Source organism: Gordonia namibiensis NBRC 108229, from assembly GCF_000298235.1.
GTDB lineage: Bacteria > Actinomycetota > Actinomycetes > Mycobacteriales > Mycobacteriaceae > Gordonia > Gordonia namibiensis.
Genome location: NZ_BAHE01000055.1, coordinates 1 through 55,791, shown reverse-complemented (window position 1 = coordinate 55,791; position 55,791 = coordinate 1). Strand labels below are relative to the sequence as shown.

General features: G+C 67.4%; 53 protein-coding genes. 27 read left to right on the top strand and 26 right to left on the bottom strand.

Translation table 11 applies throughout. From position 1 onward, the window contains the following. On the top strand, nucleotides 1-447 hold a 447-nt coding region (locus GONAM_RS20480), incomplete at its 5' end, for a YdeI/OmpD-associated family protein (protein WP_006868662.1). A 47-nt stretch (nucleotides 448-494) separates the two neighbouring features. Here GONAM_RS20480 and GONAM_RS20475 read toward each other — a convergent pair. The 3 genes from GONAM_RS20475 to rnhA are packed head-to-tail and all read right to left on the bottom strand — an operon-like array spanning nucleotide 495 to nucleotide 2,743. Next, entirely contained in the window at nucleotides 495-1,286 is a 792-nt protein-coding gene (locus tag GONAM_RS20475) for an SDR family oxidoreductase (RefSeq protein ID WP_006868661.1), read from the bottom strand. A 60-nt stretch (nucleotides 1,287-1,346) separates the two neighbouring features. Continuing rightward, complete coding sequence (locus GONAM_RS20470) at nucleotides 1,347-2,258, bottom strand: D-isomer specific 2-hydroxyacid dehydrogenase family protein (protein ID WP_006868660.1); 912 nt, start codon at nucleotides 2,256-2,258, stop codon at nucleotides 1,347-1,349. Beyond that, the gene (gene rnhA, locus GONAM_RS20465; protein WP_006868659.1) at nucleotides 2,255-2,743 is read right to left on the bottom strand and encodes a ribonuclease HI; all 489 of its coding nucleotides are present in this window, start codon (nucleotides 2,741-2,743) and stop codon (nucleotides 2,255-2,257) included. The genes GONAM_RS20470 and rnhA overlap by 4 nt, the downstream gene beginning before the upstream one ends. Before the next feature lie 117 nt (nucleotides 2,744-2,860). Between rnhA and GONAM_RS20460 the strand changes: the two genes are divergently transcribed. The 3 genes from GONAM_RS20460 to GONAM_RS20450 all read left to right on the top strand — a co-directional run bounded on the left by GONAM_RS20460 (nucleotide 2,861) and on the right by GONAM_RS20450 (nucleotide 5,691). Further along, nucleotides 2,861-3,628 (top strand): methyltransferase domain-containing protein, encoded by a 768-nt coding sequence (locus GONAM_RS20460; protein WP_006868658.1) that lies wholly within the window; start codon nucleotides 2,861-2,863, stop codon nucleotides 3,626-3,628. 215 nt (nucleotides 3,629-3,843) lie between these two features. Beyond that, on the top strand, nucleotides 3,844-5,130 hold the full coding sequence (locus tag GONAM_RS20455) for a glycoside hydrolase family 183 protein (protein WP_006868657.1): 1,287 nt from the start codon (nucleotides 3,844-3,846) through the stop codon (nucleotides 5,128-5,130). Between the two features lie 21 nt (nucleotides 5,131-5,151). Continuing rightward, on the top strand, nucleotides 5,152-5,691 hold the full coding sequence (locus GONAM_RS20450; protein ID WP_006868656.1) for a DUF1697 domain-containing protein: 540 nt from the start codon (nucleotides 5,152-5,154) through the stop codon (nucleotides 5,689-5,691). A gap of 272 nt (nucleotides 5,692-5,963) precedes the next feature. Here the strand turns inward: GONAM_RS20450 and GONAM_RS20445 are convergent, their stop codons facing one another. From GONAM_RS20445 to GONAM_RS20430, 4 genes are all read right to left on the bottom strand, one after another. Continuing rightward, nucleotides 5,964-6,440 (bottom strand): hypothetical protein, encoded by a 477-nt coding sequence (locus tag GONAM_RS20445; protein ID WP_006868655.1) that lies wholly within the window; start codon nucleotides 6,438-6,440, stop codon nucleotides 5,964-5,966. Between the two features lie 58 nt (nucleotides 6,441-6,498). Further along, entirely contained in the window at nucleotides 6,499-7,770 is a 1,272-nt protein-coding gene (locus GONAM_RS20440; protein ID WP_006868654.1) for an acyl-CoA dehydrogenase family protein, read from the bottom strand. A 31-nt stretch (nucleotides 7,771-7,801) separates the two neighbouring features. After that, nucleotides 7,802-9,196, bottom strand: a complete 1,395-nt coding sequence (locus GONAM_RS20435) for a phosphotransferase family protein (RefSeq protein WP_006868653.1) — start codon at nucleotides 9,194-9,196, stop codon at nucleotides 7,802-7,804. A gap of 114 nt (nucleotides 9,197-9,310) precedes the next feature. Beyond that, the gene (locus GONAM_RS20430; RefSeq protein WP_006868652.1) at nucleotides 9,311-9,682 is read right to left on the bottom strand and encodes a YybH family protein; all 372 of its coding nucleotides are present in this window, start codon (nucleotides 9,680-9,682) and stop codon (nucleotides 9,311-9,313) included. A 98-nt stretch (nucleotides 9,683-9,780) separates the two neighbouring features. Here GONAM_RS20430 and GONAM_RS20425 point away from each other — a divergent pair, with 98 nt between their 5' ends. Next, nucleotides 9,781-10,659 (top strand): LysR family transcriptional regulator, encoded by an 879-nt coding sequence (locus tag GONAM_RS20425; RefSeq protein ID WP_040537082.1) that lies wholly within the window; start codon nucleotides 9,781-9,783, stop codon nucleotides 10,657-10,659. A gap of 10 nt (nucleotides 10,660-10,669) precedes the next feature. Here the strand turns inward: GONAM_RS20425 and GONAM_RS20420 are convergent, their stop codons facing one another. From GONAM_RS20420 to GONAM_RS20410, 3 genes are read right to left on the bottom strand one after another with little or no spacing between them, the layout of a single operon-like run. Beyond that, nucleotides 10,670-11,443, bottom strand: coding sequence for a hypothetical protein (locus tag GONAM_RS20420; protein WP_006868650.1), 774 nt, complete (start codon nucleotides 11,441-11,443; stop codon nucleotides 10,670-10,672). 18 nt (nucleotides 11,444-11,461) lie between these two features. Then, nucleotides 11,462-11,902: a CoA-binding protein gene (locus tag GONAM_RS20415; RefSeq protein WP_040537094.1), complete on the bottom strand. Its 441-nt coding sequence runs from the start codon at nucleotides 11,900-11,902 to the stop codon at nucleotides 11,462-11,464. Nucleotides 11,903-11,957: 55 nt separating this feature from the next. After that, entirely contained in the window at nucleotides 11,958-12,587 is a 630-nt protein-coding gene (locus GONAM_RS20410) for a TetR/AcrR family transcriptional regulator (RefSeq protein WP_006868648.1), read from the bottom strand. Between the two features lie 104 nt (nucleotides 12,588-12,691). On the opposite strand from GONAM_RS20410, the gene GONAM_RS20405 reads away from it, so the two are divergent. Next, complete coding sequence (locus tag GONAM_RS20405) at nucleotides 12,692-13,825, top strand: phosphotransferase family protein (RefSeq protein ID WP_006868647.1); 1,134 nt, start codon at nucleotides 12,692-12,694, stop codon at nucleotides 13,823-13,825. Nucleotides 13,826-13,829: 4 nt separating this feature from the next. Further along, the gene (locus GONAM_RS20400; protein WP_006868646.1) at nucleotides 13,830-14,966 is read left to right on the top strand and encodes an Rv3169 family protein; all 1,137 of its coding nucleotides are present in this window, start codon (nucleotides 13,830-13,832) and stop codon (nucleotides 14,964-14,966) included. Here GONAM_RS20400 and GONAM_RS20395 read toward each other — a convergent pair. Continuing rightward, the gene (locus tag GONAM_RS20395) at nucleotides 14,963-16,027 is read right to left on the bottom strand and encodes an alpha/beta hydrolase (RefSeq protein ID WP_006868645.1); all 1,065 of its coding nucleotides are present in this window, start codon (nucleotides 16,025-16,027) and stop codon (nucleotides 14,963-14,965) included. The genes GONAM_RS20400 and GONAM_RS20395 overlap by 4 nt on opposite strands. A gap of 224 nt (nucleotides 16,028-16,251) precedes the next feature. Between GONAM_RS20395 and GONAM_RS20390 the strand changes: the two genes are divergently transcribed. Next, nucleotides 16,252-16,821, top strand: coding sequence for a type 1 glutamine amidotransferase domain-containing protein (locus GONAM_RS20390; protein WP_006868644.1), 570 nt, complete (start codon nucleotides 16,252-16,254; stop codon nucleotides 16,819-16,821). Between the two features lie 3 nt (nucleotides 16,822-16,824). Here GONAM_RS20390 and GONAM_RS20385 read toward each other — a convergent pair whose 3' ends face one another. Continuing rightward, nucleotides 16,825-17,442: a maleylpyruvate isomerase family mycothiol-dependent enzyme gene (locus GONAM_RS20385; RefSeq protein ID WP_006868643.1), complete on the bottom strand. Its 618-nt coding sequence runs from the start codon at nucleotides 17,440-17,442 to the stop codon at nucleotides 16,825-16,827. A gap of 134 nt (nucleotides 17,443-17,576) precedes the next feature. On the opposite strand from GONAM_RS20385, the gene GONAM_RS20380 reads away from it, so the two are divergent. After that, nucleotides 17,577-18,899, top strand: a complete 1,323-nt coding sequence (locus GONAM_RS20380; RefSeq protein WP_006868642.1) for an aspartate aminotransferase family protein — start codon at nucleotides 17,577-17,579, stop codon at nucleotides 18,897-18,899. Between the two features lie 25 nt (nucleotides 18,900-18,924). Here the strand turns inward: GONAM_RS20380 and GONAM_RS20375 are convergent, their stop codons facing one another. Then, complete coding sequence (locus tag GONAM_RS20375) at nucleotides 18,925-20,949, bottom strand: OPT family oligopeptide transporter (protein ID WP_006868641.1); 2,025 nt, start codon at nucleotides 20,947-20,949, stop codon at nucleotides 18,925-18,927. A gap of 207 nt (nucleotides 20,950-21,156) precedes the next feature. Between GONAM_RS20375 and GONAM_RS20370 the strand changes: the two genes are divergently transcribed. Next, nucleotides 21,157-21,798, top strand: a complete 642-nt coding sequence (locus GONAM_RS20370) for a TetR/AcrR family transcriptional regulator (RefSeq protein ID WP_006868640.1) — start codon at nucleotides 21,157-21,159, stop codon at nucleotides 21,796-21,798. Between the two features lie 236 nt (nucleotides 21,799-22,034). Here GONAM_RS20370 and GONAM_RS20365 read toward each other — a convergent pair whose 3' ends face one another. Continuing rightward, complete coding sequence (locus GONAM_RS20365; RefSeq protein ID WP_040537081.1) at nucleotides 22,035-23,642, bottom strand: GMC oxidoreductase; 1,608 nt, start codon at nucleotides 23,640-23,642, stop codon at nucleotides 22,035-22,037. A 537-nt stretch (nucleotides 23,643-24,179) separates the two neighbouring features. Here GONAM_RS20365 and GONAM_RS22715 point away from each other — a divergent pair. Then, nucleotides 24,180-24,440 carry a hypothetical protein gene (locus GONAM_RS22715; protein WP_157159187.1) on the top strand — a complete coding sequence of 87 codons (261 nt, stop codon included), beginning with the start codon at nucleotides 24,180-24,182 and terminating at the stop codon, nucleotides 24,438-24,440. 38 nt (nucleotides 24,441-24,478) lie between these two features. On the opposite strand, the gene GONAM_RS20360 is transcribed toward GONAM_RS22715, so the two are convergent. Next, complete coding sequence (locus GONAM_RS20360) at nucleotides 24,479-24,895, bottom strand: DUF5313 domain-containing protein (protein WP_006868637.1); 417 nt, start codon at nucleotides 24,893-24,895, stop codon at nucleotides 24,479-24,481. A gap of 166 nt (nucleotides 24,896-25,061) precedes the next feature. On the opposite strand from GONAM_RS20360, the gene GONAM_RS20355 reads away from it, so the two are divergent. Beyond that, nucleotides 25,062-25,574, top strand: coding sequence for a MarR family winged helix-turn-helix transcriptional regulator (locus GONAM_RS20355; RefSeq protein WP_006868636.1), 513 nt, complete (start codon nucleotides 25,062-25,064; stop codon nucleotides 25,572-25,574). Between the two features lie 260 nt (nucleotides 25,575-25,834). Beyond that, nucleotides 25,835-27,526, top strand: coding sequence for an MDR family MFS transporter (locus GONAM_RS20350; protein ID WP_006868635.1), 1,692 nt, complete (start codon nucleotides 25,835-25,837; stop codon nucleotides 27,524-27,526). On the opposite strand, the gene GONAM_RS20345 is transcribed toward GONAM_RS20350, so the two are convergent. Beyond that, the gene (locus GONAM_RS20345; protein ID WP_157159186.1) at nucleotides 27,521-28,738 is read right to left on the bottom strand and encodes a DJ-1/PfpI family protein; all 1,218 of its coding nucleotides are present in this window, start codon (nucleotides 28,736-28,738) and stop codon (nucleotides 27,521-27,523) included. The genes GONAM_RS20350 and GONAM_RS20345 overlap by 6 nt on opposite strands. Before the next feature lie 172 nt (nucleotides 28,739-28,910). After that, nucleotides 28,911-29,540 carry a TetR/AcrR family transcriptional regulator gene (locus tag GONAM_RS20340; protein WP_006868633.1) on the bottom strand — a complete coding sequence of 210 codons (630 nt, stop codon included), beginning with the start codon at nucleotides 29,538-29,540 and terminating at the stop codon, nucleotides 28,911-28,913. A 121-nt stretch (nucleotides 29,541-29,661) separates the two neighbouring features. Between GONAM_RS20340 and GONAM_RS20335 the strand changes: the two genes are divergently transcribed. The 3 genes from GONAM_RS20335 (at nucleotide 29,662) to GONAM_RS20325 (ending at nucleotide 33,930) form a co-directional block, all read left to right on the top strand. After that, a complete protein-coding gene (locus tag GONAM_RS20335; RefSeq protein WP_006868632.1) occupies nucleotides 29,662-30,846 on the top strand; it encodes a CaiB/BaiF CoA transferase family protein in 1,185 nt (394 codons plus the stop codon). Between the two features lie 101 nt (nucleotides 30,847-30,947). Next, complete coding sequence (locus tag GONAM_RS20330) at nucleotides 30,948-32,480, top strand: catalase (RefSeq protein ID WP_006868631.1); 1,533 nt, start codon at nucleotides 30,948-30,950, stop codon at nucleotides 32,478-32,480. 154 nt (nucleotides 32,481-32,634) lie between these two features. Continuing rightward, the gene (locus tag GONAM_RS20325) at nucleotides 32,635-33,930 is read left to right on the top strand and encodes a competence/damage-inducible protein A (protein WP_006868630.1); all 1,296 of its coding nucleotides are present in this window, start codon (nucleotides 32,635-32,637) and stop codon (nucleotides 33,928-33,930) included. Nucleotides 33,931-34,072: 142 nt separating this feature from the next. Here the strand turns inward: GONAM_RS20325 and GONAM_RS20320 are convergent, their stop codons facing one another. Continuing rightward, nucleotides 34,073-35,719, bottom strand: coding sequence for an acyl-CoA synthetase (locus GONAM_RS20320; protein ID WP_006868629.1), 1,647 nt, complete (start codon nucleotides 35,717-35,719; stop codon nucleotides 34,073-34,075). A 291-nt stretch (nucleotides 35,720-36,010) separates the two neighbouring features. Here GONAM_RS20320 and GONAM_RS20315 point away from each other — a divergent pair, with 291 nt between their 5' ends. Beyond that, on the top strand, nucleotides 36,011-36,997 hold the full coding sequence (locus GONAM_RS20315) for an esterase/lipase family protein (RefSeq protein WP_006868628.1): 987 nt from the start codon (nucleotides 36,011-36,013) through the stop codon (nucleotides 36,995-36,997). Beyond that, nucleotides 36,994-37,851, top strand: coding sequence for an oxygenase MpaB family protein (locus GONAM_RS20310; protein WP_006868627.1), 858 nt, complete (start codon nucleotides 36,994-36,996; stop codon nucleotides 37,849-37,851). The genes GONAM_RS20315 and GONAM_RS20310 overlap by 4 nt, the downstream gene beginning before the upstream one ends. Nucleotides 37,852-38,010: 159 nt before the next feature. On the opposite strand, the gene GONAM_RS20305 is transcribed toward GONAM_RS20310, so the two are convergent. From GONAM_RS20305 to GONAM_RS20280, 6 genes are all read right to left on the bottom strand, one after another. Then, nucleotides 38,011-39,345 carry an NtaA/DmoA family FMN-dependent monooxygenase gene (locus GONAM_RS20305; protein ID WP_006868626.1) on the bottom strand — a complete coding sequence of 445 codons (1,335 nt, stop codon included), beginning with the start codon at nucleotides 39,343-39,345 and terminating at the stop codon, nucleotides 38,011-38,013. Between the two features lie 72 nt (nucleotides 39,346-39,417). After that, a complete protein-coding gene (locus GONAM_RS20300) occupies nucleotides 39,418-40,191 on the bottom strand; it encodes an ABC transporter ATP-binding protein (RefSeq protein ID WP_006868625.1) in 774 nt (257 codons plus the stop codon). Further along, the gene (locus tag GONAM_RS20295) at nucleotides 40,188-41,075 is read right to left on the bottom strand and encodes an ABC transporter ATP-binding protein (RefSeq protein ID WP_006868624.1); all 888 of its coding nucleotides are present in this window, start codon (nucleotides 41,073-41,075) and stop codon (nucleotides 40,188-40,190) included. Before GONAM_RS20295 ends, GONAM_RS20300 begins: the two co-directional genes overlap by 4 nt. Further along, nucleotides 41,072-42,691 carry an ABC transporter substrate-binding protein gene (locus tag GONAM_RS20290; RefSeq protein ID WP_006868623.1) on the bottom strand — a complete coding sequence of 540 codons (1,620 nt, stop codon included), beginning with the start codon at nucleotides 42,689-42,691 and terminating at the stop codon, nucleotides 41,072-41,074. Before GONAM_RS20290 ends, GONAM_RS20295 begins: the two co-directional genes overlap by 4 nt. 60 nt (nucleotides 42,692-42,751) lie before the next feature. Further along, nucleotides 42,752-43,624, bottom strand: a complete 873-nt coding sequence (locus GONAM_RS20285; RefSeq protein ID WP_006868622.1) for an ABC transporter permease — start codon at nucleotides 43,622-43,624, stop codon at nucleotides 42,752-42,754. Nucleotides 43,625-43,627: 3 nt separating this feature from the next. Then, complete coding sequence (locus GONAM_RS20280) at nucleotides 43,628-44,788, bottom strand: ABC transporter permease (RefSeq protein WP_006868621.1); 1,161 nt, start codon at nucleotides 44,786-44,788, stop codon at nucleotides 43,628-43,630. A gap of 316 nt (nucleotides 44,789-45,104) precedes the next feature. Between GONAM_RS20280 and GONAM_RS20275 the strand changes: the two genes are divergently transcribed. The 4 genes from GONAM_RS20275 to GONAM_RS20260 all read left to right on the top strand — a co-directional run bounded on the left by GONAM_RS20275 (nucleotide 45,105) and on the right by GONAM_RS20260 (nucleotide 47,973). Beyond that, on the top strand, nucleotides 45,105-45,959 hold the full coding sequence (locus GONAM_RS20275) for a GntR family transcriptional regulator (RefSeq protein ID WP_006868620.1): 855 nt from the start codon (nucleotides 45,105-45,107) through the stop codon (nucleotides 45,957-45,959). Nucleotides 45,960-46,043: 84 nt separating this feature from the next. After that, a complete protein-coding gene (locus GONAM_RS20270) occupies nucleotides 46,044-46,559 on the top strand; it encodes an NADPH-dependent FMN reductase (RefSeq protein ID WP_006868619.1) in 516 nt (171 codons plus the stop codon). Then, entirely contained in the window at nucleotides 46,556-47,062 is a 507-nt protein-coding gene (locus GONAM_RS20265; RefSeq protein ID WP_006868618.1) for a flavin reductase family protein, read from the top strand. Before GONAM_RS20270 ends, GONAM_RS20265 begins: the two co-directional genes overlap by 4 nt. 125 nt (nucleotides 47,063-47,187) lie before the next feature. Next, complete coding sequence (locus tag GONAM_RS20260) at nucleotides 47,188-47,973, top strand: SHOCT domain-containing protein (RefSeq protein WP_006868617.1); 786 nt, start codon at nucleotides 47,188-47,190, stop codon at nucleotides 47,971-47,973. A gap of 27 nt (nucleotides 47,974-48,000) precedes the next feature. Here GONAM_RS20260 and GONAM_RS20255 read toward each other — a convergent pair whose 3' ends face one another. Next, nucleotides 48,001-49,323: an aspartate aminotransferase family protein gene (locus GONAM_RS20255; RefSeq protein WP_006868616.1), complete on the bottom strand. Its 1,323-nt coding sequence runs from the start codon at nucleotides 49,321-49,323 to the stop codon at nucleotides 48,001-48,003. Between the two features lie 281 nt (nucleotides 49,324-49,604). Here GONAM_RS20255 and GONAM_RS20250 point away from each other — a divergent pair, with 281 nt between their 5' ends. From GONAM_RS20250 to GONAM_RS20240, 3 genes are read left to right on the top strand one after another with little or no spacing between them, the layout of a single operon-like run. Beyond that, the gene (locus GONAM_RS20250) at nucleotides 49,605-50,624 is read left to right on the top strand and encodes a phosphotransferase enzyme family protein (protein WP_006868615.1); all 1,020 of its coding nucleotides are present in this window, start codon (nucleotides 49,605-49,607) and stop codon (nucleotides 50,622-50,624) included. Nucleotides 50,625-50,674: 50 nt separating this feature from the next. Beyond that, complete coding sequence (fabG, locus tag GONAM_RS20245; protein ID WP_040537087.1) at nucleotides 50,675-51,451, top strand: 3-oxoacyl-ACP reductase FabG; 777 nt, start codon at nucleotides 50,675-50,677, stop codon at nucleotides 51,449-51,451. A gap of 20 nt (nucleotides 51,452-51,471) precedes the next feature. After that, nucleotides 51,472-52,257, top strand: coding sequence for a GntR family transcriptional regulator (locus tag GONAM_RS20240; RefSeq protein ID WP_006868613.1), 786 nt, complete (start codon nucleotides 51,472-51,474; stop codon nucleotides 52,255-52,257). On the opposite strand, the gene GONAM_RS20235 is transcribed toward GONAM_RS20240, so the two are convergent. After that, nucleotides 52,214-53,503: a bifunctional 3,4-dihydroxy-2-butanone-4-phosphate synthase/GTP cyclohydrolase II gene (locus tag GONAM_RS20235; RefSeq protein ID WP_006868612.1), complete on the bottom strand. Its 1,290-nt coding sequence runs from the start codon at nucleotides 53,501-53,503 to the stop codon at nucleotides 52,214-52,216. The two genes, GONAM_RS20240 and GONAM_RS20235, sit on opposite strands and share 44 nt — an antisense overlap. Nucleotides 53,504-53,805: 302 nt before the next feature. On the opposite strand from GONAM_RS20235, the gene GONAM_RS20230 reads away from it, so the two are divergent. Together GONAM_RS20230 and GONAM_RS20225 are read left to right on the top strand one after the other, a co-directional pair. Beyond that, a complete protein-coding gene (locus tag GONAM_RS20230; RefSeq protein ID WP_006868611.1) occupies nucleotides 53,806-54,768 on the top strand; it encodes a DUF808 domain-containing protein in 963 nt (320 codons plus the stop codon). Nucleotides 54,769-54,998: 230 nt separating this feature from the next. After that, nucleotides 54,999-55,781, top strand: coding sequence for a sulfite exporter TauE/SafE family protein (locus GONAM_RS20225; RefSeq protein ID WP_006868610.1), 783 nt, complete (start codon nucleotides 54,999-55,001; stop codon nucleotides 55,779-55,781). Nucleotides 55,782-55,791: the final 10 nt, after the last annotated feature.

The window sequence follows — 55,791 nt, the reverse complement described above, 5'->3', positions numbered from 1 at the left end:
GAGCCGCTCGATTACGACGAAGCGGTCCGGGAGGCCCTCTGCTGGGGTTGGATCGACGGCCACACCCGGGTCTTCGACGACGCTCGGCGCGGCTTGTGGTTCACCCGGCGTGGCCGCAACAGTCCGTGGGCGGCGTCGAACAAGGCGCGGGTCTCCGACCTCATCGAGTCAGGGCGCATGCAGCCCGCCGGCCAGGCGGTCATCGACGACGCCAAGGCACGTGGCCTGTGGACCATCTTCGACGACGCCGAGGCCGGCATCGAGTCCCCCGAACTCACCGCCGCCCTCGACGCGAACCCGATCGCCCGCTGCAACTGGGACGCCTTTCCACCCAGCGCCCGCAAGATGGGTCTCGGTCAGATCGCGCTGGCGAAGAGACCCGAGACCAAGACCAAGCGGATCGCGACCATCGTCGAGCAGGCCGCGCACAACATCCGCCCGTCCTGACCCGCTGCTCGAGCTCGTTCCCCGCTGGTTGAGCTTGTCGAAACCCCTTACAGATCCGGGATCGGGAGGTCCAGGTTCGGTGCGATGATCCCGCCGTCGACCTCGAGGATCTTGCCGGTGACGTAGGCGCCCGCCGGTGAGGCCAGGTACAGCGCCGCGGCGGCGATGTCCTCGGGTTCGCCGAGCCGGTGCATCGGGGTCGCGTCCTCGAGAGCGGTACGCATCTCGTCGTTGCCGGCCACGATCTCGAGTGACGACGTGAGGATCGCCCCGGGTGCGATGCCGTTGACCCGGATCTTCGGATTGAGGTCCATCGCGGCGATCCGGGTGTAGTGCGCCAGAGCAGCTTTCGCGGTTCCGTAGGCGGCATACGCGCGACCCGGCACACGGCCGACGGCCGAGGTGATGTTGATGATCGCGCCGTGGCCGGTCGTCGCGAGCATCTGCTTGGCGCCGGCCACGACGAGCGCGTGGGCGTTGGCGACGTTGAAGTCGAAGGCCTCGACGAGGTGCTTGGGGGTTGTGTCGAGGAGTGGCCGGGGCATCGCACCGCCCACGTTGTTGACGATCGTGTCCAGCCTTCCGAACTCCTCGACCGCGGTCTGGGCGAGGGTGGCAGCGGCGTCGGCGTTGCTGAGATCGACCGGGACGACATGGGCACGCCGGCCGGCGTCGGCGATCTGTCCGGCCACCTGGTCGAGGTCGAATTCGCTGCGCGCCGCGATCACCACGTCGGCGCCCGCCTGGGCGAAGGCCACCGCGATGGCCGCACCCAGGCCGCGACCGGCACCGGTGACGACAGCGACATGGTCATCGATACGGAATCTGTCGAGAATCACTCCCCGACTCTGCCACGAACCGGCCCAAAACGAGAACGTGTTCTAGAAAAATGCCCCGGATCAGTAGTCGCGGCCGGGCTTGACCACCGAGATCAGTTCCTCGCCCGCGACGAATCGACGCACGTTCTCCGCCAGCCACGGCGCCATCTCACGTGTCAGCCCCGACGCGGGATTCGCGACGTGCGGGGTGATGATGACGTTCGGCAGCGACCACAGCGGGTGGTCCTCGGCCGGCGGTTCGGGATCGGTCACGTCGAGTGCCGCCCCGGCGATCTCGCCGTCGACCAGCGCCCGGTACAAGGCCTCCTCGTCGACCAGTGGGCCGCGCGCGACGTTCACGATCCACGCGTGATCCGGCAGCGCGGCAAGGCTTTCGGCGTTGATCATGTGCCGGGTCTCCGGGGTCGCCGGCGCGGCCAGCACCACGTGGTCGGTGGAGGCCCACACCGAGCCGAGATCGGCGGAGCGTCGCACCTCGTCGGCGCCGGGCACGTCGCGGCCCGACCGGTTCACCGCGACGACGCGCGCACCGCAGGCCTTCAGCCGCGGGCCCAGCGACGCGCCGATACCGCCCGCGCCCACGATGGCGACGGTGGAGCCGTGCAGCGACCGCACGGAGGTGTCGATTCGCTCCTTGTCCCAGTGCCGCGTGACGGCGGTGTTGATCTGCCGGAGCCCGGCGAGTAGCAGCGCAAGCGCGTGCTCGGCCACGTTCTCGGCGTAGAAACCGGAGGCGTTGGTCCAGACCCGGCGGTCGTCGAGGAGTCCGGCATTCAGGAAGTCCTCGATACCTGCCGTCTTGAGGGCCACCCACTCGACGGCATCCGACAGTTCGGGGAACTCGGTGGGCGGGCCGATCCAGACCAGTACCCGCGCCTCGTCGAGTCCGACGATCTTGCCGCCGGCGCTCTCGACCGCCGCGACGAGATGCTCGTCGTGGTCGGGCTCGACGGCGACCGGGAGGCCGCTCATCGGGACACCGCCCGGGCTGCGGTGGTGGCGAGTTCGTCGGCGATCTCGTTGAAGTGGTCACCGGCGTGCCCCTTGACCCAGCGCCACTCGACCTCGTGACGCTTCTCCTCCTCGATGAGGCGTCGCCACAGGTCTGCGTTCTTCACCGGCTTCTTGTCCTTGGTCTTCCAGCCGTTCGCCTGCCAGCCGGCGACCCACTTCATGATCCCGTTCCGCACATACGTGGAGTCGGTGTAGATGATCACCTTCGACGGCCTGGTCAGCGCGGCAAGACCCTCGATGGCCGCCGTGAGCTCCATCTTGTTGTTCGTGGTGTCGGGGTCCGACCCGGAGATCCGCTTCTCGTTGCCCTTGTACCGGAGCACCGCACCCCACCCGCCGGGGCCGGGGTTGCCGAGGCAGGCGCCGTCGGTGGAGATCTCCACGACTGCCGCGGCGTCGCCGCCGGTCAAGTTCTCGGAAGCGGAATTCACGGGATCTGTCACGCAGGGAAGCCTACGTCAGCGCCGTGACCGCTCCGCGTCGGAGATCACGTCACGAAACCATGCTGCGTCGAAGCCTTCGCCCGTGACACCACCACCGCGCACCCCTAATGTGGACGCATGGCTGTCTGGGATCCAGCACGCTATCTGCAATTCGCCGACGACCGGTCGAGACCCTTCCTCGACCTGATCGCGCAGATCCCCACCAATCCCACGACGATCGTCGATCTCGGATGCGGACCGGGGCATCTCACCAAGCATCTGCGAGCGCAATGGCCGAGCGCCGAGATCCTCGGCATCGACGAGTCCGCAGCCATGATCGACCGCGCCATCAGCGACAACACCGACGCCCACGCGAACTTCGACGTCGCCGACGTGATCGAGTGGACACCGCACCGCACGTTCGACCTGATGATCTCGAACGCGATGTTCCAGTGGGTTCCCGACCAGTTCGGGGTCATCGACCGCCTACTGGGCCACCTCTCCGACTCCGGCGCCTTCGCCATCCAGGTCCCCAACGGTCACGACGCCCCGTTCCGCACCGCGCTGGCCGATCTCGCCGCCACCGAACCGTTCGCCGAATCGCTGAGCGACGTGCGTCCGCTGCCGCGCATGGACGCCGAGGACTACCTCCGGTTCTTCTTCGACCGCGGCTTCCGGGTCAACGCCTGGGAGACCACCTACCTGCATGTCCTCGACGGCAACGACCCGGTCTTCGACTGGATTTCCGGTACCGGCGCCCGGCCGTACCTGCAGGCGCTGCCCACCCACCTGCGCGACGAGTTCGTCACCGAGCTCAAGCGCCGGCTCGCCGAGGCCTACCCCCGCCACGACTGGGGCACCCTGATGCCGTTCCGACGCGCCTTCGCGGTCGCCACGCGCCACTGACTCGGCCTCTCCTCCCAGACGTGCGAGAAGCGCACGCCCGACCCCCTGCGCCCTCAGGTCCGAGAAGCGCACCCACGGCTTTCCGCTCCCTGAGGTGCGAGGAGCGAAGCGACGAGCCACGAAGGGTCACGCCCCGGTCAAGCTTTGGCCACCTCCACCGCTCCGACCTGCCACTTCTGCAACACTGGCACCAGCCGTAGCCACAGGGGGTCCCCATGTCCCGACGCAGCCGTGTTCGCCTGCGCCCGCTCTCGCGCGTCCTGGTGGTCGGTGGCGTGACCGCCGGCCTGACCGCGAGTCTCCTCTCTGCGGCGGCCTCCCCCGCCGCCGCAGCGGTCTGCAACGCCACCGGCATCACCGGGGGCGACGTCGGCAGCACGGGCAGCTCCGGGTCCAGCGACCTCGGCTGGGGCAGCATCGATTTCGGTAGTTACCGCGCCGACGGCAAGAAACCACAGGGGCCGCTGCCCAAGCTCAAGGGCGCGACCACAGCCGTCTCGTGGGTCACCGGGCCACGGAGTCCCGAACGCACCGACGCCCGCTTCGGGATCACGGCCACCGACGTCGGCGTGCCGTGGGACAACGGTTCTGGGCAGGTTCTCATGGCCTTCGGCGACACCTGGGGCAAATGCGCCGGCCAGATGGTGTGGCGGCACAACACGATGCTCCGCAGCGACGCGAACTCGAATCTCGACAAGGCCATCCGCTTCCCGACCGCCATACCGGGGTCGGTACGCTCCGGCGCTTCGGTCACGCCCGCGCACCCCACCTATTCGCAGCCGATGTTCAACGCGATAGGCGTCCGCAACACCGAGGTAGGACGAATCCCCACCGGTGGCATCTCGATCAACGGCATCCAGTTCCTGAGTTTCATGTCGATCCACAAGTGGCTGGGCCCGGGACGATGGGCCACCAACTATTCGGCGATCGCGGTGTCGCGCAACAACGGTCAGACCTGGACCGTCGACAACAACACGATCCGGGCGAACCTCGAACTGACCGTGCCCGGCGTGCCGCAGATCACGCAGGGCCACAGCCGATTCCAGATGGGCGCCTTCTTGCGCAGCGGCGACTACATCTACCAGTACGGCACACCCAACGGCCGGCACGGGTCGGCGTTCGTCGCCCGCTTCCGGCCCGCCGACATCTTGAATCTGAACCGCTACCAATACTTCCGGGGTGGCAATGCGTGGTCGCCGAACCCCGCCGACGCCGCACCGATCGTCGGGCGGCCGGTCAGCGAGATGTCGGTGGCCTACAACAATCACCTCAAGAAATTCGTCATGCTCACCGAGCGCGCCGGCACCGTCATGATGCGCACTTCCCCCACCCCCGTCGGTCCGTGGAGCGGCGAACGCGTCCTCATCTCCAACAAGCAGTCGAGCGGCCTGTACACCCCGTACATCCATCCGCGGTCGAGCGGGAAGAACCTGTACTTCGTGGTGTCCCGGTGGGACGACTACAACGTGATGCTGGCGCGCACCGACCTGTCCAAGTTGTGAGACCGCTGCCATCATGGAGCGGTGAGCAGCAAAGCCGCGGTGCGCATCGTCCTCATCCGAGCGATCAACGTCGGTGGCGCCAAGCTGCCGATGGCCGAACTGCGCGAGATCGCAACCGAACTCGGGGCCACGGATGTCTCCACGTACATCGCGTCGGGCAATCTGCTCTGTTCACCGCCCGGTGACCCTGCCGAGTTCGACCGCGCACTCGAGCGTGAGATCGAGAAGCGCTACGGTTTCTTCCGCGAGATCATCAGCCGCACCCCGGGCGAGGTACAGGCCGCACTCGACGCGCACCCGTTCGAGGTCGCCGACGACAGGTATTCCTACGTCTACTTTCTCACCGACGAACCCGACGCCGACAAGGCCGCCGCGTTCGAGGAGAAGGACTTCGGCGACGACGTCCGGCGCGTGATCGGCTCCGACCTCCACATCCGCTACGCCGACGGTGCGGGCCGGTCGAAGCTGACCGCGCCGGCAATCGCCCGGGGACTCGGCGTGCAGGGAACCGGGCGCAATCTGCGCACGGTGCGAAAACTGCTGGACCTCACCAAGGATTGAGCGAGACCGGGGGCTGACAAGCCGGTGGCCGGACGATCGGTGTGAGCGTAGCGTCGAATCAGGACACCAGACGCGCACGTCGAGAGGAGTCCCTCGTGAACCAACCGGTACCTCAGCCTCCGCCGCCTCCGGACCCGATGCCGGCGCCGGAACCGATTCCCGAACCACCGCCGGAACCACCGATCCCGACGCCCACGCCCCCGCCGGTGCCTGATCCACAGCCGGCTCCGCCCGAGCCCGATCCGCCGCCGCGCCCGACCGTCATCTGAGCATCAGCCGCGCGACAGGACCCGGGTCACGCGGTCGAGGTCGGCGAGCTGATCCGGCTTGGGCGCCTCCCACAACTTCTTGGGTAGCGCTTCGAGGGCCTTGACCGCCGATTCGGCGCGGTCGAGGATTTCGGTGGCCTCGTCGCCCCCGGTGCCGGCGGCCGCGATGAGCCGGTCATCGAGTTCGAACACCGCGTCGTCCAGGCGATCGCGCGCCGCGACGAGTTCGTCGTCGTGCGGGATCGCGGGGTTCTGGTGCACATCCGCGATGGCGTAACGGATCCGGCGATGCAGCAACGCCTCTCGCGTGTTGTCGGTTGTCCAGCTCTCCGGGGCGCGCCCGGGCCGGCCCGGGATGAGGTCGGTGGACCGCGCGAAGCTGCGCACCCGCTTGTCGGAGTCCCAGGCGAACCACGCAGCCCCGCCCAGGACGAACAGCGCGACCACCACGGTCGCGACGATGATGATGACGGCGATCATGGCCGGATCACCCGATTCGGCACGGTTCGCACACGATCTCGCATGATGCCCAGCCTACTCAGGCCGAGCCCACTCCCTTGGGCGCCTTGCCCGACATGAAACCGAACAGGTACCCGGCGACGCGTCGCATCTGGATCTCGTCGGCGCCCTCGGTGATGCGGTACCGGCGGTGGTGACGGTAGATGTGTTCGAACGGTTCGTGCCGCGAGTACCCCTTGCCGCCGAACACCTGCATCGCCTGGTCGGCGGCATCACAGCACAACCGGTTGGCCTGGTAGTTGCACATCGACACCTCGGCCGACGCGGCGAAGTTGCCGTAGGTGTCCATCTTCCAGGCCGTCTCCCGGATGAGCGCGCGGACCATCGCGCAGCGGGTGTGCAGGTCGACGAGCGGGAACTGGATCGCCTGGTTGGTCGAGAGCTTCTTGCCGAACGGCGCCCGCTCGTTGGAGTACTCGACGGCCCGGTTCACGCAGTACTGCGCCGCACCGAGACTCGAGGCGGCCTGCCGAATCCGGTTCTCGTTGAAGAAGTGCTGCACCACCTGCAGGCCGGCACCCTCCTCGCCGAACACCGCCGAATCCGGCACCCGGACGTCGCGCAGGCTGATGTGCGCGTGGTCGGTGGGCATGTTGAACGTCCACAGGTACTCCTCGACGGCGAAGCCCGGTGCCTGGGGGTCGACGAGGAACGCAGTGATGCCCCGTGCGTCACCGGGTTCGCCGCTCGTGCGGGCGAAGACGATGTCACGGTGGGCGGCGTGAATGCCGGTGTTCCAGGTCTTCTCCCCGTTGATGATCCACTCGTCGCCGTCACGAACCGCGGTTGTCTCCATGTACGTCGCGTCGGAGCCGTGGTCGGGCTCGGTGATCCCGAAGGCGAAGAACTTGGTGCCGGCGGCGAGAGCCTCGACCCACTCCTCCTGCTGCTCGGGGGTGCCGTACTCCAGCATCAACAGCAGCCCGATGTTGTTGCCGACGATGGCGTGCTCGTTCTGCAGATCACAGTGCAGGCCCAGCCCTTTCGACGCGAGGTGCTCGCGGATGATCGCCATCGAGAGGTTCGACCCGTCGCGGCCGCCGAACTCCTTGGGGAACGGATAACGGAAGTGGCCCGCGGCGTCGGCTCGTCGTCGTGCCTCGCCGAGCAGCGCTTCCCATTCCGCATTCGGCAGACCGCCGCGCTCCCAGTCCGTGCGTGAGTCCTCACGCCGGTGGTCGAAGAACCGGATGTTGTCGTCGGCCTGCTCGAGCGGCTTGATCTCCGCCTCGATGAAGGCGTCGAGCTCCTCCAGGTAGTCGCTCAGCGACTCGGGCAGTGCGAAGTCCACGGTGAATCCTTCTCGGTCGGGTGTCACGCGGTCACGGATGCGGGACCGCGAAGTACTTCGGGTTGGCGACCAGCAATCGCGCGCGGACATCGGCGGCGATCGCTGCGCGCACCTTCTCGTCGGTGCCGTCGAGTTCGCCGGACCGCAGGGCGTCGCACAGGGCCCGCTGATCGGCGACGCCCAGGGCTGCCAGGCGCTGCGCAGACTCCGCGGCGTGGGTCGCGCCGAGCAGCACCTGGCGGCGGACGACGTCCACGACATTGCCGGCAACGCGGGTGTGGAACCGAACCTGCGGTGACATCTCGGCGGTCACGGAGTCGGAGCGAAGGAATCCGGCCAGGGCGTCGAGCAACTCGAGCGACGACGGGGACCCGTGCGGCTCCTCGTCGGGGCCAGGGGTGTCGACGCCCAGCGGGTCCGCGACCACCTCCGGAGACACGATTCCCAGATCGAGCAGGGCGTCGAATTCCTGTTCAGCACTTCGCCGTCCGATCGCGGCGAGTTCGACGGACCGTTCGACACCGTCGAGATGCCGATTGGCCTGAACCGCGCAGATCAGGCCCCACTTCACCGTGGCGTACAGCTCCCACCAGCGCAGCGCTTCTTCGGTGGGGCGCCACCCGGCCACCTCGGCATAGGCGTCGAGAAGCGCAGCGCGTCCGCCCATCCCGGCGACCGGGGCGGAGCCGCCGAAACGCCAGGCCTTGGCGCACAGCCAACCGAGGTCCTCGACCGGGTCGCCGATGTGCACCAGTTCCCAATCGAGCACCGCGGCAACACCATCGGCGTCCACAAGCAGGTTGCCGAGCCGGAAGTCGCCGTGCACGACGCAGGAACCGGGGGACGCCGGCGGCGGATTGGCCACGAGCCACTGCGTCGCGAGAACCAGACCGGCCGGCATCGCGTCGAACTCCCGCGGAAACAAGGTGTGCAGCGCGTCGACCGGATCGACGAGTTCCTCGAGCCCCGGCGTCTGTGTGGCGTCGATGCGGTGAACGCGCGCCAGGATCCTGCCGCACTGCTCGACGAACCGGTCGCGCGCAGCGGCGTAGGTGTCGTCGCGAAGGATCCTCCGGGGGATGGACTCGCCGCCGATGAAATTCATTGCAAGATAGGGGAACCCGAGGACGCTGTCGTCACCGAGGCCGGCATCGAGGATCTTCGGGACCGGGACCCCGGCGTCGGCAGCGGCACGCAGGACCTCGGCTTCCGCACCGAGCCCACCGTCGTCGTCTGCGGTCGGAACGGCGCGGATGACGATCGGTTCGGGTGTACCGGCAGCGTCGACAAGGGTCGCGGCGTAGGTCGCGCGACTCGCGCCCGCAGGTAGTTGCCGGGCGGACCCGACAGACACCGGGGTACCTCGCGTCGTGCTGAGCCGTTCGGCGACTCGTGCGGCCACTTCGCCGGCCTCGGGCACTCCCACGCAGACCCATCCCTTCACGCACCGATCGACTGCTCTGTCGGTGTAATCCCCGACACAGCGAAGCTAGCACGGAAGCTGAATCCGCTGTCAGAAAAAGACGGCGGCGACCCGGCGTCAGGGTGTCGGGGTCTGGAACTCGGGCTGATCGATGATCCGCACCCAGGTTCCGTCGGAACGTCGGGTCACGACCTGTGCGCGAGCACCCGCGCCGTCGCGCGGCGGCGTCGAGGTCAAGGCCAGGTCGTCGCCGAAGACGAGGGTCGGCAACGGGGGTTCGGGAACGAAGGTCGGACGGTGTTCGAGGACCGACGCCCAGAGGTCCCGGATCGCCGCCCTACCCCGGGTTACCCGCCCCGGAGGGAAGGCCATGACCGCATCCTCGTGGTAGAGCGAGGCGACGGCGTCGGCATCACCGGCATTGGAGAACTCGACGAAGAGGCGGGTGAGGTCTTCGGGGGTGCGGGCGGTCTCGTAGGTGGTGGTCATGACGTCCTCTCAGTTGGGCTTGCTTGATATCTCCACCGTGCGTCGCCAGCATGAATAAGTCCAAGTAATGGTTTTCATAGTGGGTATCATCGGCGGTTATGGAGATGCGGCAGCTGGAGTACTTCGTCGCAGTGGCCAACGAGGAGAACTTCACCGCGGCGGCGCACCGGGTGCACACCACGCAGCCCAACATCAGCGCACAGGTCCGCAGCCTCGAACGCGAGCTGGGATCCGCGCTCTTCGATCGATCCGCACGTTCGGTCCGTCTCACCGATGCCGGGCAGGCCGCTCTCCCCGCGGCTCGCGCGGCACTGGCCGCGGCCCGGGAGGTGGCCGATGCGGTGTCGGAGGTCCGTGGACTGCTCCGTGGGAGTCTGTCGGTGGGCATGGTCGAGGGATGCACCATCGCACCACTGTTCACCGCACTGGGCACCTTCGGTTCCGCCCATCCGAAAGTCGCTCTGAGCCTTCGAGAATCCCCGTCGGACCGACTGATCACCTCGATCGTCGACGGCAGCCTCGACGTGGCGCTGGCCGGTTACGGCGACGAGCTGCCGCGCGGCACCGAATCACTGACCGTCATCGCCGAGCCCGTCGTAGCGGTGGTCCCGGCCGACGAAGAGCGCGGCACCGACACCGGATTCCCGGAACTGCGGCAACGGTCCCTCATCTGCCTACCGCGCGGCGCAGGCATCCGGAACGTCTTCGACGACGCCGCAGTCGCGCACGGCAGTCCCATCCGGCCCGCGATCGAGGCGTCGTCTCCCGATGCGATCGTCGAATTGGTGTGCAGCGGCATGGGAACCGGCATCCTCAGCGCTTCCATCGCGGCGACGGACGATCGGGTGGTCGGCTTGCCCATCGAGGGCGTCGACGTCCGGGCTCGGCTCGGCTTCGTGTGGAGAACCGATCCGTCTCCCGCGACAAGACGGTTCGTCGATGTCGTCCGCGAGACCTTCGGCCTCGATGCGGGGTGACGCGGCGGGCTCAGCTCGCCAGCGCGTCCCCGGTCTCGTCCGTCGGCTTCTCCGGAACGGCCGGATTCGCCGAATCGGTGGGTGCACCGGCGATCCAGTCGCCGATGCTCAATCCGCGGCGGCCCCAACGATGATCGAATCGCTGCGCCCGCGCGGTCGCCTTCTCCAGCTTGGCCGGTGAGTAGCGGCGCCGGGCCCAGGTGGACTTCGGCCGGGCCAGACGAATGGCACCGGCCCAGGCGAAGATCGGGATGAAGACGCCGACGATCGCCGTCGAGTATTTGCCTTTGACCACGCAGAAGATCGCACAAGCGATGTTGATCGGAGCCGTCACCGCGAAGGCGACCGGACCGAACTCGACGTCGGTCTCGGCATTGAACGGGTTGAACCCGAGGATGACCATGCCCAGGGCGGCGACTGTCAGGGCGACCACCTGCACGGAGAGCTGGCCCTCGCTCGACCAGTACACGTCCTGCAGACGCAGGATGAGCGCGAACTCGTCGAGCACAAGAGAGGCCCCGATGCCGACCAGGACCGCGCTGATCGAGGCACCCGGTTCGACACCGTTCACGCCGACGGAGATGAACGCGCCCACGACCATCAGCGCGAGACCCGGGACCATGTGGTGGACGTGGACCCCGCCCGACACGTTGTTCTTGAACGGCCCCTTGCCGGCCCGGATCAACCGGGTGATCACCCGCGTCACGACGAAGGTCACCGTGAACGAGGCGAACAGCAGGAACAGCGGAAGTCGTTGATGGGTCAGATCGTCGAGGAACTCCACCGCCGACTCACTCCCTCATCATGCGGGCACGATGCCCGTGCGCCGCTGCTCGATGATCAGGCAGCGGTCCTCGACGTAGAGCAGTCCGGCGTCCTCGGCGATCTTGCGGGCCTCCTCGGAACGGATTCCGAGCTGCAGCCACAGCGCCGTCGCGCCTGCCTCGACCGCGGCGCGCGCGACGTCGGCACATTCGGGACCGGGGCGGAACACGTCGACGAGGCCGATTTGTTCGGGGATGTCCGCGAGCGATCGGTACACCTTCTCGCCGACGATCTCGTCAGCGGTCGGGTTGACCGGGATGATCCGCCACCCGAGGTGCTTCATGTGCGCGGGTACCTCGTTGGCGGCCTTGGCCGTGTTGGCGCTGGCACCGACCACCGTGATGGTGTCGTAGGTGGACAGGATCTTCTCGACGATCTCGTCCGTGGTGCGGGGGCCGGCGGAGTCTGGGGTAGCCATGAAGTGAGTGTAGGTGTCCACACCGTACGATTCGCCACGTCACCGGTGATCGGGCTCAGCGCATCACGCCGTGAAGGACGATGGCCACCAACCGCTCCGCCCAGTCGTCGTCGAACTCTTGGTCCCGCAGCAGGAGTACGTGCAGCATCGCCGATCCGCCGACCACCTCGATGAGACGGTCGGGGTCGACGTCGGGGTGCACCTCGCCGCGCTCGACCGCGACCACCAGCCTCTCGCGCACACCCCCGAACACCGCGGCGAAGCCCGCGTGGACGCGGGCGGCGAGGGCCGGGTCGGCGGACATGTCGGCGATCAGGCCGGGCAGCGCGACACGGGTCACCGGCCTGGCGAACAGGTCTCGGGCGGCGTCGACCATAGACCGCAGGTCGGCCTCCATCTCGCCGCTCGACGGCGGTAGACGCGTCATCTGCGCGAACACCACGTCGTGTACGAGCTCGGCCTTACCCGACCATCGCCGGTACAGCGCCGTCTTGGTGGTGCCCGCCCGCTCGGCGACCGCGGCCATCGTCAGGCGGTGATAACCCACCTCGACGACGAGTCGGGCCGCCGCGTCGAGCACCGCGGCGTCGATCCGCGCGTCGCGGGGCCGCCCGGCTGTCGCCTCGACCGGTCCCGCGCCGTCGAGGCCGGCGGCGAGACCAGCCCCGTCGGGTCCAGCGTCCATGAGACCAACTCTCGTCGCAGTCGCGATTTTGCCGAAGTCGCTGCGGGGCCGCGACCCGTCTGCTGTCATTACGCTACTCACCGTAGCGAATCCTGGGGGTGCCCGTGGCCACCGAGCCCGCCGTCGAACACATCGACCATCTACAACGCTCCAGCAGGGACAACACGTCGGTCCCGGACGTCCTCGCGTCCTGGCTCGCCGAACAACCCGACACCCCCGACACCACCCCGGAGGTGACGGTGGCCGCCGGCGGCGACGCCAACGGCATGTCGTCGGAGACCATCCCGGTCACCGCGACCTGGCCGGACTCGGACACCCGCGAATGGGTGATGCGGATGGCACCCGCCGCCGGCGACATCCCCGTGTTCCGTACCTACCGGATGGACCATCAGTTCGAGGTCATGCGCAAGGTCGCCGAACTGACCGACGTCCCGGTCCCGCGCGTGCATCACCTCGAGCCGACGGGATCGCTGCTCGGCGCACCGTTCTTCCTCATGGACCGTCTGGAGGGCGACGTGCCGCCCGACGTCATGCCGTACACGTTCGGCGACAACTGGTTTGCCGACGCGCCTCCCGTCGATCGACGCCGTGCGCAGGACGCCGCGGTCCACGTCATCGCCGACCTGCACGCCATCCCCGACGCGGCGGAGCACTTCGGTTTCCTGCTCGATGACCTGCCCGCAGGGGACTCGACCCTGGCGCGACTGCTCGCCTGGTTGCAGGACTGGTACGACCTCTCGGTCGAGGGCATCGGCCGCTCGCCCCTCGTCGAACGGGCGCTGGAATGGCTCACTGCGAACTTCCCGGACGACGCCGCCTCCGCCGACCCGGTGCTGTCGTGGGGCGACTCCCGCGTGGGCAACATGATGTTCGTCGACTTCGAACCCACCGCCGTGCTCGACTGGGAGATGGCGAAGATCGGCCCGCGGGAACTCGATGTGGCGTGGGTGATCTTCGCGCACAGCGTGTTCCAGGAGCTCGCCACGATGGCCGGGCTGCCCGGCCTCCCCGACCTTCTTCGCGAGGAGGACGTCCGCGCAACCTATCGCGAACGGACCGGGGCCGAACTCGGCGACCTGCGCTGGTTCTACGTCTACGCCGCCGTGCAGTGGTGCTGCGTCTTCATGCGCACCGGCGCCCGACGCGTGCACTTCGGCGAACTCGAGCGGCCCGACGACGTCGACGGCACGCTCTTCTACCACCGTCCGCTGCTCGACCGTCTGCTCGAGGAAGGCTGATCCCATGTCCGGTCTCGGACCACTCGACGAGTTCCCGATTCATCAACTGCCGCAACCGATCGCCTGGCCGGCGAACTCCGACCGCAACTTCTACGACCGCGCCTATCTCAACGCCCACGATCGCAGCGGCAACATCTTCCTGATCACCGGCATCGGTTACTACCCGAACCTCGGGGTCAAGGATGCCTTCGTCCTGATCCGACGCCGGCAGGAAGACGGCCCGGACACCCAGACCGCAGTGCACCTGTCCGACGCCATCGACGGCGACCGACTCGACCAGCACGTCGGGGCGTACCGACTGTCTGTCGACGAGCCCCTGCGCACACTGCATCTCACGCTCGCCGAGACCGAGGGCATCGCCGTCGACCTGCACTGGGAAGGTCTGTTCGACCCACTCCTGGAGCAGCCCCACATCATGCGACAGGGCACCAAGGTCACGCTCGACGCGCAACGCTTCGCCCAGGTCGGCACCTGGCGCGGGTCCATCACCGTCGACGGCGAACACATCGCGGTCGACCCGTCGACGTGGATCGGGACCCGCGACCGGTCCTGGGGCATCCGGCCGGTGGGCGAACCGGAACCCGCAGGGCGACCGGCAGATCCGCCCTTCGAGGGCATGTGGTGGCTGTACGTGCCGATGGCCTTCGACGACTTCCAGCTCGTCCTCATCGTGCAGGAGGACCCGAACGGGTTCCGCACCCTCAACGACTGCTCCCGCGTCTGGAAGGACGGCCGCGTCGAACAACTCGGCTGGCCGAGGATCTCGGTGCACTACGCCTCGGGAACCCGGATTCCCACCGGTGCAACCATTTCCGCCACCGCATCGGACGGGTCGGCGGTGACGTTCGAGGTGGAGTCACTGCTGCCCGTCCCGATCCACGTCGGCGGCGGGTACGGCGGCGATCCCGACTGGCTCCACGGCGTCTGGCGCGGTGAGGACTTCACCGAGCGCCTCACCTACGACATGACCAGCCCGGAGATCATCGGGCGCATGCCGTTCGGCGTCATCGACCACGTCGGACGGGCGACCTGCCGGGAAGGCGACGGCACGACCCGAACCGGTTGGGGCCTGTTCGAGCACGGCGCGCTCGGCCGTCACGACCCGTCGGGCTTCGCCGACTGGCTGAGCGTCGCCCCCTAGTCCAGGCTCGACAGGAACTCGTCGATCCGCGGCCACGTCTGTTCGACGGCGGCCGATCCGGCGATGAGCCCGAGATGGCTGGTCTCCACGGTGGTGAACTCGACGCGCGGTGACCCGGTGAACAGGTCGACGCCGTGGTGGGCGGCCTCCCAGCTGACGATGGCGTCGCGGTGGCTGCCGAACAGCTGCACCGGCACCGCGACCTTCGACAACTCGACCGTGACGTCGTCGAAGGTCAGCACGCCGCGGGCCAGGTCGCCGTGCATGATGAACTTCTCCCACATCTCCTCGGACGCCTTGCCGGGGTAACCGGGCATCGTGTCCTGGAAGCGGTCGATGGCCTTCATCCTCGTCAAGGCCTCGGTGTCGTCGGCGTTGCGGATGATGTAGCCGGGTTTCTTGAGCTCGCGCTGCCAGGCGGTACCGCGGTAGGCGGTACGCACGAGAAGGGCCGGGATACCGCCCAGAGCCCGCAGCGCGAGAGACACCGGTTTGGGCCCGAGGGGCCGCATCAGCGTCTTCACCAGCGGGTACGGCGGGACGCGGTCATAGTCCAGCGGGGTACCGACCGCGGTGATGGACCGCACCGGCAGAGCCGGGTCGGCGGCGACGGTCAGGAACGAGATGGTGCCGCCGAGACTCCAGCTGAGCAGGTCCACACCGCCGCCCGATGACCCCTCGTCGAAGTCCGCCAGGGTCGCAGCGATCGCGCCGGGGACGATGTCGGCGAAGAAGTCGGCGAACCCGAGGTGCCGGTCGTCGCGGGTCATGTCCCCGAAGTCGAGCACGTAGGGCACCCGGCCCGTGGACAGCAGGTACTCCACCACGCTGAGTCCGGACGCGAGGTCGTAGCAGTCCGTGGACACCGCCAGCGGCGGGACCAGCAGCACCGGCCGCTGCGACGACCGGCGGGCCGACGTCAGCTGCTCGACGCTGCAGTAGCGCCGCAACTGCCGATGTGGCGCGTCTTCGAGCACGGTGTTCGGGGTTTCGTGGGGTTCGCCGACCTCCCCACCGCGAGCCAGATGCAGCAGCTTCGCGACGCCGTCGAGACCGGCCATGACAGGTTCCCCCTTCACCTCATCCGCCCCCGCGGAGCCGTGATCGCTGGCCATTCAACACGGTGAGCCGACGCGCGTCACGGTTGGGGCCGAGCGTGGGTGGGTATGTCCGATACAGGCGACGCGGCCTACGCCGTGTGCCTGCGACCAAGACGCGGTCGGATCGATCAGCCCGCACGACGGAGCACCCCCGACCCCGCCTGTGCATACGAGGAGGAGACACCATGGCCGAAGAACTCAACAACGTCACCGTCGCATTCCTGGTGGCCACCGAGGGCGCCGAGCAGGTGGAGCTCACCGAACCCTGGAAGTCCATCGAGGCCTGCGGTGGGAAGCCGGTGCTCGTCTCCACCGACGCCGGCACGGTCCAGGCGTTCGATCACCTCGACAAGGCCGACACCTTTCCCGTCGACAGGACTCTCGAGGACGCCCGCATCGCCGACTTCGACGCCCTGGTCCTCCCGGGCGGCGTCGCCAACCCCGACTTCCTGCGCGCCTCCGCGCCGGCCGTGCGTTTCGTGCGCGGCTTCTTCGAGGCAGGCAAGCCCGTCGCCGCGATCTGTCACGCTCCGTGGACCCTCATCGAGGCCGATGTCGTACGCGGACGCACCCTCACCTCGTTCCCGAGCATCAAGACCGACGTCATCAACGCCGGCGGCAACTGGGTCGACGAGGAGGTCGTCACGTGTCGAGGCGGCGACAGCGTGCTGATCACCAGCCGTAAGCCCGACGACCTGCCGGCGTTCAACGCCGCGATCGTGGCCGAGTTCGCCCACAGCCGCGTCCCCGGCTGAGGGTCACACCACCGAGATCGGCCCCTGTTCGCGTCCGGTGAGGATCAGCAACGCCTGCTCGCCCTGGCCGGTCAGCTCGGCGGCCTCCACCGCCGTGGCCAGGGCCGAGGCGAGCACGTTCCCTGGCAGTGTCGACGACGATCCGATGGCGCGGGCGATGTCGAGGCCGTGAACGGCCAGTTCGAAGGTTCTCGTCGGTAGATAGTGGGACAACAGGATTGCGCCCCACGGGGTCGCCACCCGCCGATCCCCGATCCCGGTGATCGCCGCGACCGCGCGGTCCCGGCGTTCGGTCGCCGCCCGTAGCGGGTCGTCGCCGAGGTCGACCCCGGCGGCGACGCCGCGCGCGGTCACCTCCGGTGAGGACGCCAGCCCCTGGATACGGGCGTAATAACCTGCCACCGAATCGATGTCGACGACGTCCGGTTCGGGTTCGGCGAGATAGTCGGCGACCGTGGTCAGGGAGCGGCTCGTGTGTCCGACGAGGGAGCGCACCGACCAGTCCCCCAGTCCCGGCTCCTCCCACTGCTGCGGGCCCACCTGCGCGACCAGGGCCAGGTAGTGTTCGGCGCCCGCGAGGTAGTCCTCGATCGCCGCACCCAACGGTTGCTCGACTGCCATGGTGTCTCCTGGTTCTTCGGAGGAAACCGACTGCACAGCACACGATATTCGGCGACTCGCCGTCGCGGTGTGCGAGGTCACCATGGCCCGGTCTGGGTGCGCGCGGCGCCGCCGTCGCTCGTACGGTGTCTGTCATGACCACGCAGCCCGCCGGCATCACCGGCACCACCGGCGTCGACACCCGTAATCTCGTCCGCTACGGCGGCCAGTTCGCGCCGGAGCTGATCGTCCGGGCGTCGGGCAGCTGGGTTCACACCGCAGACGGGCGACCCCTTCTCGACTTCACCTCGGGACAGATGTCGGCGATCCTCGGGCATTCACACCCCGACATCGTCTCGACCGTCACGCGGCAGATCGGCGAGCTCGATCACCTGTTCAGCGGGATGATCTCGCCTCCGGTGCTGGAACTCTCGTCCCGCCTGTCGGACACGCTGCCCGACGCACTCGACAAGGTGCTCCTGCTGAGCACCGGCGCGGAGTCCAACGAGGCCGCCATCCGCATGGCGAAGCTCGTCACCGGCAAGCACGAGATCGTGTCCTTCGCGCGGTCCTGGCACGGCATGACGCACGCCGCGGCGGCCTCGACCTACAGCGCGGGCCGCACCGGCTACGGACCGGTCGCACCCGGCAACTTCGCGTTGCCGACGCCCAATCCCTACCGTCCCGACTTCACCAACGCCGACGGCACCCTCGACTGGCAGCGGCAGCTCGACTTCGGCTTCGAGCTCATCGACGCCCAGTCGACCGGATCCCTCGCGGCGTGCATCGTCGAACCGATCCTGTCCTCGGGCGGTGTGATCGAGCCGCCGGCCGGTTATTTCGCCGCGCTGCAACGCAAGTGCGAGGAACGCGGGATGTTGCTCATCGTCGACGAGGCGCAGACCGGCCTGTGCCGCACCGGTTCCTGGTACGCCTTCGAACGCGACGGCATCGTGCCCGACATCCTCACCCTGTCGAAGACGCTCGGTGCGGGACTCCCGCTCGCCGCGGTCATCACCTCCACCGAGATCGAGCAGGCCGCCCACGAACGCGGCTACCTCTTCTTCACCACCCACGTGTCCGACCCGCTGGTGGCGGCGGTCGGCGTGACCGTGCTCGATGTACTGCAGCGCGACGGTCTGGACACCCGCGCAGCGCAGGCGGGTTCGGTCCTGCGCGCCGGACTGCTCGAACTACAGGACCGCCACGACTGTGTGGGCGACGTGCGCGGCCGCGGGCTCATGCAGGGCATCGAGCTCGTCACCGACCGCGCGACGAAGCAGGGCGCCGACCGGCTCGGATCGGCCGTGACCGCGCGGTGTTTCGAGCTCGGACTCCACATGAACGTCGTCCAGCTCCCGGGCATGGGCGGGATCTTCCGCATCGCACCCCCGCTGACCGCCTCCGACGAGGAGATCCGCACCGGTCTCGACATCCTCGACACCGCGATCGGCGAATGCGCCTCGGCGGCAGTCTGATCCGCCGAGGCTGACTCCTCGGGCCTCAGCCCTTCGGGTCGGTCTTGGGGGCGTCGTCGGCGCCGGCGACAGCCGTGTCGGGGACGGTGCCGCTGGCGGCGGCGAGCTTGGCGATGCGGTCGTAGAGCAGGGCGATCACGCCGGCGAACACGATGACCCCGAGGATCTGCGCCCAGGTCTCGAAGCCGTCGCCGACGATGGCCAGTACGGAGTCGTCGCCGGTCGCGGCGACGATGCCCGCGAAGACCACACCGAAGAGTGCCTCACCGACGATCAGGCCGGTCGCGAGCAGCACACCCATGCGCTTCTTGTGTTCGACTGCGCCGCCGCTGCGTTCGGCCCACCGGTTGTAGAAGTGCCCGAGAAAGGCGCCCACCGGGATGATGAGGGTGACCGACATCGGCAGGTACATGCCCATGCCCACCGCGAGCGGCGGCAGCCGGAACTTGCCCGCACGACCCAGCAGTTCGTCGATGAGGATGACGACCGCGCCGATGAGGGCGCCGAGTCCGATGAGGCCCCAGTTGAGATCGGCGCCGAGCACACCCTTGGCGAGGGTGGACAGCAGGCCCGCCTGCGGTGCGGCCAGCGCGTCGGGGCCGGCACCGGGGGCGCCGACGAAGCCGAACACGTCGTACATGAGGCCGAGGATCGGCGGAATGATGGCCGAACCGAAGAGCACACCGATCACCAACGCCACCTGCTGTTTCCACGGGGTCGCGCCGACCAGCTGACCGGTCTTGAGGTCCTGCAGGTTGTCATTGGAGATCGTCGCGACGCCGAAGACCACCGCGGCCGTGAACAGTGTGTAGGCGATCAGGGCGTCGGTCTGGGAGGAGTCGGCGCCGCCGAAGGTCGCCTTGATGAGGATCGCGGCGATGAGGACCACCAGGATGCCGACGCCAGAGATCGGGGAGTTCGACGAGCCGATGAGGCCGGCCATGTAGCCGCAGACCGCCGCCACCGCGAGACCGATGACGAAGACGAACACGATGCTCACCGCGATGATCCCGGCGGCGCTGCCCTCGAGGACGGTGTCGTGCACGAAGTCCCACAACAGCAGACCGATCGGGATGAGCAGCACCAGAATGCTGCCGCCGACGATGTTGAAGGGGATGTCGCGCTCGGTGATGTCCACGGTCTGGCCCTCGCGCCGTGACCGCGACGAGGCGAGTGAACCCTTGATCCCGCGGGCGATCGGGCCCATGACCTTGATCAGGGTCCAGATCGCGGCGATCGCGATGGCGCCCGCACCGATGAGGCGGACGTCGTTGGCGAAGACCCCCGAGACCACGTCGCTGAGCGACTCCCCGGCCTCACCCTGGTTCTGGCTCTGGATCGGCAGCAGCACACCGTAGGAGATGAGCAGTCCGACGAGCATCGCCACACCGACGGTGACGCCGACGAGGTGCCCGATGCCGATGAGCGACATCGACAGTCCGGCGGTGAACAGGGTGCCGCCCGCGCCGATCTTGATGGTTGTGGCGATCGAGTCGCTCAGGACCTTCAGCTTCGTCAGCAGGGCGAATCCCGCCGAGGCGATCGAACCGATGACGATGGTGCGCAACCCGGCCTTGTTCTCCGTGGCACCGCCGGCCGAGTCACCGACCTTCAGGACCTCGGCTGCCGCAACGCCTTCGGGGTAGGGCAGGTCCGATCCCGTGACCAGCGCCCGGCGCAGTGGGATCGAGTACATGACGCCGAGGATGCCGCCGATCGCGCAGACGGCGACCGTGATCCAGTACGGGAATCCCGTCCACCACCCGATCATCACCAGACCGGGGATCACGAAGATGATCGCCGACAACGTGCCGGCCGCGGACGCGATCGTCTGAACGATGTTGTTCTCCACCACCGAGTGGTTGGCGAAGTACCGCAGGATGCTCATCGAGATCACCGCCGCCGGGATGGCGGTGGCGAAGGTGAGACCGACCTTGAGCCCGAGATAGACGTTGGCCGCGGTGAAGACGAGAGTGATGACCCCGCCGAGGATGACTCCTCGGAGCGTCAGTTCTCGCAGACTTGTCGTGGCCGTGGGCGTCGTCGCCATCAGGTCCCCTCACACAGGTCGTGAACGGCCCTCCGCATCAGAACGCGGACCGGATTCACTTGAGTACAGTCGATCCACCTTAGGACCGGGTGGCCTGACCGACGCAAACCTGGTCCCTCCGCGAAGGTCGGCGCGCGCGTCGAATGCGGCGGTGACAGGTCGCGATCCCGGCGCCGGACGACGACCACGGTAGGGCATCATCTACCCATGACCGATGGGAAGACCGAGCAGTCTGCCCGTACCCGCCTGGCGCTGATCGGCGCGGCGGAGGAGTTGATCGCGCTACACGGCGTGTCCGCGGTCTCCAGCAGGCAGATCAGCAAAGCTGCCGGTCAGGGCAACAACTACGCGGTCGGACATCACTTCGGTTCCAAGGACGACCTGATCCGGGCCACCCTCGACAAACACAACGCCAGCATCGATCGACTGCGTCAGAAGGCACTCGACGCGATCGCGTCGGACCCGCAGGTCCGCGACTGGATCCGTTGCCTGGTGTGCCCCGAGATCGAGTATCTCGGCGGGCTCGGTGCACCGACCTACTTCGCCCGGTTTTTCGCGAACGTGTCCAGCGACCCGGCGACCACCATCCTGTTGTACGAGAAGATGGGCGAGTCCGAGCCGCTGCTGGCAATCCTCGAGGGCTTGTACGGCGCACTGCCGGAGTTTCCCGCTCCCGTCCTCGAGATGCGCAACAACATGACGCGCCACATCATCGTGAACACGCTGGCCGACATCGAGCGCGCCGCCGAGTCCCGTGATCACCCGGTCACGCCCTGGCAGCAGCAGTGCGAGATCGTCGTCGACGCCCTCACCGGGATGTGGCTCGCCCCGACCACCGCCGCCCCCTGAGGCCGCAGTGTGAACCGCTGCTGAGAACCACCCCCGAAATACACCCTGCGCAGCGACGTCGCGGACATGGTGTCATCGGACGGGCCCTGGAGGGCGGACTCCAGGGGCGGATCTCAGGCGGCAGACCGCCGCCCCCTGAGGTGCGAGCGAAGCGAGCCACCCGACGCTCCCTGAGGTGCGAGCGAAGCGAGCCACCCGACGCTCCCTGAGGTGCGAGCGAAGCGAGCCACGAAGGGTCAGACCGTGACCCCCACGTCTTTTGCGACGATGCGGTCGAGCGCGCGTTCGGCGACCGCGGCGATGGTCATCGACGGGTTGCACGCCGCGGTCGTGCCCGGCATGAGCGCACCGTCGAGAACGTAGAGTCCGGGCTGTCCCTTGACCCGCCCCTCGAGGTCGCAGACCGTACCCATGTTGGCGCCGCCGAGTGCATGCCAGGTCGACGGGAAGAAGGCGTTGGTGTCGGTGAGGATCGCGTCGGGTCCGGCGATCTTCCGGACCGCGCCGTCGATGTGTTTGGTCTGGATCTCCGAGTCGCCCTCGTGCGGCCACTTGATGATCGCGTCGCCGGCCGTCGAGTCGTAGGAGATGACGCCGCGTCCCGGGCTGACACCGAAGCCGACCAGCATTGTGGTTCTGGCGGAGACCGGCATCGGGGGGATCGATGCCTGGACGACGGTGAACGCACTCTTCGGGTCGCTCCAGTTGGGACTGCCGTACACGACCGGACCGCCCTGCACCGTGCCGAAGTCGATGCTCGGGCTCGTCCACGTGTAGATGCGGTCGGCGTTGGTCCCCCAGCCTCGACCGAGGTCGTCGGGCAGGTCGGTGATCGTGCCCGCCTCGCGGGCGCGCACGAGCAATTTGGTGGTGTTCACGCTGCCCGCCGCCATGATGAGCGTCTGGGTGATGATCTCCTTGTGTTCCAGCACCTTTCCGGTCTCGTCGGTGCGTTCGACGTCGAGGTACCACTTGCCGTCCTTGCGCCTGCCGACCTGCCGGACGGTGTGCAGCGTCCGCACGGTCACGAGCCCGGTCGCCTCGGCCTGCTTGATGTAGGTGACGTCGACGCTGTGCTTGCCGCCGTTGTTCACACCGATGGCACCGTCACCGTTGGTGTACGACGGCTTCATCTCACCGCGGAGTTCCGCCTCGGCGTATCCCCAGTCGATGGGCATCGGAATCTTCTGCAACGGGAGCCCCACGGCCCGAACCCGTTTCGCGAACTGTCGCGGCGCCAGGTACTGCGGCGACCGCACGACCGAGTCGGGCGCGACCGCAACCTTGAGCATCTTCGCGACCCGCGGATAGTGCACGCGGTTCATCAGCTCCCAGTCGAGAGCGTTGGGGAAGTGCTCGTTGAAGACCGCCTCGCTCGGTTGCAGTGTCATTCCCTGATAGACCAGCGATCCGCCGCCGAGCCCCGCGGGACACAGCGCCGTCATGTTCGCTCCCGCAACCGATTCGAACAATCCCACATAAGGTTCGACGCTCAGCGGCTTGCCGAACAGATTCGGGGTGGACTCGTGCCACAGCATGCGCTTGTCGGGGTTCAGCGCCCGCGGGAAGGTCTCCGAGTTCGGCCCGGTCGGCCACCGCTTGCCCCGCTCGAGCATCAGGACCGGCACACCGGCCTGCGCGAGACGGAGGGCGGAGACGCCTCCGCCGAAACCCGAGCCGACGACCACCACCCGATGTTCTTCTCGAGTGCGCCGGACTCGGCGGGCCGGCGCCGCCGACGCCGCAGTTCCGTTCGCGGACACAGCAACCGCGCTCGCAGCGCCGGCCGCGGTGACCGCCGCGGCCTTGAGGAAGGTACGTCTGGTCGGTAACGCCCCGGTCATGGATCTCCTGTCGTCGGTGCACGAGAAGATCCCGCACACGCATGCACTGAGGGAACTCACGGCACTCTCGACCGCGAGAGGGAGAAGACGACGCCTGCGAATTGCAGCCGCCCGAAGCAGAATTCGGCATGAACACAGCCCTGTCAAGGGCTACAACGGATTTCGGTCCTCGTCCTGGCCAGCAGCCTGTGCGGCTTGACAGATCCTCAGTCATATGACTGAATCGATGGCAGGCGGGTCTGCACCACAGACCCACACAAGACGATCGACCGGGGCCGGTCTTTCCGAGCAGGGCCGCCGATCCGGCCCGCTCTTCTGATGCGTCGCCTCGGTCACGGCGTACTGAGGGGTGCACGCCGTGGCCGGGTGACGCGCGCCGATTCTGTTGCCCGTGTTCACAGTTGGGATGACCCGCCCACTGGGCGTCGACGTTGCAGTGCAGATCGAGTGGCGGCCTTCGGCACTCAACCTGCACTCTGCAGAACTGGGTAGATCGCCCCGCCGCGTGAGCAACCGGGCACCGACTCGAGCTTCCTCGTGTCAGGTCAACACGAGGTGGCGGGGGCCGGCTCGTACACCTGGCCGGAGCGAACACTCCCCGACGGCAACTATCAGCTCTTCTGGGGATGCACCGCCCCGGATTCCACATCTGGACGCAGCACCTGGGGCACCGCACCGTTCCTACCCACCGACGAGTTCCCGAACGAAGCCCCGACGGCGACACCGGCGACTGTGGGCGCGGGACCATCGGCCCCCGAATGCACCGGTAGCCTCTGCCTCCCGGGGATCATCGACTGAGGTCGACGGTCACCCCACCGGCGGCGTGAGAGCCGGAATCAGCGACGACGATTCTCGCCGCGGTACTTGCGGTGGTACTCGTCGTAGAGGTCGGAGTTCTTCTCGCGCTCGAGCCGGTTGACCAGGTCGGGGTTGAGCCCGTGCTGGGCCAGCCGGTGCCGGCGGTAGACGCGGTTCAGCGCGATCGAGAAGAAGAGATAGGCGATGAGGATCGGCGCGGTCATGGTGAACCGGACGCCCCAGTCCGCCGGGACGAAGAGCATCGGGAGCAGGATGATGATGCACGGGATCGCCCAGCGCACGACCATGCGCGCCGAGGCCCCCGGCCCTGCGAGGTCGTTCTCGACCCAGGCGGTCATCGACTTCGGCAGAGGCGCCCAGTAGCAGTACTTGACGTACTGGGCGGCGTTCGGGGTGGTGCGTTCAGTCGTGCTCACTCTTCGATCGTGCACCATCGGGGAGGCCGTCTCCAAAGAGGTTGACGCAGGCCACACTCCACGCGACCGGTCCGTGCGCGGACAGAGCGCGGCAAATCAGACATGGCTGCGTGTGCCCGAGCACGTCGCGGTCGGTAGTCTGACCGCGACTCGGCACAGCGAATCGGCGAAAGGACTCCGCGACATGAGCTCGGATCCGACCCCCGTCGCAACCCCGGCTCCGATCGATCCCGACGCCATCGGGGGCCTCGAAGCCGAGCTGACCGACTTCTGGCGCCGCGGCCGCATCCGGACGCGTCTGCGTGCTCGCGAGATCGACTCCCGCCTCGATCCGTCGTGCTATCCACTCATCTCTGTGCTCGCCCGCCACAACTCGATGCCGATGTCCGACCTGGTGAGCGCCGTCGGCATGGAGAAGTCGACGGTCACGCGGCAGATCGACGCGGTCGTGCGCCTCGGGTTGGCCGAGCGGCACCCCGACCCTCGTGACGCGCGGGCCCGCGTCGTCACGTTGACCGATCACGGGCGCGAACGGGTCGACGCCGTCCTCGCCTCGGCGGTCGCCGAGTGGCGCGCCCGGCTGGCCCAGTGGGACCCCGAGGACATCCGCACCCTCACGCGCCTGCTCCATCGACTCGGCGAGGCGACCAACGATCCGACCGTCGACCCGGAGTCCTCCGCCGACCCTGAGTCCTGACGTCGACCACGGGTCGGGCAGGCACCAGAGTCCGGGCACCCGGGGGAATAACTCGGTTAGTTGCGCGTTACACCTTTCACGCCCTATAGTTGCAGCATTCAACTAAACGGGCGGCGGCCCATGCCGGACCCCCGTTTCCACCAGCCCTTTCCCGGCACCTGTGTCCACGAGGTCGACGAGCCCTTTTCGTCGACGATCTGTGGTCGCCGCCATCCGGCTCCGTCCACACGGCGCACGCTCGACCCCGGAGGTACCCCCGTATGACAACGTCCCCACCACACGTGGAACCCGTCGACGCACCGATGACCCACAAGCAGCGCATCAACGCGCTGATCGGTCTGCTGCTCGGCATGTTCGTCGCCCTGACGTCGGCCACGATCGTGTCGAACGCGCTGCCGACGATCATCACCCAGCTTCACGGCACCCAGGATCAGTACACCTGGGTCGTCACGGCGACCCTGCTCGCCTCGACAGCCGCCACCCCGATCTGGGGCAAGCTGTCCGACGTCTTCAGCAAGAAACTCCTCGTCCAGCTGTCGCTGGGCGTGTTCACGATCGGCTCGATGCTCGCCGGTCTGTCGACGTCGGTCTCGATGCTGATCGGCTTCCGCGTGATCCAGGGCCTCGGCCTCGGCGGCATGCAGTCGCTGGTCATGATCGTCATCGCGTCGATGTTCAGCCCGCGTGAGCGCGGCCGCTACCAGGGAGCCATCGCCGGCGTCATGTCGATCGCGACCGTCGCCGGACCGCTGATGGGCGGCGTCATCGTCGACACGAGCTGGCTCGGTTGGCGCTGGACGTTCTACGTGTGCGTCCCGCTGGCCGTCATCGCGATGATCGTCGTGCAGCGCACCCTGAACCTCCCGGTCGTCCGGCGCAAGGTCTACATCGACTACGCCGGCGCCCTGCTGATCTCGGGCGGCGTCAGCGTCATCCTCATCTGGGTCACCCTCGCCGGCAAGAACTTCGACTGGGTCTCGGCCACGTCGTTCGGTCTGGTCGCCCTCGGGCTCGCACTGCTCGCCGTCGCGATCTGGGCCGAGTCCAGGGCCAAGGACCCGATCATCCCGCTGCACCTGTTCAAGGAACGTACGACCACCCTCGCGACCATCGCCAGCATCGCGGTCGGCGTGGCCCTGTTCGGTGGCGCGGTGTTCTTGGGCCAGTACTTCCAGATCGCCCGCGGTTACTCGCCCACCGCAGCCGGCCTGCTGACCCTCCCGATGGTCTTCGGCTCGGTGGTCTCGGCGACCCTCTCCGGACGCCTCATCACCAAGTACGGCCGCTGGAAGAACTACCTGCTCGCCGGTTCGATCGTGATGGCGATCGGCTTCGGGCTCCTGGCGACGATCGACGCCCACACCAACATGGCGGTCCTCAGCGGTTACCTGTTCGCCCTGGGACTCGGCATGGGTATGACCATGCAGAACCTGGTGCTCGCGGTGCAGAACACCGTGGAGCCGAAGAACCTCGGCGCGGCCACCTCGACCGTGACCTTCTTCCGCTCACTCGGTGGCGCGGCCGGCGTCTCCGTGCTCGGAGCGGTGCTGTCGAACCACGTCACCGACCTCATCGGTCAGGGCCTGCGTGCGATCGGCATCACCCAGTCCGGCTCCGGCGGTGCGGGCCTGTCGAACCTCAACGAACTGCCCGCACCCATCGCGGCGATCGTTCGCGGCGCGTACGGGGACGGCACGGCCCGGATCTTCCTGGTCTCGATGGCGATGGCGATCGTCGGCACGATCGCAGTGCTGTTCATCAAGGAGGTCGCCCTCAACACCCTGACCGGTGAAGAGCAGCGACTCGCAGCCGAGGCGACCGCGGCGACGACCGACGAGGAGTTCGCACAGGTCATCGCCGGCGAGACGGTCGTCGACTCCGGTGTCGACGCCGACCTCGACCGGCGGGCGCTCGCCGACCCGGCACTGGAGCCCGTCGACCGCAGGTCATGACTCCCGCCCGCGACGTCGCACAGCGGCGATCGTGACGCGGGACAACTGAACGAGACCGATCGCGGCCGCCACCAAGGCGGCCGCGATCGCCGTCTGGGCCCAGGGCCACGACGACACCCCGTCTCGACCGGACCCCGGATCGTCCACCGGATACTGCAGACTCTTGGCCACCCAGGTCGCCGTCGCGCGGTCGTAGTGGACCGCGATGTCGTCGATGACCGGCTCGAAGGCGAAACGGTCGCCGGAGTGCAGGTACGTCGGGTCGGGCCCGGACGGAGCGGCCTCGGCGATCCGCGTGCGGGCGGCCTCGTCGCCGGGCACGAGCAGCCGGTCCACCTGCCCGGCCTCATCCGCCGCCGCCTCTGGCACGACGGTGACACCGTGTTGCGAGACGACGGGCTGCCCGCCGACGGTCGACGTGGTCATCGTCGCGAGCCAGGACAGCTCGGTGTACGGCCGATAGGTGGAAGCCAACTCGATCTCGCCCACTCCGTCGGTCACCAACACAGTGTTGTGTGGGGGATCCCATCGATAGGCGGCGCTGAGGGCGAACGGGAGATCAGCGGGACCCAGCCCCGTCGTGTCGATCTCCACCGGTGCGCCCGAACCGTATCCCTTCCAGTGGATCTCGTCGGCGATCCGACGTAACTGGTCCCCGGCACCGAGGCGTTCGACCACGCGCATCGCACCGTCGATCCCGGAGAGCACCCCCGCCGTGGTCATGATCCGCCCATCCTCGACGAACCGCACGCCGTCGACCCAGTCGACTTGCCGATGGTCGCGGCGCACACCGATCAGCTTGAGCCAGTGCGTGGTCGCCCGTCGCCCGTCGAGCATTCCGGCCGCTGCGAGGTATTCCGCCCCCACGCAGACACTCATGACGAGCGATTTCGGTTTCCGTTCGAAAATTTCTGTCACCCAGCGCATCTCGTCGTCGATGTTCCCGTGCAGCTGTGGGACGACGACGACGTCGGGTCCGCCGCCGGTCATCGTGTCGATCTCGGCGAACGTGTGCTGGGGCAGCACGGTCAGCCCGCCGCCGAGTGTGATCGGCTCGGGTTCATCGGCGACCAGGAAGACATTCACCGCACCGGACCGGGCGAAGACCTCATAGGGCGCAAGCGAATCGGCGACGTTGGTTCCCTCCGCGGCCAGCAGGATCGCGACAGTCGGACGGTCGGGACGGAACTCCGGCGCCCGCTCGGACGCCATCGACACAGTCGCGGGCAGGCCCGGAGGCTCCGGATACACCTGTGATGCAGCATGTTTCGCCGAAGGTAGGCCGACCGCCACCAACACGCCCGTCGCCACCAGTATCGTGACCGCGGTCCAGGCCGCCACACCCACCGAGTGCCGGACCACCCCACCCCTCGTGGTCCGGCGCTCACGACACACCACCTACTGCGTGATCGAGTGCCGACGGAACCGGCGTCCCGGGCGGGGTGACGGTCCCGGCCATCGTCGCGAGGATCAACCGCGGCGCCTCGACGGCGTCGAGCTGGCCGTCGTGAACCGCGGTCGACGCACCGTGGGTCACGTTGTGCAGCAAGGTGACCAGCCACGCGGCGGAGATGTCGTCGCGGAACACGCCCGATCTCTGGCCCCGCTCGAACAGTGTTTCCGCTGCGGCCATCGGTGCCGCGTGGGCCGACGTCAGCGCATCCTGCGGCAGCGATCGCTGAGCCGCGACCACGAGCGCGCCGTGACGGTGGGTCACCGACCATGTGGCGACGACGAGCCGGGCCAGCGCATCGAACGGTTCGCCCTCCTCGAGCCGTGCCTCGGTGATCGCCGCGGTGGTCTCGTTCAGCGCACGGTCGACAACGGCCGACAGCAGCGCGACGCGGTTCTGGAAATGCCCGTACAGGGTCACGCGTCCGACGCCGGCCTCCCTGGCGATGACGGCGACCGAGGCATCGGGATCGCGGGCGAGTACGCGGACGGCGGCGTCGAGTATCGCCTCGACGTTCCGGCGGGCGTCCGCACGCTGACTACGTGTCGGGGTCTCGGCCATGACGGCTCCTTCACCGAGTATCTCGTACAGCTGTGTTCAAGTTAACACAACTCGAACACCTATGTTCGGGTTATTTTCGGTCGCGTTGACGAACCCGACGACCGCAAGGGATCCTGGGCCGGTGAAATCGGACCAGTCGCCCCCGTCGGATTCAGCCCTGCTGCCGCTGGAGGGGATCACCGTCGTCGCCCTCGAGCAGGCCGTCGCCGCCCCCCTGGCCACCCGGCATCTGGCCGACCTGGGTGCGCGGGTCATCAAGGTCGAGCGCGTGGGCGAAGGGGACTTCGCCCGGCAGTACGACTCGGCCGTACGTGGCGGCGCGGGTACGCATTTCGTCTGGCTGAACCGCGGCAAGGAATCGGTCGAACTCGACCTGAAGAGCGAAACCGGCCGCGACGCGATCAAGACCTTGATCGCGGGGGCCGACATCTTCCTGCAGAACCTGGCTCCCGGCGCCGCCGCCCGCCTCGGACTCGGCGCCGACGTCCTCCGCGCCGATCATCCGGAGCTGATCGTCGTCGACATGTCCGGATACGGTGACGCCGGCCCGTTCCGGGACCGCAAGGCCTACGACATGCTGGTTCAGGCCGAGACCGGGCTGATCTCGGTGACCGGGACGCCCGAGGACATGACCAAGACCGGCATCCCGTCCTCCGATATCGCCGCCGGGATGTACGCCCTCACCTCCGTGCTGTCGGCACTGTTCCGCCGCGCCACCACCGGGGTCGGCGCACGGGTGGCGGTGTCGATGTTCGACGCCACGGTCGAGTGGATGGGTCACGCGATGTACATGCGGCTCTACGGCGGCAAACAGATCGCCCGCGTCGGCCTCGGCCACGCGGCGATCGTGCCGTACGACAAGTACCCCACCCAGGACGGGACCATCCTCATCGGAGTCCAGAACGACCGTGGGTGGGACACGCTGACCCGCGTCGTGCTCGACCGCCCCGACCTCGCCGAGGACCCCCGGTACGAGACCAACATCGATCGCGTGTCCCGCCGGGCGGAGGTCGACGCCGTCATCGCGGCGGAGACCAAACGGTTCACCACTGCAGAACTCGACCGCCGCCTCGCCGACGCGGGTGTGCCCGCCGCCGAGATCCGCGACCTCGAGGCCGTGGTTGAGCATCCCCAACTCAGCGAACGCGACCGCTGGCGCGACGTCGACACCGAGGTCGGCCCGATCAAAGCCGTGCTGCCACCGATGACCTTCGACGACATCGAACTCGCGATGGGCCCGGTACCCGCACTCGGCGAACACACCGAAGCGGTGCTCCGCGAGTTCGGCATCGCCGTGGACGAGTAGCCCTGACGGGTGGCCGGTTCGGCGTAGGATCGGCGGGGCAGACCTGCAGCCCTCGGGTCGCGTTTTTTCATGCACGGATACGACGACCTCTCGGAGGCGATATGTCCGACGATTCGCTCTACACAACCCGGGACTCGGGCGCGCCTGCCGGGAGTGACGAACACTCTCTGACGGTGGGCGCCGGAGGACCGATCGTCCTGCACGATCACTACCTGATCGAGCAGATGGCCCAGTTCAACCGCGAACGTATCCCCGAGCGACAGCCACATGCCAAGGGCAGCGGCGCTTTCGGGACGTTCGAGACCACCGAGGACGTTTCGGCCTACACCAGCGCCGCACTGTTCCAGCCCGGCGTGAAGACGGAGATGGTGGCACGGTTCTCGACGGTGGCCGGCGAACGCGGCAGCCCCGACACCTGGCGTGACCCGCGCGGTTTCGCGCTGAAGTTCTACACTTCCGAGGGCATCTACGACATGGTCGGCAACAACACGCCGATCTTCTTCGTGAAGGACCCGATGAAGTTCCAGCACTTCATCCGCTCCCAGAAACGTCGGCAGGACAACAACCTTCGCGACCACGACATGCAGTGGGACTTCTGGACGCTGTCGCCCGAGTCCGCCCACCAGGTCACCTGGCTGATGGGTGATCGAGGCATCCCGAAGACGTGGCGCCACATGAACGGCTACAGCTCGCACACGTATCTGTGGGTCAATGCCGAAGGTGTGAAGCACTGGGTCAAATACCATTTCAAGTCCGACCAGGGCGTGGAGCACCTGACGCAGCACGAGGCCGACCAGATGGCTGCGGCCGACACCGATTTCCACACCCGGGACCTGTTCGAGAACATCGCCGCCGGCAACCATCCGAGCTGGACCCTCAAGGTGCAGCTCATGCCGTTCGACGACGCGGTGAACTACCGGTTCAACCCGTTCGACCTGACCAAGGTCTGGCCGCACGGCGACTACCCGCTGATCGACGTCGGCAAGATGACGCTGCACACCAACCCGGTAGATCACCACACGCAGATCGAGCAGGTGGCCTTCGAGCCGAACAACGTGGTGCCCGGCATCGGGTTCAGCCCCGACCGGATGTTGTTGGGGCGCGTCTTCTCCTACGCCGACGCCCACCGTCACCGTCTCGGCGGCAACTACAAGCAGATCCCGGTCAACGCGCCGAAGAACGAGGTCCACTCGTACTCCAAGGACGGCGCGATGCGCATCCACAACGTCACCGACCCGGTCTACGCACCCAACTCCAAGGGCGGTCCGTCGGCGCTGTATCCCGGTCAGGGCGAACCACAGTGGGCCGCCAACGGTGAGATCCTGCGCAGCGCCTACGTCGACCATCCCGAGGACGACGACTGGGGTCAGGCGGGGACGCTGGTCCGCGAGGTGTTCGACGACGACGCGCGAGAGCGGTTCGTCGACAACGTCGTCGGCCACCTCCTCAACGGTGTGTCCGAACCAGTGCTTCAGCGCGCGTTCGAGTACTGGCACCGCGTCGATCCCGACATCGGTGCCCGCATCAAGTCGGGCGTGACCGAGAAGAAGGACGAGTCGGACCCGAAGGCCGACGACCAGGCCAACCCGGCCCGGTCGTCGATGCAGGAGAAGGCGAAGGCCGAGAAGGCCTGACCTTCACCGCTCCTTCCCGCTCCCTGAGGTGCGAGGAGCGATAGCACGCCCCCCGCTGCGTTCACTCGCACCTCAGGGAGCGGGACCGGCGCATTCGCTCGCACCTCAGGGAGCACCAAGCCGCGGCGCTCAATCCCCGACTAGGCTCTGACCCGTGAGTGTGCGCGCAGGCATCGTGGTGACCGGAACCGAGGTACTGACCGGGCGGATCACCGATCAGAACGGACCGTGGGTGTCCGAGCAACTGCTCTCGCTCGGCGTCGACGTCGCCCACATCACCATCTGCGGGGATCGCCCCGCCGACCTCACCGCGCAGCTGCGCTTCCTCGCCGACCAGCAGGTCGATCTCATCGTCACCAGCGGCGGTCTCGGTCCCACCGCCGACGACCTGACGGTGGCAACGGTCGCCGAGTTCTGCGGTCGCGACCTGCAACTCGACCCGGCTCTCGAGGAGCACATCGCCGCCATCATCCGACGCTGGCGACCCGACGCCGTCGACCTCGACGACGGCCCGACCCGCATCGGCATCCGCAAGCAGGCCCACGTTCCCGCCGGTGCCGTCGCGATACCGCCCACCGGCACGGCGCCGGGCGTCGCCATCCCCGCCTCACCCGGAGAACAACCCCTGCCGGCGATCCTCGTCCTGCCCGGCCCGCCGGGGGAGCTCCAGTCGATGTGGCCGACCGCGATCGCCTCGCCGGCCATCGCCGAGGTGGTGTCCCGGGCCGGCGACCTCAAGCAGGAGACCATCCGGGCCTACGGCCTGCACGAAGCCGAGCTCGCCGAGACCCTGCGCCGTGCCGAAGAAGCGATCCCCGACTTCGACGCTCTCGAGATCACCACCTGCCTGCGACGCGGCGAGCTCGACATGGTCACCCGGTTCGCCGCCGACGACACCGCCACCTACGGCCGGCTGTTGGATCTCCTCACCGAACACCATGGGCGGCAGATCTTCTCGACCGACGGTTCGACCATCGAAGACCAGCTCATCGCTACGCTCGACGGCCGACTCATCGCCACGGCAGAGTCCTGCACCGGTGGACTCGTCGCCGCGCGACTGACCGACCGTCCCGGCTCCTCCGCCTACGTCATGGGTGGCGTCGTCTCGTACTCCAACGACGCGAAGTCCGACCTGATCGACGTCCCCGCCGGATTGATCGCCTCACACGGCGCGGTCAGCGAGGAGGTCGCCGCCGCAATGGCCGAGGGAGCCCTACGCCGTCTCAAGTCCGACGTAGCCGTGTCGACCACCGGGATCGCCGGCCCTGACGGCGGCACCGCGGACAAGCCGGTGGGGACCGTCTGTTTCGGCGTCGCGATCACGGGCCGTCCCACCTACACGGTGACGCGTCGCTTCCCCGGTGACCGGGAACGGGTCCGCTCCCTCACCACCACCGCCGCGCTGCATCTGGTTGTCGCGCAGCTCAAGCGAGACCCCGCCGCCGGCTGACCTCGATACGCGGCGGCCTCGCTGCGCTCGGTCGACGCTACTCGGCCGGCAGCGTGCCGCTGGTTGAGTGGCGAGGAGCTTGCGACGAGCCCATCCCCCGCTGGTTGAGTGGCGAGGAGCTTGCGACGAGCCGTATCGAAACCTACAGCGGTCCCGTCGGCAACTGCCGGCGCACGAGCTTGCCCGTGGGGTTGCGCGGCAACTCGTCGACGAACACCACGTCGCGCGGCACCTTGTACCGGGCAAGATGTGCCTTCACATGCGCCTTGATGTCCTCGGGCGACGGGTTGGCGTGCGGGGCGGCGACGATGAAGGCGCGCAATCGCTTTCCGAACTCGTCGTCGTCCACCCCGATCACCGCGACGTCGTCGATGTCGGGGTGTTCGGCGAGCAGGTTCTCCACCTCGAGTGGGTAGACGTTCTCTCCGCCGGAGACGATCATGTCGTCGTCGCGGCCATCGATGTGCAGCAGTCCGTGCTCGTCGAAGCGCGCCATGTCACCGGTGGACATGTAGCCGTCGATGATTTCTTTGTTGCGTCCGTCGGTGTACCCCTCGAAGGGCGCCCCATTGCGGACGAAAAGCCTTCCGCGGACGTTGGTTCCGGTGATCCGGCGGCCCTCGGCGTCGAACAGGGCGAGTCGGCTGGTGACCGGCGGCCGACCCACCGTGCCCGGGGCAAGCCGCAGTTCCTTCGGTTGCGCCACCGACGCGATCGCCACCTCGGTCGACCCGTAGAGGTTGTAGAGGACGTCACCGAAGGTGTCCTGGACGGCCTCCGAAAGTGTAGGTGACAGAGCCGATCCCGCGATCACGATGATACGCAGCGCGGACGTGTCGTACTTCTTGATGACGTCGGGTCCGAGAGCGACCATGCGGTGGAGCATCGTCGGCACCGCGACCAACACCTCCGCCTTGTGCTCGGCCAGCGCGGCCAGCGTCCTCTCCGGGTCGAACCGCCGCATGACGACGGCCTTGTTCCCGAGAGCGGCGCCCACACCCCAGAGCGCGAAGCCGGTGGAGTGGAAGATGGGCGAGACGATCACCATTGCGCCCCGCTGCGGGAACGGAATCCGGTCGAGAAGCAGTGCGCTGGAGAACGGCGACAACTTGGAACGCTGCGCGCCCTTGGGCAGACCGGTGGTGCCGCTCGTCAGGATCACGAGTCCGGCCCACTCATCCGGCTCCGCGGGCGTGGACGTGTCTCCGTCGGCGACGATGTCGTCGAGGGTACGGACCCCCTCGGGAACCGGACGCTCACCATCGACCCAGGTCACGATCCGTAGCGTCTCGGGAGGGAGGGCGTCGGCGAGGTCGGTGAACTCCTCGTCGTAGAGCATCGCGACGATCTTCTCGCGTTCGGCGACCTCGACGAACTGGGTCTTGCCGAACCCGGTGTTCATCATGGCCAGCCGCACACCGGCCTTCCCCGCGGCGCTCATCGTCGTGAGCAGTCCTCGATGGTCGCGTGCGATCACGCCGATCACCGAGCCTCGCTTCACCCCGGATGCGAGCAGATGGTTGGCCAGTGCGTTCGCGTTCGCATTGATCTCGCCGTAGGTCAGTTCGCCGCGCTCGTCGGCGACCGCACCCGCTTCCGGGTACTCGTCCGCTCCGTGCGCCACCACCGAGGCACAGGGCCCGATGATCTTCGCGCGCTTGACCGTGGTGAGCAGCTCTTTGGGCCGCGTGGGGTCCAGCAGACCCGAACGCTTGAGGACCTTGAATGCGCCGACGGCGTCCTGCACCTGTTCGACGGCGGTTCCGACCGCCCCGGTCACCGAGACCATGTCCACCCACCTTTCGCGGCCGGAGCCGCCAGTCCGAGCCCTCGGGGTCGGCTCGTCGGTGACGCGCTGTTGGTCACGGGCGTCACCATGGCCGATGCAGGTGCCAGAGTAGGGCGACACCCGGCGGGGCATGTCCGGTTCACCGAAATCGACACGGCGTCAACCCGTCCCGGGCTGCAGCCGGGAACCCTTCGGCGACGACCTGCATCGGACCTTGAACCAGTTCACTGATTCGTTGCGCTTCCGCGACAAGTCTGACAACATCTGTCTTCAGATCAAAGGTGGGGGAATATGTTCAGCTTTCGACGGATGACGACGATCGTCACCGCAGCGGTGGTGTGCGCCATGACGGCGGCAACGGGTCTCTCGGGGGCGGGCACGGCCGAGGCCGCGCCGTCGAAGAAATACCCGGTGTCCTGGGACTTCCGGTCCGCGATCCCGAACGTGCTCAACCAGACGCTGGACGCGAACTGGTCTCCACCGGGCGCCAACGATCCGTCGTGCAAGCTGACGAAGGAACGCCCCAACCCGGTGATCCTGCTGAACGCCACCGCCACCACCCAGTGGGCCTACAGTGCCGGCGCCCCGTACCTCGCCAATCGCGGATACTGCGTCTACACGTTCAACTACGGCAACATCACGCCGATCCCGAGCTTCCCCATCCAGGGCCTCGGCGACATCGAGCGGTCGGCCCGCGAGGTGTCACGCAACATCGACCAGATCATGCGCCGCACCGGGGCGAAGAAGGTCGATCTGGTCGGCTGGTCGCAGGGCGGAGGCCTGTTGCCGCACTACTACATCGACTTCCTCGGCGGCGACAAGAAGGTCGACAAGGTCATCGGCATCGCGCCCGGCAACCACGGTTCGACGGGCGACATGCTCACGTACGTACGGTATTTCATCCCACCGTTCGGGCCCGTCGGCTACGACATCTTCAAGGCCCTGTTCCCCGCCTTCGCGCAGCAGGCACAGTATTCGGACCTCGTCGGCAAGGTCTATGGCAACGGCGACACCAAGCCGGGACCGCACTACACGACCATCGTCACCAAGTACGACGAGATCGCGACCCCGTTCACCAACGGCTTCCTCGAGGGCGACAACGTCACGAACATCCTTCTGCAGGACGACTGTCCCGTGGACCTGTCCGAACATCTGTCGATCGCGTTCAGCGAGCGCGCCTGGCGTCACGTGCGCAACGCGTTGACCCCCGCCGAGGCCACCCGCGTACCCTGCTTCCAGGTCGACCCCTTCTACCCCGGAATGAGTGAAGGCCGATGACAGCAGACCCGGTCCCCGACGCGACGATCGACAACTCCGAGATCACGCCTCTCGGACCGGATTCCGTCGCCTGGAAGGTCTTCGGCGACCTCACATTCGTCCTGGGCGCGCCCCGCCGGCTCCTCATCGACGTCGCCCACCCCGTGGTGGCAACCGGTGTGCGCGAATTCTCCGTCTTCGAGACCGACCCGTACGGGCGCGCCGAACGTACCCTCGACATGATCATGGGTGTCGTCTACGGCCGGGACGACGCTCTCGACATGGCGCACCGGTTGCGCGAACGCCACCGCGACATCAAGGGTCAGAACCCCGACGGTTCCCGCTGGAGTTCGCTCAATCCCGAAGCGTTCCACTGGGTTCACGCGAGTCTGGTGCACGGGATCTACACCCAGCAGAAGGAGCTGGGCCGCGGGTGGAAACCCGGCGAGGTCGAGCAGTTCTATCTCGAGATGCGCCGCGTCGGGCGCATGTACGGGGTCCGCAACCAGGACATGCCGGAGAACTGGGACGCATTCTGCACCTGGTTCGACGAGATGACCCGCACCCGACTCGAGCGCTCGGACATGACCGAGCGGGTCTTCGCCGTCGTCAGGTCTCCCAAGCCGCCACCGCACATCCCGGTCCTGCGGCACGCACTCATCTGGAACACCACGGTTCGTCCGGTGGCCGGGTTGGTTCTGGGCACCGTCACCGCGGGACTTCTCACGCCGGAGTTGCGCGAGCTGCTCGGCATCGACTGGGGCACCGGACGTCGTTTCCTCTTCCGCCTGATCTCGCTGCAATCGCGGCTGATCATCCCGCGGCTCCCCAGGGCAGTCCGCATGGTCCCCCACGCCCGCGCCGCCTACCGCTAGGTTTCGATACGGCTCGTCGCCAGCTTCTCGCCTACTCGACCGGCGGCCCCCTCTGCCGGCCGAGTGCGCCGACCGAGCGAAGCGAGGCCGCCGCGTATCGAGGTCACGCCACTGCGCCCCCGCACACCGAAGCATGCGGGGGCACAGTTGTTTCGGTTGTCAGAAGGCGCGCAGGTTCTCCCGCAGGGTCGAGCCGGTGTACTCCTCGCGGATGAGTCCGCGGCGGCGCAGTTCCGGCGCCAGGCCGTCGGAGATCATCGCCAGGTTCATACGGGTGGTGGGCAGGTAGAACAGGAAACCGTCGCCGCCCGCCTCTTCCATGATCTCGCCCATCTTGTCCGCGATGGTCGACGGTGAACCGACGAGGCCCATGTCCTTGACCTGGAAGCTGCTCGCAACGACCTCACGCAGCGTCTCGTCCTCGCGGCCTTCGAACAGACCTGCGATGGAGGTGTATTCGCCGTTCTGCTTGGACAGGTCGATGTCGCTGACCTTGGTGTCGGGGTCGATGGCGCCGAAGTCGATGCGCCCGCCCGAGGTGTAGGACATGTTCCACAGGTTGTACTCGATGGCCTTGTCCGTCTTGCGGAATGCCTGTGCCGCTTCGTAGGCGGCATGGGCCTCGGCGTCGGTGGCCGCGATCGTCGGGGTCGCGATGAAGAGGACCTTGATGTGGTCGGGGTTGCGCCCGGCGGCGGCCGCGCGGGCACGGATGTCCTCGCGGTAGGCCTTGGCGGCTGCGGCGTCCTTGACGATGGCGATCTGGGTGTCGTCGTAGTTGGCGGCGAGCACACGGCCCGGCTCCGAGCTACCGGCCGAGCACACCGGCACCTCGCGCTGCGGGCCGGGGATGGTGTTCAGCGGCCCACGACACTTGAAGAACTTGCCCACGAACTCGATCGGGTTGACCTTGGTGTGATCGGCGTAGACACCGGAATACGGATCGGCGATCACCGCACCGTCCTCCCACGAGTTCTGCAGCGCCTTGACGACATCGATCCACTCCATGGCCATCTCGTAGCGCTCGTCGTGCTCGAGGTGCCGTTCGTAACCGAAGTTCTGGGCGACGCGGTCGGTGACGCTGGTGACCACGTTCATGCCCACGCGGCCCTCGGTGAGGTGATCCAGGGTGGTGAACGCACGGGCGGCGAGGAACGGCGGGTACTGGATGGTCGACACGGTCGGGATGATGCCGATGTGCTTGGTCTGCTGGGTCATCAACGGAACCAGCGGCAGCGGGTCGTTCTTGGGGGCCATGAAGCCGCGACGCAGCGAGGTCTCGGCGGAGTTGTTGTAGGAGTCCTCGACCATCGAGGTGTCCTCGATGAGGATGTAGTCGAAGCCGGCGCGTTCGAGGCTCTTGGCCATGTCGACGTGGATGTCGGGCTTCATCCAGTCCAGGTGGTTGGTGCCGGTCCACGGACCGTCACCGTTCGTCGGGCTCCAGGGGTGAATGCCGAAGCCGTCTCCGAGGAACCAACCCATGTGGAACATTACGATCTCCTGTCGTGAGAAATGGTTGTGAGATGTGTTGCCACCGACCGGGATGGCCGGCGAGTCGTGGGGTCAGGCCGCTGCTTCCATGGCCTGGTACGCACCGACCAGCGTCTGCGTGTAGTCATTCGACGGCGCCTCGAGGATCGACATCGTCTCGCCGGATTCGACGACCTTGCCGCGGTTCATCACCAGCAGGTCATCGGTGATGAACGTGGTCGCCGGCAACCCGTGCGAGATGAAGACCAATCCGAGCGAGTGCGTCTTCACGTAGTCCTTGAGGAGGTTGAGGACCACGGCCTGAGCCGACACGTCGAGCGCACTGACCGCCTCGTCGCAGACGAGGAGGTCCGGTCCTACGACGAGAGCGCGTGCGATCGAAAGGCGTTGCCGCTGACCGCCGGAGAGCTGGTGCGGGTACCGCTCGACGAGCTCGGGTGCGATGCCGAGTTCGGCGACGATCCCATCCACGGCGGCGTCGGCTGCCTTCTCGTCGAGCCCGCCGAGGATCTGCGCCGGGCGGCGGATCGCCTCGCGGACGATCCGCCGGGAATCGAACGTCGTGGTGGTGTCCTGGGCCACGAGCTGCACCTTGCGGCGGTACTCGAGACGACCCGGACGACGTTCGAGCAGCCGGGAGAGGTCGCGGCCGTCGACCAGCACCTGCCCCGAGGTCGGGGTGGTCAGTCCGACAATCATCTTGCCGAGAGTCGACTTACCCGAACCGCTTTCGCCGACGATGCCGGTCGCGCGACCACTCTCCAACTTGGTGGTCACCCCGCCGACTGCGGTCACCTTGCGCCCGTACTTCTTGTGTACGTCGACGACCTCGATGATCGTGCTCATGCTGCGGCCTCCTCTCTCATCACCGTGTCCAGGGTCGGAAGACGGTCCAGCTGCGCGGAACCCAGCGTCGGCATGCACTCGAGCAGTCCACGGGTGTAGGGGTGGGTCGCGTGATCGAGGTTCTCGGCGGCGATGGTCTCCACGACGCTGCCGGCCTGCATGACGAGCACCTTGTCGGCGAAGCGTCGTGCGAGAGCGATGTCGTGGGTGATGAAGACCAGCGACGCACCGTTCTCGATCGTGAGGCCGGTCATGAGCTCCATGACCGACACCGCCAGGGATGCGTCGAGAGCACTCGTCGGCTCGTCGGCGATGAGCAGCTCCGGCTCGGACGCCAGCGCGATGGCCATCATCACGCGCTGACGCATGCCGCCGGACAGCTGACCGGGCACCGATGACATCACCCGGCGCGGCTCGACGATGCCGACCTGCTCCAGGCGGGCCTCTGCGACCGCGGCACGCTCCTTGCGGGAGCCGTACCTGCTCTTCGGCAGGACCGCCGTGAGCTGGCTACCCACCGACCAGATCGGATCGAGAGAGCTCATCGCGTCCTGGAAGATCATCGAGATCCCCTCGCGTCGAGCGGGGATCCGCTGAGCCTTCTCCGCCAGCAGCGAACGGCCCGACAGCGACAGCGTCGCCGCCGACACCTCCCCCACACCCGGCGGGATGAACCCGCCGAGTGCGTTGGCGATGCTCGATTTCCCCGAGCCCGACTCGCCGACGATCGCGACCCGCTCGCGCCGGCCGATCGTGAACGAGGTCGGGTGGACCTTCTCCACCCCGCCGTAACGGATCGTCAGATCGGTCACCTCGAGGACCGGGGCAACGGTGCCCGTCACCTCCCCTTCGGTCACCGCGACCTGGTCGGTGAGCGTGGTCATGGCTTGAGCTCCGAGTAGTCGATCACGCTGTCGGTGCGGAAGACATATCCCTCGACGCCGTTGGCGAAAGCGTTGAGCGGCTGCACGTATCCGATGTAGACGGTCGGCATCTGGTCCTGCAGGATGCGTTCGGCCTTGTTCCAATCACCCCATGCGGCCGGGGTGAGCGGCTCGCCGGAGGCATTGCCTGCGGCGATGGCGTCGTTCAGCGGTGCGTAGTCGAAGTCCGGCCAGTTGATCGGCGATCCCGGGGTGTAGAAGAGGGACAGCACGTACGGCGGGGACTGCACGACCGCGTAGTCACGGCCCATCGATGCCTGGAACGTCTTGTTGGCCAGACCCTCCTGGAAGACCGCCGAGTTCACCTCGTTGAGAGTGACCTCGAATCCCGCGGCGCGGGCGGCGGTCTGGATCTGGACGGCCGTCTCCTTGAGATCCGGCACGGCATTGTTCACGGTCAGCTCGAACTTCACCGGGGTGGTGATCCCCGCGTTGCGCAGGATCTCCAGCGACTTCGCCGGATCGGTCGTGTTGCTCTTCAGGCCGCTGCCGTTGTAGTCCGGCAGCGTGTCGTTGAGAATCGACGAGATCGGACCCAGCCGACCCTTGTAGACGTCCTTCATGATCGCGTCGTAGGGAACCGCGTAGGAGAACGCGCGGCGGACCTCGACGTTGTCGAACGGTGCCTTGGTGGTGGTCAACGGAACGTAGACGTAGGCGTTGCTGGGCACCGAGAAGATCTGGGCGGCGTTGGCGTCGCGCAGGGCGACCTGGTCGGCAGGACGCAGTTGGGTGGCGACCGATGCGTCGCCGCTCTTGACGAGGTTGGAGCGCTGGCCGGCGTCGGCGACGACGCGCTGGACGACCCGTTTCACCTCGGGCTCGCCGAGGGCGTATCCGGGATTGGCCTCATAGACCATCTGCTGGCCGGGGGTGTAGCTGGTCAGTTTGTACGCTCCGAAGCCGAAGTCCGCGTTGGTCTTCGAGTACTCGACACCGTACGGATCGTCCGGGGTCGCATTCGCCTCCAGCACCTCGGAGTCGTAGATGGCGTACGGGGTGTTCGCCAGCAGCGACAGCAGTGTGAAACCGTGCGACGGATCGGTGATGGAGATGGTGACGGTGGCGTCGTCGACCTTCTTCACCTGGTCGGCCGAGGTGATCACGGGAGCACTGACGAACGACACGATGCTGGTGTCGACCTCGAACTTGCGCTTGAACGAGAAGATCACGTCGTCGGCGTCGAGCGCGTTGCCTGCGGCACTCTTGGCCTCGGTGTTGAGGTGGAAGGTGTAGGTCTTGCCGTCCGGGCTGACCTCATAGCTCTTGGCCAGCACGGGCTCGAACTTGAAGAGTTCCTGGTGTGCCGAGAGGCCGTCGGAACCTGCGACGTACGGGTTGCGGATGAGGGTGGCGCCGGTGTTCACGAAGAACTCCGCGGCCTCGTAGCCGGTTGCGCTCGTCTCGTAGCTGAAGCTCGGGGGCTGCGCCGCGGTCACGATGACCACGCCGCCCTCGGCGGAGTTGTTCGACGACCCGCCACCACACGCGCTGAGTGTCAGTGCGGCGGCGAGGGCGAGCGCGGTTCCGCTCACCAGTGTGGACAGTCTTTTCATGGTTATCGAGTGCTCCGTTCTGGGAAGGAATTGCGAGAGAAGCTGTTACGCGCGAGCTGGTCAGAACCGTCGGCGGCGGGAGACGAAGGTGGTGACCCGGGAGGCCGCCCACACCGAGTAGGCCAGAGCGAGGACCGGGAACAGGGCAGGCCACCAGCGTCCGACCGCTGCGTCCGCGGCCCCGTCGGCGAGCATGTTGCCCCACTCCGCGGTCGGGAGCGGGATGCCGACGCCGAGGAAGCCCAGGCCGGCACAGAAGATGATCCCCATTCCGAAGATCGCCGAGGCGTTCTCGAGCACGGGTGCACACGAGTTCGGGATCACGTGGCGGGTGAGGATTCGGAACTCCGATTCGCCACTCATCCGCGCCGCGGTCACAAAACCGTCGTTTCGCGTCCGCAGTACCTCGGTGCGCATCAACCGGCCCTGGAACGGCATGAGCACCAGTGCGAGTGCCAGCGCGATGACCACCGAGTTGCGTCCGAAGAAGGAGACGATGACGAGGCCACCGATCATGACCGGCATCGCCTGCACCAGGTCGATGGTGCGCCCGAGCGTCGCCGCGATCGCACCGAGAAGTCCGCCCTTGGAGCCGTACATGCCGGCGATCGCCCCGATGGCGAGGCCGACGGCCGTGGCGAGGACCGTCACGCCGATCGCGATGAGGATGTCGAGCCGGAAGGCGGTGAGCGTCCGCGAGAGCACGTCGAACCCGTTGGAGTCGGTGCCGAACCAGTGTTCGCCCGACGGCGCGGTCGAGGGGGTGCCGACCACCTCGGTCGCCGACTGCGGAGCCAGCATCGGCCCGAAGACCGCGAGAAGGAGCAGTAGCGCAAAGGGAATGAGGGCGGCGTAGTCGCGGATGCCGGCAGACCTACCCGAATTCTTCGGCCGGGCCGGGGTTTCCGACGTGGAGAGGGGTGCCATGACCATGTGTCAGACCTCCTGGTTGCGCGAGTCGCGTCGACGGGAGTCGAGAAGGCCGGTGGCCACCTCGGTGAGGAAGTAGACGATCAGACAAAGGCCGGCGATGACGACCAGGAAGGACCGGAGGGCGAACACGTCCGACGAGCGGACCGCATCGACCGCGTACTGACCCAGACCGCCGAGACCGAACAGTGATTCGAGGACCACCGCGCCGCCGAGGAGCAGGCCGAAGATCATTCCGAGCATCGCGACCGCCGACGGCAGCGCCCTGCGGTAGACGCTCAGGATGACGATGCGCCGAGGGGCACCCGAGGCGATCCGGAAACGAGTTGCCGGGCTGTCGATCTCGGCGTCGAGAGCCAACACCAGTGACTTCACCAGAATCGCCGAGTGCGCCACGGTCATCACCGCCACCGGCAGAATCAGGTGAGCGATGTAGGAGTTGGCCGCTGCCGTGTCCCCCGCGATGAGAGCGTCGAGGACCGGCAATCCGGTGACCTCGGCCGGTGGCATGAGGATCGGATCGAGGCGTCCGGACGGGGCCGGGACCCAGGCCAGCGTGGCGAAGAAGATGAACAGGAACAGGATTCCGACGACGTACTCGGGGATCGCGCCGGCCGAACTCGCGTAGGAGCGAAGCACTTTGGAGAAGTGATTGGTCGGCCGGGTGACGATCAGGTAGGACATCGGCAGGCTGACCAGGCAGGCGAAGAACAGGCCTGCACCGATCAGCTCCAGGGTCGCGGGCACCCGGGTGGCCATGTCCTCGGCGACCGGCCGGCCGGTGGCGATCGAGTCGCCGAGGTCCAGGCTGAACAGCGAGGTCAGATAAGACCAGAACTGGGAGACCAGAGATCCGTTGAGCCCGTATGCCTCTCGTGCCTGTTCCAGCGCGGCACCGGACAGGCGGCCACCCGAGGCGGACACCAGCGGGTCGCCGGGGATCAGCTGGACCAGGAAGAAGGCGACGACGACGAAGATCAGGAAGTTGACGATGCCGCGGCCGGCCGCACGTCCGATCCACGCCCACTCGGAAAGTCGTGCCAGGACTGCTCCGGCAGCAGACCCCTTCGTCCCGGCACCGCCACCGCCGGCGGTCGTCGTCGTTCGTCGTGCATCGACGGCGCTCGGGCCGAGAATGCTTGGTTCGACACTGATATCGACGGTCACTCGATCCCTCCCATCTGGGTCTCGATCTGTTGGCTCGATCTGTTGGGCCTGATCCTCTGGCGGATTTGTTTCGAATCCCGCGCCCTGGCGTGACTGATCAATTGCGCGGGTTCACATTCGCGGCATGGAGCCCGTAGGCGCAGGTCAAGGGGCCGTTCGGCATCGATGCGTCCGTTTTTGCGCCGAATGTGACGCGCGCAACTTGCACTGACCGATGCGCACAAGGGTCCTTAGACTCTCTGTTCATCGGCACTTCATCCCCGCAGATTCGACGCCTACCGGGGTCGACCGCAGTTCGAGATCGGAAGTGAAGCCCATGACGACGCCACCCCCACTTCACCCCCGCGCACGCGGTGGTTCCGCGCGCGGGCGCCAGGTGTCCTCTCGCCGCGTCCGCGACCTCATCCTCGCCTCGATTCGCAACGGCACCATCGACATCGACGCGCAGTTGGTGGAGGAAGACCTCATGATCATGTTCAACTCGAGCCGCGGCTCCGTGCGCGCGGCACTGAACGAGTTGAGCGAGACCGGCGTAGTGATCCGGCGCCCACGGGTCGGCACGCGTGTCAATCGCCGGGATCTCGGTGTCGCACTGGACGACATCTCCGCGACCGGTGGCGAACTGGTGCACATCCAGGTGACCGACCAATGCATTGTGCCGGCCTTCCCGCTCATCCGCGCGCGCTTGAAGATCGACGACGACGTCGTACGCCTGGTCGAGAACTCCTTCATCGCACACGACGAGATCATCGGGATGCGCAGCGCCTACTTCTCTCCACGATTCAACGCCGACCCCAATGACCTTCGGGACAAACCGATGTCGATGGCACGGACACTCGCGGAGTTCTTCGGGGTCGCGCCGGGTGGCGCCTCGGTCTCCATCGGCGCCGAACGGGCCGACGAACGAACCGCACGCCTGCTCGACGTCCGGCCCGGCGAGACGCTGTTGTCCCGGGAGATCCTCTACACCACCGCCGACGGCACCCCGGTGGAGATCGTCTTCGACCGCTTCCGCGCGGACCGGATCCGGTTCGAATCGCAGATCGACCACTCCGATGTGACCTGGTGCCCCGATCCCGAGCCGATTCCGACGTCGGAAGATTCATTGCGCACCAACGGGATAGCGCAGGGCCAGCGCCCCGACGAGATCGGCCGACCTCGCGCAATCTGAGTGAAATAATCGGTTGACCATTCGGCAACGTCGCCCGCGCACTCTGCAGGAGAACGCATCTCGCGACATTCGAAGGGGAGCATCGTGATCGTTTCCGTTGTGGCAGGCAACCCGAAGCCTGCATCGAGGACACTGACGGCGGCCAGCCTGTTGGCATCGACCCTCACCGGCAAAGAACCCGACCACGTCGTCGACGTGGTCGACCTTGGTGCCGGCCTGCTCGGCTGGGGCGACTCCGCAGTGGCGGCAGCCGTGGAGACCGTGGCCGGCAGCGACCTCGTCGTCTTCGCCTCACCGACCTTCAAGGCCACCTACACGGGCCTCCTGAAGCTCTTCCTCGACCAGTTCTCCACAAGTGACGGGCTCCAGGACGTCACCGCCATCCCGTTGATGCTCGGCGCCGGCCCCGCCCACTACATGGCGCCCGACCTGCTGCTCAAGCCGGTTCTGGTCGAACTCGGTGCGACCGTCCCGGCCGCCGGCCTCTACGTCGTCGACAAGCTCTACGACGACACCGAGGCATTCCAGCCCTGGGTCGATCGCTGGGGTTCGATCGTGCTCGCCTCGGCCAACGCGACCGTGTCGGCAGGTGACCGATGACCACGTCCGTCACCCCGACCGCCGACCTGGACAGCACCGAACTGCGAAAGGCGTTCGGCGCCTTCCCGACCGGCGTCGTAGCGCTCGCCGGAATGTCGGGGGCCGAACCGACCGTCATCGTCGCCTCGTCCTTCGCCGTCGGCGTCTCCCAGGAGCCGCCCCTGGTGATGTTCGCCGTACAGCAGAGTTCGACCACCTGGCCGATCCTGCGCGGCCTGCCCAGTCTGGGCGTCTCGGTGCTGGGCGAGAGCCACACCGAGGTGATCCGGCAGCTGTCCTCCAAGGACAAGACCCAGCGTTTCGCGGGTGTCGCGACGACCGTGTTGTCCAGTGGGGCACTGCTCCTCGACGACGCCCCGGTCCACTTCGAGTGCGCCATCGAGAGTTCACACACCGCCGGCGATCACGAGATCGTCGTGCTACGGGTGACCGGACTGGCCAACGATCATTCGAAGCAACCGATCGTCTTCCACCGCTCGGCATTCGCTCGGCTCAGCGCCTGAGTCGACCGGGTCCGCGGCGGACGACACCGTCCCGGACCCGGCACTCGCGGCACGTCGTTTCGTGACTCGGCCATCGGTGATTCGTATGTACCCTGTTGGGGCACTCCTCGACGAAAGACACCACGATGGACAGTCCGGTCACCCCCGAAGCAGGCAACGCCGTCGACGAGATCGCCGGACGGTACGGACTGTCCCGCGATGCGGTGTTGGCGATGCTCCTCGCGGTGAACGCCGGCGGCGGGACCATGGCGCAGTTCAACATTCCCGAGCTGGGCGGTTCCGGTCAGTGGATGCGCGGCGGAATGACGATGGTCGGCGACATGTTCAACAACTCGCTCAGATCCCAGGTCGATTCGCTGTGCAATGAGCTCGCCAACGTCCTGGCCACCACATCGATCTTCCCGCCCGCGCCGGAACAGCAACCGGGCGCCGGATTCGTCACCACGGGAACCTGGTGGCCGGCGGACCTCGGTGTGCCCAGCTCGACCGGCGGCCAGAACGACGTCCGGTACGCCGTGTTCCCGGCCACGCGACGCCTGGCCATCCAGGTCGCCGGGGTCACGCGGATCTTCGACACCGCGGATCACCGAATCTGTGGCGTCCAGCAACAGCAGGGCTCCGGGTACGGGTCGGTGAGCTTCTCCAGCCAGTACGGCACCTTCGACGTGTCGAGCCTCGTCGAACTCGGACCGCAGCAGGTCGCCGAGACCCCGGTCGCCGCACCTGCACCCGTGTCGGACGAACCGGCGCAGACTCCCGCACCCGCCGATGCCCCGGCGCCTCACACGCCGGCCCAGGATTCCTCCGCCATCATCGCGGCGATAGAGTCGCTGGCCGACCTCCACCAGCGCGGAATCCTGACCGACGAGGAGTTCGCGTCGAAGAAGGTGGAACTGCTCGGCCGACTCTGATCCGCGGTGCGCTTCGGCACCGCCCGATCACCCCACGGTCATGAGCGTCGCGGCCAGCGCGGAATCCAATGCCGTGCAGAACCAGTCGACGTCGGAGTCGGAGAACACCAGCGGCGGCCGGATCTTGAGCACGTTGCCGTGCTCGCCACAGACCGAGATGAGCACGTGGGCGTCCCGCATGGCCTCGACGATCGCCCGAGCACGTTGCCGATCGGGGGCACCGTCGTCGGTCACGATCTCCACCCCGATGTACAGGCCGGTGCCCCGGATGTCGTCGACGGCAGCATGATCGGTCGCGATACCGGCGATTCCCTCACGGAGACGGGCGCCGATCCGCAGCGCATGCGCCGGTAGCTCGTCGCTCTCGATGACGTCCAGCACCGCGGCCGCAGCCGCCATCGACACCGGGTTGCCCCCGAAGGTGTTGAAGTAGGGCTGCGTCGTCGCGAATCGCTCGAGGACCGCGGACCGGACGGCCATCGCGGACACCGGCAGACCGTTGCCCATGGGTTTGCCCATCGTGACGATGTCGGGCCGCACTCCGTGCCGGTCGAAGCCCCACATGGCCTCGCCGGTCCGGCCGAATCCCGGCTGCACCTCGTCGGCGATGAAGACCGCGCCCCGCTCCCGAACCGCCGCGACCGCAGGGGCGAGGGTGTCACGTTCGGCGAGTACACCGTCCGAGGAGAAGATCGTGTCGACGACGAGGCAACTGACGCCGAAGCCCGCCGCCTGGAGCTCGTCGGCTGCGCGGCGTACGTGATCGGCGAACACCTCTGCCGTCGGACCGGGCTGACGCGAGTCGGGCGGCGGCACGGTGCGGACGTGGGGTCCGAGCACCGCCGGCCCGCCGTTCGACGGCGAGATCGCGGTTACCGCCTGGGTGTTGCCGTGGTACGCCTCGTTCGTCACGATCACCCCGGTCGCACCGGTGTGCATCGCCGCAACCCGCAGCGCCAGATCGTTGGCCTCGGAGCCGGTGCACGCGTACATCACCTGGTCGATGTCCGCCCCGAGGGTGCCGAGCAGCCGGTCGGAGTAGTCGACGATCCCGTCGTGGAGATAGCGGGTGTGGGTGTTGATCGAGGTCATCTGCCGCATCACGGCGTCGACGACGTGCGGGTGACAGTGTCCGACGCTCGCCACGTTGTTGTAGGCATCGAGATAGCGGACGCCGTCGGCGTCGAAGAGGTGACTTCCCTCGCCGCGCACGAGGTGGACCGGTTTGCGGTAGAACAACCGGTACGCCGGGCCGAGCATCCGTTCGCGGGCTTCGATGAGTCCGTCACCGTGCCGCCCCACCGAGCCACCGGTGTAGCTGTTGGAATCCATGATGTTGGAGAAGCTCACGTGGGGTCTTCCTGGGAGTAGGGTGATCCGGTTCAATCCGGGCGAGCATTTTGGTCTGCTCGGTGGGAACACTTCTGGGTGCGGTTGCGTACAGTCGGTTGGTCCCGGCCGGCGTCGTCGCCCTCATTCCTACGCTGTATTCCGTTGGTGGGCAACATATACACCAGTGGCCCGCGCCCGATTGTTTCCACCGCGTTTCGGCCGGCCCGTGCTCGCTACGGCCGCGTTAAACATCGCCTTTTGGTCTGCTCCCGGCCGAAGTTTCAGGTGACACTGTTCCGGTGCCCGGACTACCCCCAGACCATCGCGCATTCGCGGAGAAGGCGCTGCCGCTCTACGGCTTCGGTCCGTCTACGACGCTGCGCCTGCTGAGTCTGTCGGAGAACGCAACCTATCTCGCCGAAGACCACGCCCGCCGACTCGTTGTGCGCGTGCACCGTCCCGGTTATCACTCGGTCGAGGCCATCCGCTCCGAACTGCGGTGGATGGCCGCACTGGGAGCCGAGACCCCCGTGTCCACTCCCACACCGGTCGCCGCAGTCGACGGTGCCGAGGTCGTCGAGGTGACCGTGGACGGCCTCACGCTGCTGGTCGATGCCGTCACGGTCGTATCCGGATGCACCGCCGAAGAAGCCTCTCACGTGGTCGATTTCGCGACGATCGGTGCGATCACCGCACACCTGCACGAGCACAGTTCCAGATGGCCGGCACCTGCCGACTTCGTGAGGTTCACCTGGGATGTCGAGACCATGCTCGGCCCGGAAGCCCGGTGGGGGCAGTGGCGCAAGGCGCCCGGACTGTCCCCCGAGGACTGTGCCGACATCGATCGTGCCGTCAGGGTCATCACCGATCGGCTCACCGATTTCGGCACCGGGCCCGATCGATTCGGCCTCGTCCACGCCGACCTGCGACTGGCCAACCTGATGGTCGACCCGCACGCGGACCTCCCGGCGATCACGGTCATCGACTTCGACGATTGCGGATGGTCCTGGCACCTCGCCGATCTCGGGTCCGCGGTCTCGTGGGTCGAGCACGAACCCGGGACCGAGGACCTGATCGATGCCTGGCTGCGCGGGTACACCGCGGTCCGGCCGCTGCCGGACGACCATCTCACGATGATCCCGACCTTCGTGCTGCTGCGCCGCATCCATCTGACCGCGTGGGTGGCGTCGCACTCCGACGCCGACGCGGCTCTGGGCATCGCCGACGATTTCGTGTCCGGCACCGCATCTCTCGCGCGTCGCTACCTCGACGACCCGTCGTGGTTGCAACACGTCACCACGCGGACATCCGCAGCTTGACGGCTGACGTTCACCGCCCCACCCATGCACATCAGAGGAGCACCATGACCATGTTCAGCCTGGCCGACCGATCGGTGATCGTGACCGGTGGCACCAAGGGGATCGGGCGCGGAATCGCCGGGGTGTTCGCGCGCGCGGGCGCCGACGTCGCGATCGCCGCGCGTTCGGCAGCCGAGATCGATTCGGCGGTCGCCGAACTCGACGCCCTGGGGGACGGCAAGATCATCGGTGTCGTGACCGACGTCAGCGACCAGACATCGTGCAACGAGATGGCCCGGACAGTCCTGGAGACCTTCGGCTCGATCGACGTGGTCTGCGCGAACGCCGGCATCTTCCCCGAGGCGTCGCTGGCGACGATGACCGACGGGCAACTGAGCCAGGTCCTCGACGTGAACGTGAAGGGCACGGTATTCAGCGTGCAGGCATGCCTGTCCGCACTCGCCGAATCGGGTAGCGGCCGGGTCATCATCACCTCGTCGATCACGGGGCCGATCACCGGCTTCCCCAACTGGTCGCACTACGGCGCGTCGAAGGCCGCCCAGCTGGGCTTCATGCGCACGGCCGCAATCGAGCTCGCCGGCCAAGGGATCACCGTCAACGCGATCATGCCAGGAAACGTCCTGACCGAGGGACTCGTCGAGATGGGTGAGGACTACATCGCGGGAATGACCCGGGCCATCCCGATGAAGTCCCTCGGAACCCCTGAGGACATCGGCCACCTCGCCGCATTCCTTGCTACCCGGGAGGCCGGTTACATCACCGGGCAGGCGATCGCCGTCGACGGTGGCCAGGTGCTCCCCGAGTCACCGGACGCGATCCCGGCCTGACGGCGTCGCGACACCCGGTCGTGAGTGAAACCACCGGCGGGCCGGTCGCCGAGGACGTCCGGCGACGCATCCTCGCGATGCTCGCCCAGGGCACACTGGCACCCGGTGCCCGTCTCGGCACCGAACGCGACATGGCCGAGATGTTCTCGGTGTCGAGGTCGACGCTGCGCAGCGCACTGCTCCCTCTCAGCCGGGCGGGCGTCCTGGAACGCCGAACCGGCCGCGGCGGAGGCACGTTCATCCGAACCGACGTCGTCGAACGGCAAACCGCCGAATCAACCGGTCTCCCCCAGCTGCTGGCGGAGTCCGGGCATGCCAGCTCGACGCAGGTGGTCGGTGCGGAACGTCGCCCGGCGACCCCGATCGAGGCCCGCGCCCTCGAGATGGCCGACGACGCAGAGGTATTCGCCATCCGGCGCATCCGTCTCGCCGACGGTACGCCGCTGTCGGTGGACCTCGCCTGCTTCCCCGTGAACCTGGTACCCGACCTGCCGGCACACCCGCTGGACGGATCGCTCTACGAACTACTGCGTGCGAGCTACGGACTCGTCGCCGTCGAGACCACGGAGACCATCGAGGTCGGAACCGCCAGCGGCCGCGAGGCGGCCTGGCTCGAGATCGGCATTCGACGTCCGCTTCTCGTCATCACCCGAGTGTCCCGTGACGAGGCCGGAATCCCGTTCGAGTACTCCTTCGACCTCTTCCGAGCGGACCGCGTGCGTCTGACGTCCACATCGACGGTGGCCCGCGAGGTCAAGGGCGTTAATTCGCGCGCGACCCCACGGAGAAGTCACCGGTCTGGGTGACGTCGAACCCGCTGCCGGATGTGGTGCCCAGCAGGTGTCCGAGACGCTGGCGCTTGGCATCGAGATAGCGGACGTTGGCCGGCATCACACCGACGATCAGCGGGACGCGCTGGGTGACCTCGATCCCGCAGTCGGTCAGCCCTCGAACCTTGTCGGGGTTGTTGGTCATGACGCGCGCTTGGTCGATCCCGAGATCGGCGAGAATGGCTGCGGCGGCGCCGTATTCGCGGCCGTCGACCGGCTCGTCGAGTTCGAGGTTCGCCTCGACGGTGTCGAGCCCCTGGTCTTGCAACCGGTAGGCGGCCAGCTTCTTGAGCAGCCCGATTCCACGGCCCTCGTGGCCACGCAGGTAGACCACGACCCCGCCGTCGTAGCTGATGCGTTCGATCGCCGCGTCGAGTTGCGGCCCGCACTCGCACCGCTGCGACGAGAATGCTTCTCCGGTCAGGCATTCGGAGTGGACCCGTACCAGTGGGGCACGCTGATCGAGGCCGTTCCCGGACATCCCGGTGCTGACGAGGGCGATGTGTTCGGCGCCGGTCTCGGTGTCTCGGTAGCCGATCGCGCGGAGTTCACCGGTCGGGGTCGGCAGCACCGTCTCCGCTGCGCGGCGAACTCGGGGTGCCACCGACCAGCGGTCCGCGTCGTGGATGCGGCGGTAGTTGACCAGCTCCTCGATGGTGAGCACCGGGAGGCCCATGCGCGAGCCCATTGCGGCGACCTGCGGGTAGCGCATCATCGACCCGTCGTCGGCGACGAGTTCGGCGATCACCCCGACCGGGGCGACGTCGGCGAGTGTGCACAGGTCGACGGCGGCCTCGGTGTGTCCGGGTCGTTCGAGGACCCCACCCGGCCGGGCGCGAAGGGGTAGTACGTGCCCGGGCCGGGTGAAGTCTCGGGGGCCGGATGCGGCCCCGGCCAACATGCGCAGCGTGAGAGCTCGATCAGCGGCCGAGATACCGGTCGTGACCCCCTCGGCTGCGTCGACGGTCACCGTGTAGGCGGTGGCCTTGGGGTCTTCGTTGGTGGTGACCATCGACGGCAGTTCGAGCATGTCCGCACGCTCACCAGTCATCGGGGCGCACAGCAGACCGGAGGTGTTCCGCACGGTCCACGCGGTCCACTCGGTGCTGACCCGGTCCGCGGCCAGGATGACGTCGCCCTCGTTCTCCCGGTCGGCGGCGTCGGTCACCAGAACCGGGCGGCCCGCGCGCAGGGCATCGATGGCGTTCTCGATGGCGTTCATCTGATCTCCTCGACGTCGACGAAGAATTGGTCGTCGTGGTCTCCCACGACCTGTACGCCATTCGACACCGTCTCCGTGTCGGTATGGAAACCCGCGAGTGGCTGGCGAATTTCGCCGGTCGGCTACCTTGTTTGCGCAGGTGACGCGGCATCGTCGGGCGAAATCCGCCGCTTACGACGTCGCGTTTGGGGAAATCCGCCGATCCGGGCGAACGGGTGACCGACCCTCGCGCCGACTTCGGCATACTGTTCGGTGACCGACGCTCATCGAGCATGTAGCCATCACCGAACCGGGAGGTCCCTGTGGCCAGTGGTCTCGTCGCCTTGCTCGACGACATCGCGACACTCACCCGAGCCGCCGCCGCGTCACTCGACGACATCGGCGCCGCGGCCGGCAAGGCGAGCGTGAAGGCTGCGGGCGTCGTCGTCGACGACACCGCGGTGACCCCGCGCTACGTCGACGGGTTCACCCCCGATCGCGAGCTGCCGATCGTCCGCAAGATTGCGATCGGCTCGATCCGCAACAAGCTGCTGATCATCCTGCCCGTCGCGATGATCCTCAGCCAGTTCCTGCCGCAGGCCCTGCCGTATCTGTTGATCGCCGGTGGCCTGTTCCTCTCCTACGAGGGCGCGGAGAAGGTCTACGAGGCGATCACCGGCGGCCATCACGAGGAGGAGTCCGGCTCCCGGAAGGGCGATCCCGAGTTCGAGAAGCACATGGTCAGCGGCGCGATCCGCACCGACCTCATCCTCTCGGCCGAGATCATGGTGATCTCGCTGTCCTCGGTCGAGAACGAACCGTTCTGGACCCGCCTGATCGTCCTCGTCGTCGTCGCATTCCTCATCACCGCGCTCGTCTACGGCGTGGTCGCGATCATCGTGAAGATGGACGACGTGGGGCTCGCGCTCGCACAACGAGAGTCGACGTTCAGTCAGAAGATCGGTCGCGGGCTGGTCACCGCGATGCCCAAGATCATGTCGACCCTCACCGTGGTTGGCATCGCCGCGATGCTGTGGGTCGGCGGGCACATCCTCATCGTCAACGTGGGTGAGGCAGGCTTCCACTGGCCCGCCGATCAGCTCCACCACGTCGAGCACTGGTTCGGCGAACTGGTGCACGGCGGCTTCGGCAGCGTGCTGTCCTGGACGGCCGGCACCGTCCTGTCCGCGGTCGTCGGCCTGCTCGTCGGCGCGATCCTCGTCGCGATCCTGCACGTCATCCCGAAGCGGAAGAAGAAGGACGACGCCCCTACTGCCGCTGGTTGAGTAGGTGCAGAGACTGCGACGAGCCGTATCGAAACCACCTGGCCGTCCCCGCTGAAAAGCACCCCCGAAATACGCCCTCAGCAGCGGCGCCGACGACACTGTGTCGGCGGCGGGTCTGTGCCGGGCCTATCTCGGGGGCGGATCGCAGGGGTGGTTTTCAGAGGCCGTTCTCCGGTGGGTCGGCCCCCCGGTGACCGACCCACCCGGCCCACCGGGCACCCTCAGAAGTCGTGAGCACATGGGAACTATTGGCCGTCCTGCTGGCCGGCGTGGGTGCAGGCGCGATCAACACAGTCGTCGGTAGCGGCACCCTGATCACGTTCCCGACGCTGGTCGCGTTCGGCGTCCCGCCGGTGAGCGCCACCATCTCCAACGCCATCGGCCTCGTCGCGGGCGGCGTGTCCGGGACCTGGGGTTACCGTCGCGAACTCGAAGGACAATGGCCGCAGCTGCGGTGGCAGATGCCGGCGTCGTTCCTCGGCGCGATCGTCGGCTGCTGGTTGCTGCTGCATCTGCCCGAGACGGTGTTCGAGGCGGTCGTGCCGGTGCTGCTGGTGGCCGCCCTGATCCTCGTGGTGGCGCAACCGTGGATCCAGAAGTGGGTCGGCCGCCGGTCGACCGCACCGACCCACCTCGGGACGCCACGCCTCACCCCACCTCGCATCGCCACGATGATCGCCGGCACGTTCGCGGTCGGGATCTACGGTGGCTACTTCACCGCCGCCCAGGGCATCATGCTCATGGCGGTCCTCGGCATCGTGGTCCCCGACCACCTGCAGCGGATGAACGCCGCCAAGAACCTGCTGTCGCTGGTGGTGAACGTCGTCGCCGCCGTGACCTACACGCTGGTCGCCTTCGACCGCATCAACTGGTCGGCCGCCGCGCTCATCGCCGTCGGCTCGCTCCTCGGCGGCATGATCGGCGCCCGCTACGGTCGACGACTCTCACCCCGCGCACTCCGCGGGGTGATCGTCGTCGTCGGATTGATCGGGTTGTGGCGGTTGCTGGCCTGATCACCGGTCC

What these genes read in the sequence shown, in the direction of transcription:
- GONAM_RS20295 (WP_006868624.1), bottom strand. Translation starts at nt 41,075, where the DNA reads ATGACCACGCTCACCGACCAGGTCGCGGTGACCGAAGGGGAGGTGACG.
- GONAM_RS20390 (WP_006868644.1), top strand. Translation starts at nt 16,252, where the DNA reads ATGGCCGAAGAACTCAACAACGTCACCGTCGCATTCCTGGTGGCCACC.
- GONAM_RS20275 (WP_006868620.1), top strand. Translation starts at nt 45,105, where the DNA reads ATGACGACGCCACCCCCACTTCACCCCCGCGCACGCGGTGGTTCCGCG.
- GONAM_RS20315 (WP_006868628.1), top strand. Translation starts at nt 36,011, where the DNA reads ATGTTCAGCTTTCGACGGATGACGACGATCGTCACCGCAGCGGTGGTG.
- fabG (WP_040537087.1), top strand. Translation starts at nt 50,675, where the DNA reads ATGTTCAGCCTGGCCGACCGATCGGTGATCGTGACCGGTGGCACCAAG.
- GONAM_RS20300 (WP_006868625.1), bottom strand. Translation starts at nt 40,191, where the DNA reads ATGAGCACGATCATCGAGGTCGTCGACGTACACAAGAAGTACGGGCGC.
- GONAM_RS20290 (WP_006868623.1), bottom strand. Translation starts at nt 42,691, where the DNA reads ATGAAAAGACTGTCCACACTGGTGAGCGGAACCGCGCTCGCCCTCGCC.
- GONAM_RS20355 (WP_006868636.1), top strand. Translation starts at nt 25,062, where the DNA reads ATGAGCTCGGATCCGACCCCCGTCGCAACCCCGGCTCCGATCGATCCC.
- GONAM_RS20410 (WP_006868648.1), bottom strand. Translation starts at nt 12,587, where the DNA reads ATGGACGCTGGACCCGACGGGGCTGGTCTCGCCGCCGGCCTCGACGGC.
- GONAM_RS20385 (WP_006868643.1), bottom strand. Translation starts at nt 17,442, where the DNA reads ATGGCAGTCGAGCAACCGTTGGGTGCGGCGATCGAGGACTACCTCGCG.
- GONAM_RS20380 (WP_006868642.1), top strand. Translation starts at nt 17,577, where the DNA reads ATGACCACGCAGCCCGCCGGCATCACCGGCACCACCGGCGTCGACACC.
- GONAM_RS20260 (WP_006868617.1), top strand. Translation starts at nt 47,188, where the DNA reads ATGGACAGTCCGGTCACCCCCGAAGCAGGCAACGCCGTCGACGAGATC.
- GONAM_RS20360 (WP_006868637.1), bottom strand. Translation starts at nt 24,895, where the DNA reads ATGGTGCACGATCGAAGAGTGAGCACGACTGAACGCACCACCCCGAAC.
- GONAM_RS20330 (WP_006868631.1), top strand. Translation starts at nt 30,948, where the DNA reads ATGTCCGACGATTCGCTCTACACAACCCGGGACTCGGGCGCGCCTGCC.
- GONAM_RS20425 (WP_040537082.1), top strand. Translation starts at nt 9,781, where the DNA reads ATGGAGATGCGGCAGCTGGAGTACTTCGTCGCAGTGGCCAACGAGGAG.
- GONAM_RS20375 (WP_006868641.1), bottom strand. Translation starts at nt 20,949, where the DNA reads ATGGCGACGACGCCCACGGCCACGACAAGTCTGCGAGAACTGACGCTC.
- GONAM_RS20460 (WP_006868658.1), top strand. Translation starts at nt 2,861, where the DNA reads ATGGCTGTCTGGGATCCAGCACGCTATCTGCAATTCGCCGACGACCGG.
- GONAM_RS20445 (WP_006868655.1), bottom strand. Translation starts at nt 6,440, where the DNA reads ATGATCGCCGTCATCATCATCGTCGCGACCGTGGTGGTCGCGCTGTTC.
- GONAM_RS20235 (WP_006868612.1), bottom strand. Translation starts at nt 53,503, where the DNA reads ATGAACGCCATCGAGAACGCCATCGATGCCCTGCGCGCGGGCCGCCCG.
- GONAM_RS20370 (WP_006868640.1), top strand. Translation starts at nt 21,157, where the DNA reads ATGACCGATGGGAAGACCGAGCAGTCTGCCCGTACCCGCCTGGCGCTG.
- GONAM_RS20400 (WP_006868646.1), top strand. Translation starts at nt 13,830, where the DNA reads ATGTCCGGTCTCGGACCACTCGACGAGTTCCCGATTCATCAACTGCCG.
- GONAM_RS20305 (WP_006868626.1), bottom strand. Translation starts at nt 39,345, where the DNA reads ATGTTCCACATGGGTTGGTTCCTCGGAGACGGCTTCGGCATTCACCCC.
- GONAM_RS20470 (WP_006868660.1), bottom strand. Translation starts at nt 2,258, where the DNA reads ATGAGCGGCCTCCCGGTCGCCGTCGAGCCCGACCACGACGAGCATCTC.
- GONAM_RS20455 (WP_006868657.1), top strand. Translation starts at nt 3,844, where the DNA reads ATGTCCCGACGCAGCCGTGTTCGCCTGCGCCCGCTCTCGCGCGTCCTG.
- GONAM_RS20345 (WP_157159186.1), bottom strand. Translation starts at nt 28,738, where the DNA reads ATGGCGTCCGAGCGGGCGCCGGAGTTCCGTCCCGACCGTCCGACTGTC.
- GONAM_RS20430 (WP_006868652.1), bottom strand. Translation starts at nt 9,682, where the DNA reads ATGACCACCACCTACGAGACCGCCCGCACCCCCGAAGACCTCACCCGC.
- GONAM_RS20395 (WP_006868645.1), bottom strand. Translation starts at nt 16,027, where the DNA reads ATGGCCGGTCTCGACGGCGTCGCGAAGCTGCTGCATCTGGCTCGCGGT.
- GONAM_RS20265 (WP_006868618.1), top strand. Translation starts at nt 46,556, where the DNA reads ATGACCACGTCCGTCACCCCGACCGCCGACCTGGACAGCACCGAACTG.
- GONAM_RS20310 (WP_006868627.1), top strand. Translation starts at nt 36,994, where the DNA reads ATGACAGCAGACCCGGTCCCCGACGCGACGATCGACAACTCCGAGATC.
- GONAM_RS20320 (WP_006868629.1), bottom strand. Translation starts at nt 35,719, where the DNA reads ATGGTCTCGGTGACCGGGGCGGTCGGAACCGCCGTCGAACAGGTGCAG.
- GONAM_RS20340 (WP_006868633.1), bottom strand. Translation starts at nt 29,540, where the DNA reads ATGGCCGAGACCCCGACACGTAGTCAGCGTGCGGACGCCCGCCGGAAC.
- GONAM_RS20365 (WP_040537081.1), bottom strand. Translation starts at nt 23,642, where the DNA reads ATGACCGGGGCGTTACCGACCAGACGTACCTTCCTCAAGGCCGCGGCG.
- GONAM_RS20285 (WP_006868622.1), bottom strand. Translation starts at nt 43,624, where the DNA reads ATGGTCATGGCACCCCTCTCCACGTCGGAAACCCCGGCCCGGCCGAAG.
- GONAM_RS20415 (WP_040537094.1), bottom strand. Translation starts at nt 11,902, where the DNA reads ATGGCTACCCCAGACTCCGCCGGCCCCCGCACCACGGACGAGATCGTC.
- GONAM_RS20350 (WP_006868635.1), top strand. Translation starts at nt 25,835, where the DNA reads ATGACAACGTCCCCACCACACGTGGAACCCGTCGACGCACCGATGACC.